At 71.3% G+C, this 54573-nt stretch carries 56 protein-coding genes and 2 pseudogenes (1 of these 58 only partly in view); 20 read left to right on the top strand and 38 right to left on the bottom strand.

Translation table 11 applies throughout. From position 1 onward, the window contains the following. The 5 genes from AB0N07_RS16095 to AB0N07_RS16075 form a co-directional block, all read right to left on the bottom strand. Positions 1 to 200 carry the 5' portion of a TetR family transcriptional regulator gene (locus tag AB0N07_RS16095; RefSeq protein ID WP_365835289.1) on the bottom strand. It extends 199 nt beyond the left edge of the window, so 200 of the gene's 399 nt are visible here — the first part of the coding sequence; the start codon lies at positions 198 to 200; its stop codon lies beyond the left edge, outside the window. An 82-nt stretch (positions 201 to 282) separates the two neighbouring features. Continuing rightward, positions 283 to 1608: an amidohydrolase family protein gene (locus AB0N07_RS16090; protein WP_365835287.1), complete on the bottom strand. Its 1326-nt coding sequence runs from the start codon at positions 1606 to 1608 to the stop codon at positions 283 to 285. Next, positions 1605 to 3191, bottom strand: a complete 1587-nt coding sequence (locus tag AB0N07_RS16085) for an FAD-dependent oxidoreductase (protein WP_365835285.1) — start codon at positions 3189 to 3191, stop codon at positions 1605 to 1607. Before AB0N07_RS16085 ends, AB0N07_RS16090 begins: the two co-directional genes overlap by 4 nt. After that, positions 3188 to 4093 (bottom strand): alpha/beta hydrolase, encoded by a 906-nt coding sequence (locus AB0N07_RS16080; protein ID WP_365835283.1) that lies wholly within the window; start codon positions 4091 to 4093, stop codon positions 3188 to 3190. Before AB0N07_RS16080 ends, AB0N07_RS16085 begins: the two co-directional genes overlap by 4 nt. 19 nt (positions 4094 to 4112) lie before the next feature. After that, positions 4113 to 4946, bottom strand: a complete 834-nt coding sequence (locus tag AB0N07_RS16075; RefSeq protein ID WP_365835281.1) for an alpha/beta hydrolase — start codon at positions 4944 to 4946, stop codon at positions 4113 to 4115. Positions 4947 to 5255: 309 nt separating this feature from the next. Between AB0N07_RS16075 and AB0N07_RS16070 the strand changes: the two genes are divergently transcribed. The 3 genes from AB0N07_RS16070 to AB0N07_RS16060 are packed head-to-tail and all read left to right on the top strand — an operon-like array spanning position 5256 to position 7870. Beyond that, a complete protein-coding gene (locus AB0N07_RS16070) occupies positions 5256 to 6440 on the top strand; it encodes a cytochrome P450 (protein ID WP_365835279.1) in 1185 nt (394 codons plus the stop codon). Between the two features lie 42 nt (positions 6441 to 6482). Next, positions 6483 to 6680, top strand: a complete 198-nt coding sequence (locus tag AB0N07_RS16065) for a ferredoxin (protein ID WP_365835276.1) — start codon at positions 6483 to 6485, stop codon at positions 6678 to 6680. Next, a complete protein-coding gene (locus AB0N07_RS16060) occupies positions 6677 to 7870 on the top strand; it encodes an NAD(P)/FAD-dependent oxidoreductase (protein WP_365835274.1) in 1194 nt (397 codons plus the stop codon). The genes AB0N07_RS16065 and AB0N07_RS16060 overlap by 4 nt, the downstream gene beginning before the upstream one ends. A gap of 408 nt (positions 7871 to 8278) precedes the next feature. Here AB0N07_RS16060 and AB0N07_RS16055 read toward each other — a convergent pair whose 3' ends face one another. Continuing rightward, positions 8279 to 8752 (bottom strand): MarR family transcriptional regulator, encoded by a 474-nt coding sequence (locus AB0N07_RS16055; protein WP_365835272.1) that lies wholly within the window; start codon positions 8750 to 8752, stop codon positions 8279 to 8281. A 75-nt stretch (positions 8753 to 8827) separates the two neighbouring features. Here AB0N07_RS16055 and AB0N07_RS16050 point away from each other — a divergent pair, with 75 nt between their 5' ends. Both AB0N07_RS16050 and AB0N07_RS16045 read left to right on the top strand, forming a co-directional pair. Then, complete coding sequence (locus AB0N07_RS16050; RefSeq protein ID WP_365835270.1) at positions 8828 to 9769, top strand: amidohydrolase family protein; 942 nt, start codon at positions 8828 to 8830, stop codon at positions 9767 to 9769. A gap of 76 nt (positions 9770 to 9845) precedes the next feature. Then, a complete protein-coding gene (locus AB0N07_RS16045; protein WP_365835268.1) occupies positions 9846 to 10724 on the top strand; it encodes an LLM class flavin-dependent oxidoreductase in 879 nt (292 codons plus the stop codon). Positions 10725 to 10727: 3 nt separating this feature from the next. On the opposite strand, the gene AB0N07_RS16040 is transcribed toward AB0N07_RS16045, so the two are convergent. Further along, entirely contained in the window at positions 10728 to 10988 is a 261-nt protein-coding gene (locus AB0N07_RS16040) for a hypothetical protein (RefSeq protein WP_365835266.1), read from the bottom strand. A 127-nt stretch (positions 10989 to 11115) separates the two neighbouring features. Between AB0N07_RS16040 and AB0N07_RS16035 the strand changes: the two genes are divergently transcribed. The 5 genes from AB0N07_RS16035 to AB0N07_RS16015 all read left to right on the top strand — a co-directional run bounded on the left by AB0N07_RS16035 (position 11116) and on the right by AB0N07_RS16015 (position 15429). After that, positions 11116 to 11508: a DUF2795 domain-containing protein gene (locus AB0N07_RS16035; protein WP_365835264.1), complete on the top strand. Its 393-nt coding sequence runs from the start codon at positions 11116 to 11118 to the stop codon at positions 11506 to 11508. Positions 11509 to 11645: 137 nt separating this feature from the next. Then, positions 11646 to 12086, top strand: a complete 441-nt coding sequence (locus AB0N07_RS16030) for a CBS domain-containing protein (protein ID WP_365835262.1) — start codon at positions 11646 to 11648, stop codon at positions 12084 to 12086. After that, positions 12083 to 12775, top strand: a complete 693-nt coding sequence (locus tag AB0N07_RS16025; protein WP_365835260.1) for a diguanylate cyclase — start codon at positions 12083 to 12085, stop codon at positions 12773 to 12775. Before AB0N07_RS16030 ends, AB0N07_RS16025 begins: the two co-directional genes overlap by 4 nt. Before the next feature lie 6 nt (positions 12776 to 12781). Next, on the top strand, positions 12782 to 13324 hold the full coding sequence (locus AB0N07_RS16020) for a type 1 glutamine amidotransferase domain-containing protein (protein WP_365835258.1): 543 nt from the start codon (positions 12782 to 12784) through the stop codon (positions 13322 to 13324). Further along, positions 13324 to 15429: a catalase gene (locus AB0N07_RS16015; RefSeq protein ID WP_365835256.1), complete on the top strand. Its 2106-nt coding sequence runs from the start codon at positions 13324 to 13326 to the stop codon at positions 15427 to 15429. The genes AB0N07_RS16020 and AB0N07_RS16015 overlap by 1 nt, the downstream gene beginning before the upstream one ends. Positions 15430 to 15443: 14 nt before the next feature. On the opposite strand, the gene AB0N07_RS16010 is transcribed toward AB0N07_RS16015, so the two are convergent. Further along, complete coding sequence (locus tag AB0N07_RS16010; protein WP_099932466.1) at positions 15444 to 15716, bottom strand: DUF6158 family protein; 273 nt, start codon at positions 15714 to 15716, stop codon at positions 15444 to 15446. Between the two features lie 53 nt (positions 15717 to 15769). On the opposite strand from AB0N07_RS16010, the gene AB0N07_RS16005 reads away from it, so the two are divergent. Next, positions 15770 to 16885, top strand: coding sequence for a Vms1/Ankzf1 family peptidyl-tRNA hydrolase (locus AB0N07_RS16005; RefSeq protein ID WP_365835254.1), 1116 nt, complete (start codon positions 15770 to 15772; stop codon positions 16883 to 16885). Positions 16886 to 16999: 114 nt separating this feature from the next. Here AB0N07_RS16005 and AB0N07_RS16000 read toward each other — a convergent pair whose 3' ends face one another. Together AB0N07_RS16000 and AB0N07_RS15995 are read right to left on the bottom strand one after the other, a co-directional pair. Further along, entirely contained in the window at positions 17000 to 18619 is a 1620-nt protein-coding gene (locus AB0N07_RS16000; protein WP_365835252.1) for an ATP-binding cassette domain-containing protein, read from the bottom strand. A gap of 42 nt (positions 18620 to 18661) precedes the next feature. Next, positions 18662 to 19318 carry a histidine phosphatase family protein gene (locus AB0N07_RS15995; protein WP_365835250.1) on the bottom strand — a complete coding sequence of 219 codons (657 nt, stop codon included), beginning with the start codon at positions 19316 to 19318 and terminating at the stop codon, positions 18662 to 18664. A 70-nt stretch (positions 19319 to 19388) separates the two neighbouring features. Here AB0N07_RS15995 and AB0N07_RS15990 point away from each other — a divergent pair, with 70 nt between their 5' ends. The 3 genes from AB0N07_RS15990 (at position 19389) to AB0N07_RS15980 (ending at position 22015) form a co-directional block, all read left to right on the top strand. Further along, positions 19389 to 20882, top strand: a complete 1494-nt coding sequence (locus AB0N07_RS15990) for a phosphatase PAP2 family protein (RefSeq protein ID WP_365835248.1) — start codon at positions 19389 to 19391, stop codon at positions 20880 to 20882. 98 nt (positions 20883 to 20980) lie between these two features. Continuing rightward, complete coding sequence (locus tag AB0N07_RS15985; RefSeq protein ID WP_365835246.1) at positions 20981 to 21802, top strand: class I SAM-dependent methyltransferase; 822 nt, start codon at positions 20981 to 20983, stop codon at positions 21800 to 21802. A gap of 42 nt (positions 21803 to 21844) precedes the next feature. Next, the gene (locus AB0N07_RS15980; RefSeq protein ID WP_365835244.1) at positions 21845 to 22015 is read left to right on the top strand and encodes a hydrophobic protein; all 171 of its coding nucleotides are present in this window, start codon (positions 21845 to 21847) and stop codon (positions 22013 to 22015) included. On the opposite strand, the gene AB0N07_RS15975 is transcribed toward AB0N07_RS15980, so the two are convergent. From AB0N07_RS15975 to AB0N07_RS15915, 13 genes are read right to left on the bottom strand one after another with little or no spacing between them, the layout of a single operon-like run. Continuing rightward, positions 22016 to 22300 (bottom strand): gas vesicle protein K, encoded by a 285-nt coding sequence (locus AB0N07_RS15975; protein WP_365835242.1) that lies wholly within the window; start codon positions 22298 to 22300, stop codon positions 22016 to 22018. Continuing rightward, complete coding sequence (locus tag AB0N07_RS15970; protein ID WP_030936857.1) at positions 22297 to 22485, bottom strand: gas vesicle protein; 189 nt, start codon at positions 22483 to 22485, stop codon at positions 22297 to 22299. Before AB0N07_RS15970 ends, AB0N07_RS15975 begins: the two co-directional genes overlap by 4 nt. Continuing rightward, positions 22482 to 23249, bottom strand: a complete 768-nt coding sequence (locus tag AB0N07_RS15965) for a GvpL/GvpF family gas vesicle protein (protein WP_365835240.1) — start codon at positions 23247 to 23249, stop codon at positions 22482 to 22484. The genes AB0N07_RS15970 and AB0N07_RS15965 overlap by 4 nt, the downstream gene beginning before the upstream one ends. Next, positions 23246 to 23596, bottom strand: coding sequence for a gas vesicle protein (locus AB0N07_RS15960; protein WP_365835238.1), 351 nt, complete (start codon positions 23594 to 23596; stop codon positions 23246 to 23248). Before AB0N07_RS15960 ends, AB0N07_RS15965 begins: the two co-directional genes overlap by 4 nt. Beyond that, the gene (locus AB0N07_RS15955) at positions 23593 to 24705 is read right to left on the bottom strand and encodes an SRPBCC family protein (protein WP_365835236.1); all 1113 of its coding nucleotides are present in this window, start codon (positions 24703 to 24705) and stop codon (positions 23593 to 23595) included. The genes AB0N07_RS15960 and AB0N07_RS15955 overlap by 4 nt, the downstream gene beginning before the upstream one ends. Then, the gene (locus AB0N07_RS15950; RefSeq protein WP_365835234.1) at positions 24705 to 25442 is read right to left on the bottom strand and encodes a DNA primase; all 738 of its coding nucleotides are present in this window, start codon (positions 25440 to 25442) and stop codon (positions 24705 to 24707) included. Before AB0N07_RS15950 ends, AB0N07_RS15955 begins: the two co-directional genes overlap by 1 nt. Further along, positions 25439 to 25702 (bottom strand): gas vesicle protein GvpG, encoded by a 264-nt coding sequence (locus AB0N07_RS15945; RefSeq protein ID WP_365835232.1) that lies wholly within the window; start codon positions 25700 to 25702, stop codon positions 25439 to 25441. Before AB0N07_RS15945 ends, AB0N07_RS15950 begins: the two co-directional genes overlap by 4 nt. A gap of 7 nt (positions 25703 to 25709) precedes the next feature. After that, positions 25710 to 26480: a GvpL/GvpF family gas vesicle protein gene (locus tag AB0N07_RS15940; RefSeq protein WP_365835230.1), complete on the bottom strand. Its 771-nt coding sequence runs from the start codon at positions 26478 to 26480 to the stop codon at positions 25710 to 25712. Continuing rightward, positions 26477 to 26911 carry a gas vesicle structural protein GvpA gene (locus AB0N07_RS15935; RefSeq protein WP_365835228.1) on the bottom strand — a complete coding sequence of 145 codons (435 nt, stop codon included), beginning with the start codon at positions 26909 to 26911 and terminating at the stop codon, positions 26477 to 26479. The genes AB0N07_RS15940 and AB0N07_RS15935 overlap by 4 nt, the downstream gene beginning before the upstream one ends. Positions 26912 to 26954: 43 nt before the next feature. Beyond that, the gene (locus tag AB0N07_RS15930; protein ID WP_365835226.1) at positions 26955 to 27299 is read right to left on the bottom strand and encodes a gas vesicle protein; all 345 of its coding nucleotides are present in this window, start codon (positions 27297 to 27299) and stop codon (positions 26955 to 26957) included. Positions 27300 to 27344: 45 nt separating this feature from the next. Beyond that, complete coding sequence (gene ligD, locus AB0N07_RS15925; RefSeq protein WP_365835224.1) at positions 27345 to 28307, bottom strand: non-homologous end-joining DNA ligase; 963 nt, start codon at positions 28305 to 28307, stop codon at positions 27345 to 27347. Further along, on the bottom strand, positions 28304 to 30160 hold the full coding sequence (locus tag AB0N07_RS15920; protein WP_365835222.1) for a transketolase: 1857 nt from the start codon (positions 30158 to 30160) through the stop codon (positions 28304 to 28306). Before AB0N07_RS15920 ends, ligD begins: the two co-directional genes overlap by 4 nt. Next, entirely contained in the window at positions 30157 to 31734 is a 1578-nt protein-coding gene (locus tag AB0N07_RS15915; protein ID WP_365835220.1) for an NAD(P)/FAD-dependent oxidoreductase, read from the bottom strand. The genes AB0N07_RS15920 and AB0N07_RS15915 overlap by 4 nt, the downstream gene beginning before the upstream one ends. A gap of 143 nt (positions 31735 to 31877) precedes the next feature. On the opposite strand from AB0N07_RS15915, the gene AB0N07_RS15910 reads away from it, so the two are divergent. Both AB0N07_RS15910 and AB0N07_RS15905 read left to right on the top strand, forming a co-directional pair. After that, on the top strand, positions 31878 to 32837 hold the full coding sequence (locus AB0N07_RS15910; protein ID WP_365835218.1) for an LLM class F420-dependent oxidoreductase: 960 nt from the start codon (positions 31878 to 31880) through the stop codon (positions 32835 to 32837). 10 nt (positions 32838 to 32847) lie between these two features. Then, positions 32848 to 33939, top strand: a complete 1092-nt coding sequence (locus AB0N07_RS15905; protein WP_365835216.1) for an enolase C-terminal domain-like protein — start codon at positions 32848 to 32850, stop codon at positions 33937 to 33939. Between the two features lie 4 nt (positions 33940 to 33943). Here AB0N07_RS15905 and AB0N07_RS15900 read toward each other — a convergent pair whose 3' ends face one another. Then, entirely contained in the window at positions 33944 to 34957 is a 1014-nt protein-coding gene (locus AB0N07_RS15900) for an SDR family oxidoreductase (RefSeq protein ID WP_365835395.1), read from the bottom strand. A gap of 30 nt (positions 34958 to 34987) precedes the next feature. Continuing rightward, positions 34988 to 35521 carry a phage holin family protein gene (locus AB0N07_RS15895; RefSeq protein ID WP_365835214.1) on the bottom strand — a complete coding sequence of 178 codons (534 nt, stop codon included), beginning with the start codon at positions 35519 to 35521 and terminating at the stop codon, positions 34988 to 34990. A 147-nt stretch (positions 35522 to 35668) separates the two neighbouring features. On the opposite strand from AB0N07_RS15895, the gene AB0N07_RS15890 reads away from it, so the two are divergent. Together AB0N07_RS15890 and AB0N07_RS15885 are read left to right on the top strand one after the other, a co-directional pair. Next, the gene (locus AB0N07_RS15890; RefSeq protein ID WP_365835212.1) at positions 35669 to 36217 is read left to right on the top strand and encodes a hemerythrin domain-containing protein; all 549 of its coding nucleotides are present in this window, start codon (positions 35669 to 35671) and stop codon (positions 36215 to 36217) included. A 90-nt stretch (positions 36218 to 36307) separates the two neighbouring features. Continuing rightward, complete coding sequence (locus tag AB0N07_RS15885; protein ID WP_099932448.1) at positions 36308 to 36655, top strand: VOC family protein; 348 nt, start codon at positions 36308 to 36310, stop codon at positions 36653 to 36655. Between the two features lie 4 nt (positions 36656 to 36659). Here AB0N07_RS15885 and AB0N07_RS15880 read toward each other — a convergent pair whose 3' ends face one another. From AB0N07_RS15880 to AB0N07_RS15820, 13 genes and pseudogenes are all read right to left on the bottom strand, one after another. Then, the gene (locus AB0N07_RS15880; RefSeq protein WP_365835210.1) at positions 36660 to 38588 is read right to left on the bottom strand and encodes a DUF5107 domain-containing protein; all 1929 of its coding nucleotides are present in this window, start codon (positions 38586 to 38588) and stop codon (positions 36660 to 36662) included. 168 nt (positions 38589 to 38756) lie between these two features. Beyond that, positions 38757 to 39323 carry a GNAT family protein gene (locus tag AB0N07_RS15875; protein WP_365835208.1) on the bottom strand — a complete coding sequence of 189 codons (567 nt, stop codon included), beginning with the start codon at positions 39321 to 39323 and terminating at the stop codon, positions 38757 to 38759. Between the two features lie 19 nt (positions 39324 to 39342). Next, positions 39343 to 39531, bottom strand: coding sequence for a LapA family protein (locus AB0N07_RS15870; RefSeq protein ID WP_365835206.1), 189 nt, complete (start codon positions 39529 to 39531; stop codon positions 39343 to 39345). Positions 39532 to 39625: 94 nt separating this feature from the next. Continuing rightward, a complete protein-coding gene (locus tag AB0N07_RS15865) occupies positions 39626 to 41389 on the bottom strand; it encodes a CocE/NonD family hydrolase (protein WP_365835204.1) in 1764 nt (587 codons plus the stop codon). Positions 41390 to 41532: 143 nt separating this feature from the next. Next, entirely contained in the window at positions 41533 to 42456 is a 924-nt protein-coding gene (locus AB0N07_RS15860) for an LD-carboxypeptidase (RefSeq protein ID WP_365835202.1), read from the bottom strand. Beyond that, on the bottom strand, positions 42453 to 44405 hold the full coding sequence (locus tag AB0N07_RS15855; RefSeq protein ID WP_365835200.1) for a prolyl oligopeptidase family serine peptidase: 1953 nt from the start codon (positions 44403 to 44405) through the stop codon (positions 42453 to 42455). The genes AB0N07_RS15860 and AB0N07_RS15855 overlap by 4 nt, the downstream gene beginning before the upstream one ends. A 17-nt stretch (positions 44406 to 44422) precedes the next feature. Further along, positions 44423 to 45727, bottom strand: coding sequence for a M20/M25/M40 family metallo-hydrolase (locus tag AB0N07_RS15850; protein ID WP_365835198.1), 1305 nt, complete (start codon positions 45725 to 45727; stop codon positions 44423 to 44425). After that, on the bottom strand, positions 45720 to 46553 hold the full coding sequence (locus tag AB0N07_RS15845; RefSeq protein WP_365835196.1) for a M55 family metallopeptidase: 834 nt from the start codon (positions 46551 to 46553) through the stop codon (positions 45720 to 45722). The genes AB0N07_RS15850 and AB0N07_RS15845 overlap by 8 nt, the downstream gene beginning before the upstream one ends. Positions 46554 to 46645: 92 nt before the next feature. Further along, positions 46646 to 46840 (bottom strand): annotated as a pseudogene (locus AB0N07_RS15840) (dienelactone hydrolase family protein); the annotation flags it as partial. A gap of 154 nt (positions 46841 to 46994) precedes the next feature. Beyond that, complete coding sequence (locus AB0N07_RS15835) at positions 46995 to 47720, bottom strand: class I SAM-dependent methyltransferase (RefSeq protein ID WP_365835194.1); 726 nt, start codon at positions 47718 to 47720, stop codon at positions 46995 to 46997. A 180-nt stretch (positions 47721 to 47900) separates the two neighbouring features. After that, a complete protein-coding gene (locus AB0N07_RS15830; protein WP_365835192.1) occupies positions 47901 to 50414 on the bottom strand; it encodes a SpoIIE family protein phosphatase in 2514 nt (837 codons plus the stop codon). Positions 50415 to 50567: 153 nt separating this feature from the next. Next, complete coding sequence (locus AB0N07_RS15825; RefSeq protein WP_365835393.1) at positions 50568 to 52907, bottom strand: MFS transporter; 2340 nt, start codon at positions 52905 to 52907, stop codon at positions 50568 to 50570. Between the two features lie 191 nt (positions 52908 to 53098). Further along, complete coding sequence (locus AB0N07_RS15820) at positions 53099 to 53542, bottom strand: SRPBCC family protein (RefSeq protein WP_365835190.1); 444 nt, start codon at positions 53540 to 53542, stop codon at positions 53099 to 53101. Positions 53543 to 53721: 179 nt separating this feature from the next. Between AB0N07_RS15820 and AB0N07_RS15815 the strand changes: the two are divergent. Then, positions 53722 to 53958 (top strand): annotated as a pseudogene (locus AB0N07_RS15815) (radical SAM protein); the annotation flags it as partial. 32 nt (positions 53959 to 53990) lie between these two features. After that, the gene (locus tag AB0N07_RS15810) at positions 53991 to 54197 is read left to right on the top strand and encodes a hypothetical protein (RefSeq protein ID WP_365835188.1); all 207 of its coding nucleotides are present in this window, start codon (positions 53991 to 53993) and stop codon (positions 54195 to 54197) included. Positions 54198 to 54573 lie beyond the last annotated feature (376 nt).

The following is a 54573-nucleotide window of genomic DNA, read 5'->3' as shown; positions in this document are numbered from 1 at the left end:
GCCGGCAGGAGCAGATCGTGTCGGCTTTTGACGTGCCAGTAGAGTGCCGCCGCGGTGATGCCGAGACCGCTGCCGAGTCTTCGCATGGTCAGACTCTCGATGCCGCCCTCGTCCAGAAGGGCGATGGCCACCTGGATGATCTGCTCCTGGTGCAGGGCGTCGCGGGGCATGCCCGCGGCAGTCGGCATGGGGCTGCTCACGGCACTTTCTTGCTGTGGGAACGAGGCCGCGGTGTGCGGCTCTGGGGGCGCGCGGTCCATGCGTCGGGGCCGTTGCGGTATGTCAGCCGGGAGAGCCCGCGGGCCTGATGCTGCGCAGCAGCCGCTCTCCGGACTCGCGCAGCTGGTCCTTGACCTCGTCAAGGCCGGATGCGAGCAGGACGTGATCGCGTTTGCGCCAGGTGCCGGCGACCATCACGGCTTCGATGTTGGCGATGTCGGCGTGCAGAGCCGTGGCGATGGGGTCGTGCGCGGGCCACAGGTTGAGCGCCCGGGCGTCGATGGCGACCAGGTCGGCCTGCATACCGGCCTCGATCCGGCCCACCTTGTCTGCCAGGCCCAGTGCCTTCGCTCCTTCGACCGTGGCCCAGGCAAGCGCCTGTTTGCTGGTGACAGACGGTGTGTTGGCGTACATGCCGGTCGTCTGCCGGTGGTGGGCATGGTCCAGGCTGCGCTGGTGGGCCAGGGCGATCCGGGCGGCGGTGAGGACCGATCCGGGTACGGCGGTGTCGATGTCGGTGCCCAGGGAGGGTGCCGCGTCCAGGCTCAGCAGGGATCCGGTGATGGGTGTGCCGTGTCCCTGGCCCAGTTCGTTCTCCGGGGTGGTGGTGAAGGTGACGCCCGCTTCGAGGAGCGTCTTCAGCCAGTCCTCGGGCAGGTCGATCCCGTGCACGATGTTGGTCAGGGGGCTGAACAGTCCGGCGTCGCGTACGGCTTCCCAGCCGGCTGAGGGTTCTCCGCCGCTCTGGTGCATCGAGACGACGAGGCCGCGTTCCGCGCCGGCCTGGAAGTCGGCCACCGCGGTCTCCGGCGAGGAATACTGCGGCCCTTGCAGAGCCATGCCCAGGGTGAGGAGGGCCTGGTCACGGACGGGGCCGTCGAGCAACCGGTCGATCTCGGCGAGCGGGTGGGGTGTGTCCGGCGCGCGGTAGGGCGTGCCGTGCAGGAAGACGGCGCGGATCCCGGCCTGGAGCAGTCCCTCGACGGCCGCGTCGGCGTGTTCGGGCGACAGGACGTTGTGACACCAGTCGCCGAGGGTGGTGGTACCGCAGTTGAGCTGGTTCAGGGCGCCGGCGAGATTGCTGATGTGCATGTCGGCCGGGGTGTAGTGCCCGACGCACTCGCCGTGCAGGTGGGTGAGGTACTGCATAAGCGTCCAGTCGGCGCCCGCGGAGCGCAGCGCGGTCTGCCAGGTGTGCAGATGGGCGTTGACCAGACCGGGGATGAGGATGCGGCCGGAGAAGTCGACGACCTCGGCGTCGGGCGCCTCGATGGCTTCGCCGACGGCTGCGATGTTCTCACCGTCGACGAGGATGTCGACCTGCTCGGCGTCCGGCCGGTCCGGCGCCATCGTGATGACCTGCGCCCCACGCAGCAGTATGCGGCTCATTCAGTGGCCCCCGAACCGGGGGTGGTGTGGCTCGGCTGGGACATGGTGCGGCTCCTTGCCCGGGGCGACATTGCCCGCGCGGCGGCTTGTGTGGTGGTGAGGAAATCCCGAGTGGCGATGTGCCCGATGTAGCCGTCGGGACGGATCAGCAGCAGAGTGTCGCCAGTCAGGCCGTAGGCGCTGCGCAGCGTGTTCTCGGGGTCGGAGAAGCCCTCGGGCGGCCCGACGGTGAGCCGCTTCAGCCGGGCGCCCGTCGTCGGCCAGTTGAGGAGTTCGAGGTCCCGGGCGGCGCGGGGGCCGTAGGCGATGGCGGTGAAGTGCGGTCCCTGGAAGAGGTTGAACAGGCGGGTCTCGGCGCCGTCGGCCCCGAGCAGTCGGGCGTCCGGGGCGCGGTCGCCCACGTGCAGCGTGCTGGTGTCGCTGCTGTCGCGGTCGGCGGGGGCGAGTGGGCCGCCGTAGTAGGTGAGGGCGAGCTGCTGCTCGTCCTTGCCGCGCTTCATGCTGGAGGGGTCGAGCTTGGCGATGCCGCCCCATTTATCCGTGGACAGGCCCAGGACCCCGGCGGCGATCGGCTGCCGCTCGGCCTCGTAGGTGGCGAGCAGGGCCGGGTCGGCTCCGGCGAGGACCTGTCCGAGCTTCCAGCCGAGGTTGTAGCCGTCCTGCATACCGGTGTTCAGGCCCTGGGCACCGGCCGGGGTGTGGACGTGCGCCGCGTCGCCGACGAGGAAGACCCGTCCGCGGCCGTAGTGCTCCGCAAGACGGATGTTCGGCCGGAACACCGACGTCCAGTGGATCTCGTGCAGCTGGATGTGCCGGTTGCGGGTGTGGGAGTGGATCCGGTCGATGATGGCGCCGATCTGCTGGGGCGGGTTCTCGTCGGGCGTGAGCCGGATCATCCACTGGAACATGTCGCTGTGGGGCAGCGGGCAGGCGGCGATGAGCTTGCCGCCGAGGCCGGGCCACATGTGCCACCGGTTGCGGGCCAGGCCACTTACGGAGGCATCCACGATCAGCACGCGGTCGGACTCGTCCGTCGTCCCCACGAAACCTATGTCGAGCTGCTTGCGCACCGCACTGGAGCCGCCGTCGGCCCCCACGGCATAGCGGGCGATGATCTCCTCGGCCCCGTCCGCGCCCACGACCTTGGCGACCACCGCGTCCTCGTCCTGCGTCAGCGCGGTCAGTTCCTTGCCGAACTCGACCTCGCGGCCGAGCTCACCGAGCCGGGCGTGCAGGGCGCGGTCCGTGCGGAACTGCGGGATCAGCCAGGTGTTCGGGTACGGGACGTCCGGGGTTGCCTCTTTGTGGGGGAACATCTTCCACGGCACACCGATGGGTCCTGCATGGATCCCGAGCTTGGGATAGATGTCGCCGCCGGCCAGCACGTCGTCGAGAGCGCCGAGGTCCTCGAGGACTTCGAGGCTGCGGGGCTGGATGCCCTTGGCGCGCGAGCCCTCGAAAGCGTGGAGGGATTTGTCGATGATCCGGATGTCGAGTCCGCGGCGTACGAGGTCGATCGCCAAGGCGGAGCCAGATGGGCCGGCACCGATGATCAGTACGTCGACGGCCTGCGGACGGGTCACGAGTCGAGCCTTTCGGTGCGTGCGGACACGAACGGGACGAGCTGATCAGCGACGTCGCAAGGCCGTTCGAATGGAGCCATATGCCCACATTTGGTGATTACATGATGTTTCTGAGGCTTCAGTAGGGCGCGTGCCGTGTCGAAGTGCACCAGTGGCGTGACGTCGTCCTCGTCGCCCCACAGCAGCAGCGTCGGAATGCCCAGTGCCCCCGTCCGCCGGAAGAGGTCGTCACGGCCGGTGAGAGGCAGGTGCTGCAGGGTGTCGAAGACCGCGTACAGCGAGCCCTCGAAGCGGAACGCGTCGAGAACCATCTCGGTCACCTTCGCGCCGAGCTCGGGGTCGCGGACGTTATGCCCCAGGTGCCCTTGAAGTATCTGCCGACCGCGCCGCCGGGCGATGAGGCCGGCCAGCCGGTCGTTGCGCAGCAGCCGGTGGGGCGAGGTCGGGCGGGGTTTCGCAAGACCGGCAGGGCCCACGATGGTGAGGGTGGATACGGACGCGCGGTACTGGGCGGCGTACGTCATGCTGACCAGCGCGCCCATGGAGGTGCCGACCAGGTGCAGGGGCCGCGCCGTCAGGCCGAGCCGGTCCGTCAGCTCGGCCAGCTGCCGCGCGAACAGCGTCTCGTCGTATCGCGCCTGTACCCGGTCGGAGTAGCCGCGGCCGTAGGCGCTGCAGGTCAGAGTGCGCAGCCCGCGGGCGTGCAGCTCGCCGACGAGGCCGTCCCAGTAGGACAGCGGGACGGTCAGACCGCCCGCCATCAGGACCACATCCCCGCCCTCGGGCCCCGTCAACTCGTAGTGGGTGACGCCGTCGGACAGCTCGATGAAACTGCCGCGCAGCGCCTTGCGCGAGTCGGCGGTGAGCTTGCGGTCCTCGCCCGGGGCGACGAAGTACTTCATGGAACGGGCCTCCTTGCCCTCAGTTCGCGGAAGTGTCGGCCCAGGAGCCGAGGAACTTCGCGATCGCGTCCGCGACCCACTGCGGTTCCTCCTCCGGCAGCAGATGTCCGCCGTGGGGGTGGACGAGCTCCTGGGCGCCGGGGATGTCGCGGGTGAAGTGCTGGCCGTCGATGCTCACGCTGCGCAGCACCAGCGTGGGCACCGTGATGCGGGGGATCTGCCCGCTGCGGTCCGGCTGGTCGGTGTTGCAGAAGTCGACGAAGGCCGAGCGGTTGCCGGGGCGGCTCATGAGCTGATGGGCGCGGTCCACCATGGCGTCGTCGACGATCTGCGAATACGGCCCGACGGCCTCGCGCAGGTTGCGCTCGATGGCCCCGCGCGGCATCACCCGCCTCAGCAGGGGCCGCACCAGCGGGTTGCGGGTCAGACGCATCCCCGCGGGCACCGTCTTCTCCGGGTAGCCGGTGGCATTGACCAGTACCAGGCCGGTCAGCCGCTCCGGCTGATCCAGCGCGAGGTTCCAGGCGATGTTGCCGCCCAGGGAATTGCCGGCCAACGCGTAGCGCGGCACGCCCAGCGCCTCCAGGAAGCCCGCCACCGTCGCGGCGTACGCCGGGATGCGGTAGTCGCGGTCGTTGCGTGGGCCGGTCAGTCCGAACGCCGGCAGGTCGGGACGGATGACATCGAACGAATCCGACAGCAGATCCGTCGCGCGGTCGAAGTGCTGCAGGGATGAGGCACTGCCGTGCAGCAGCACGAGTGCCGGGCCGTGCCCAGCACGCTTGTAGTGGATCCGCAGGCCGTCCACCTCGACGAACCGGGAATCGGGCTGGGGCTCAGACCAGGTACTCATAATGGCTACACTGTTACCGATATAGCGGTCATGTCAAGTGGAAGTCGCCGCGCTTCTCTGTCACGACCCTTGACGGATCATTCCATCAGGCTTGATGATTTCCTCATTACGGCAATGTTGCTCGGAGACACCTGGTGTCGGCCTTGCGGTGCTGGGTGCCGGGGTCGGTGCCGCCGTGTTGCTTCAGCGGACGGCGGGTGGGCGTCATCACCGGGCTGCGCCACGGGACGGGGCGCGGGAATGCACGCATGCGCCCGGGCCCGCACGTCCCGACTCCCCTCTCTCCCGGCTCCTTCAGGAGGGCTGTTCATGCCCATGCGTACGAAGCCTCCCGCCTACCACGCTGATCTGTACTCGGCCTCGGCCATCCGTGACACCCATCCGCATTACGCCGCGCTGCGTGACCTCGGCCCCGTGGTCTGGCTGAGCAGGCAAAAGGTCTACGCCCTGCCGCGCTACGCCGAGTGCAAGCAGGTACTGCTGGACGACGAGACCTTCGCCTCCTCGGACGGCGTCGCCCTCAACCCCGTCGCCAACCGTGTGGGCCAGGGCACCACCCTGTTCAGTGACGGCGACGACCACGCCCGCCGCCGCTCCCTCCTCGCGCACCGCCTCACCCCCAGGGCGCTGCGCACCATGAAGGACACAGTCGAGAAACAGGCCGCCGCCGTGGTCGCAGCCGCCGTCGCCCGCCGGACGGTGGATGCCGTCGAGGTCGCCACGGCCCTGCCCATGTCCGTCGTCCCCGACCTGGTCGGCTGGCCCCAGCAGGGCCGCGAGCACCTGCTGCGCTGGGCCGGCGCCACCTTCGACGCGCTGGGCCCGCTCAACTGCCAGGCGGTACGCACACTCCCGGCGTCCGTCGGCATGCTGCGCTACGCACGCGGTGTCGTACGGGACCGGTCCGTCCTGGACGGCAGCATGGGCCAGGACCTGCTGCGCGCCTGTGACGAGGGCCGGATCATGCCGGCCGAGTGCGCCACGATGATGATCGACTACCTGGCGCCGTCCCTGGACACCACGATCAGCGCCATCTCCAGCGCCCTGCACCTGTTCGCCACCCACCCCGAACAGTGGCGCCTGCTGAAGGCGGACCCCGGCCTCGTCCCGAGAGCGGTCAACGAGATCGTCCGCTACGAGTCGCCGATCCGAGGCTTCTCCCGGACCGCCGCCCGCGACACGGAACTCGCGGGCGTCCCCCTCCCCAAGGGCTCCCGGGTGCTGGTCCTCTACGGCTCCGCCAACCGCGACCCGCTGGAGTGGGACGACCCGGACACCTTCGACATCCGCCGCGACGCCGCCCGCCAACTCGGCTTCGGACAAGGCACCCACGGCTGCGCCGGCCAGGGCCTGGCCCGCCTGGAGACCTCCGCACTGCTCAGCGCCCTGGTCGCACGTGTCGACCGCATAGAGCCCGTCGGCACATCTGAGTGGGCGCTGAACAACGTCATCCACCGCCTCGAAAGCCTGCCCCTCGAACTCATCCCCGCCTGACCCCGCCGCACGCCCCCTTCCAGGACCGCTGAGGACCGCACCATGAAGATCTCCGTCGACCATCCACGCTGCGAAGGCCACGGCCTGTGCGCCGACCAGGCTCCCGACATCTTCAGCCTGGACGATGACGCCGAACTCACCTACCACTTCGACGGCACCGAAGTCCCGGACGAGCATCAGTCCGCCGCCCGCGCGGCCGTCAACGCCTGCCCGGTCGCCGCCCTGCGAGTCCTGTCGTGACCGCACCGTGCTCGGTGCTCGTCGTCGGCGAGTCACTCGCCGGCACCACCGCCGCACGCCACCTGCGCAGCCTCGGCCACACCGGGCCCGTCACGATCATCGGCGCCGAGGAGCACGGCGCCTACTCCCGCCCGCCGCTGTCCAAGGCCTTCCTGAAGAATCCGGCCGCCGACCACGCCCCGGGGCCGGTCCTCGACGGGCTCGGCATCGACGTCATCCGCTCGGCCGCCGTCGGGGCCGACATCCGGCGCCGCGTCGTGACGACCGCCGACGGCCGGCAGGTCGGCTACGACGCGCTGATCGTCGCCACCGGGGCGGACGCCCGACGACTCGCAGTCCCCGGGCAGCGGGGCGAACTCGTCCTGCGCACCCTGGACGACGCCCGCTTGCTGCGCGCCCGCCTGGTGGACGCCGGCTCGGCGATCGTGGTCGGCGCAGGCTTCCTCGGTATGGAGGTGGCCAGCGCCTGTGCCGCCCGTGGCATCCCGGTCACCGTCGTGGACGTCGACCCGCCGCTGGAGCGCATCCTCGGCGGTCACCTGTCCGCCGCGATCACCGCACGCGCTTCGGCGTACGGAATCCACTTCGTACAGGCGACCGGCTTCGCCGCCCTGATCGGCGACCCCGTGAACGGCGTGGCGCTTCCTGACGGCACCGAGCTCACCGCAGACCTGGTGGTGAGCTGCGCCGGAGAGGTGCCCTGCGTGGACTGGCTGGCCGGGACGGGCCTCACCGACCGCCTCGGCGTCGGCATCGACGATGCCTGCGCCACCACCGTGCCCGGCGTGTTCGCCGCCGGTGACGTCACCTACCTCCGTGGCGACGGCACCCGGCCCGACCGGCGCGCGCCCTTCTGGTCAAACGCCGTCGCCCAGGGCAGGACGGCTGCGGCCTCCGCCCTCGGCCTCCCTCCCGACGGACCATCGCAGGACGACTACCTCTGGACCGAGGTCGCCGATCTCGCTGTCAAGGTCGTCGGCCGTCTGCCGCTCATCGGCGAACCGACGACGCTGCAGGGCAGCGTGGCCGAGGGACGCGCGCTGCTGACCTGGACCCATGCCGACGGAACGGCGACGGTGGTCGCCTACGGACTGCGCAAGTCCGTCACCGCGCTGCGGGACTTGGCCATCACATCCACGCGCAGACCCGGCTCGGCAGAGCCTGCGAACAACGTGACATGCAGGAAGTGAAAGGCCTTGGTCGCTCGTGGTGCTGGGCAACGGTTCTCCGGTGTTGACGAGCAATGTGCCCGACACCCGGGTCCGGCGTACAGCCGGAACCTCGGTGTCGCGGTGGCTGCCGTACCTGGTCCATGGGTCAGATGGGGTGGTGGCGGGCGCCGGACTGGACGGTGACCCAGCGCAGTCCGGCGGGTTCTTCGGGAGCGGGCGGTCGTCGCAGGGCGGGTCGGCTCACACTTGCCGGCGAGTCGACGGCCGGACACCGCTCGCTTGTCCAGGTAAGCGGCGGATGGCGCTGCGACGAAGCCGCAGAATTACCGGGTCGGTACGGCCCCCGGCCCGCGGTGCGTTGCCGGCCTGCTGTCCGGCGGGGACTCGTGCGCCGTGCGGCCCCCTCCACCGCCCGGCGGGTTCGTGTCAGTCGGAGTCGGAGACCAAGTCCGCGAGCCGGCGCATGAGCGTGACCAGTTGGACACGTTCGTCCGCCGTGAACGCCTCGTAGGCGCGCGCCTGCCGCTCCCGCAACCGCTCCCGGAGCGTGGCGAGCAGCTCGGTGCCCGGTGCGGTCAGGCCGACCAGGACCAGCCGCTCGTCCTGCGCCGACCGGCGCCGCACCACGATGCCCTTGGCCTCCAGTTGCTGGAGCATCCGCGTGGCCGTCGGCACGCTGACGTCCGCGCCGCGCGCCAGCCGGCCCACCGGCAGCTCCGGCTGCGCGGTCAGCGGTTCGAGCAGGGCGACCTGGGCCAGGGAGAGTCCGCCGTAGTGGTCGGCGCCCGCCGAGCGGGCCCGGCGCATGGCGACGAAGAGCGCGTCGGCGGCCTGTGCCATCTCCTCCGCGCTGACGTCCCCGGCCGCGGTGACCTGGCCGGCCCTGTACTCCTTGCTCATGGAGGTGTAACTTACCAGAGCAATGATTAGCTGCCTAAATATTGGTCACCCAAATATTAGGAGGCGAGAGAACTCATGACCTCTCCGTACCGCATCGACGTCCACCAACACCTCATCCCGCCGGCCTACCGGGCAGTGATGGACCGCCACGGCGAGACAGCCGGGGGCTGGCCCATCCCCGCCTGGGACGCCGACAGCGCGCTCGCGATGATGGACCGCCGCTCCATCGCCACCGGCATCCTCTCGATCAGCGCGCCCGGCACCCACTTCGGCGACGACCCCGAGGCCCGCGCGATCGCCCGCATGGTCAACGAGTACGCCGCCGAACTGGCCAGGGACCGCCCCGACCGCTTCGGCTTCTTCGCGAGCCTCCCGCTCCCGGACGTCGACGGAGCCCTCGCCGAGGCGACGTACGCCCTGGACGAACTGCACGCCGACGGCGTGGTGCTGCTCTCCAACGTCCGCGGCCGCTACCTCGGCGACAAGGAGTACGAGCCGCTGTGGGCCGAACTCGACGCCCGCGAGGCGGTCGTGTTCGTCCACCCCGATGTACCGCCGCTGCCCATGCTGGAGGGCATGCCCGGCCCGCTGCTGGACTTCCCCTACGACACCACCCGCACCGCGGTCCACATGACGCTGAACGGCGTGATGAGCCGGCACACCCGGATGAAGGTGATCCTCTCGCACGCCGGCGGCTTCCTGCCGTACGCCGCCTGGCGGTTCACCGCCGGCGCCCAGTTCAACCCCGGCACCACACCCCTGGGCATCCTGACCGACCTCCAGCGCTTCCACTTCGACACCGCACTGTCCTCCACCCCGGCCGCGCTGCCCTCCCTGCTGGCCTTCGCCGCACCCGGACACATCCTCTACGGCAGCGACCACCCCTTCGCCCCGGAAGAGTCCGGCCTCCTCCTCGACTCCCTCCTCGACGGCTACGACGGCTTCAAGCCGGGCCAGCTCGACGACATCAACCGCACGAGCGCCGAGGCGCTCTTCCCACGTCTGGCCGGGATCTGACCCGGCCGTGAAGAGCCGGACTCCGCCGCTGGGGAACCCCGTTGATCGGCATGTCACCGGCACATAGGTTCCGGGCATGACGAATGTACGGATCGGTGTGATGTACGACCGCGACTGGGCGCCGGAAGAGCTGCCCGGGTTCGCGCGGCGGGCCGAGGCGCTCGGGGTGGACGACCTGTGGGTGGTCGAGGACCTCGGGTGGAACGGCGGAGTGTCGGCGGCGGCGGTCGCCCTGGGAGCGACGGAGCGCATCCGGGTGGGCATCGGCATCGCGCCCGCCCCGCTGCGCAGCCCGGCGCTGCTGGCGATGGAACTGGCCACGCTGGCACGGGTGTTCCCGGGGCGCCTGGTGGCCGGGATCGGACACGGTGTGCGGGAGTGGATGGCCCAGGCGGGCGTCGCACCGCGCTCGCCGCTCGCCCTGCTGGAGGAGACGATCACTTCGGTGCGCACGCTGCTGCGCGGGCAGCGGGTGGACCTGGCCGGACGTGAAGTGCGCCTGGAGGGCGTCGAGTTGGTGCATCCGCCGGCCGAGGTGCCGCCGGTGGTCGCCGGTGTCGTACGCCCCCGATCCCTCGAACTGTCCGGCCGGGTCGCGGACGGCACCGTGATCACCGAGGGGCACGGCCCCGATGACCTGGAGAACGCCCGTGCGCTGACGGCCAAGGGCGGTGCGGCGCCCGGCCACACCCTGACGGTCCTCGCCTTCGCCTCCGTCGGTGACGACGCCGACGAGGTGGCCGGCGCCCTGCAGCCGCACGTCGAGGGTCACGCCGCCTGGCTCGGCCGCCCGCAGAACGAGGTGTTCACCGTCGCGGGACCCGCCGCGCAGGCTGCCGAACGGATCGGCGAGCTTGCGGCGTCCGGCGCGGACGCGGTCGTCCTGCGGATCGCCGGCGCGGAGCCGCTGCGGCAGTTGGAGGCCCTGCTGAAGGCGGCCGGGCGGCCGGGCTGAGGGTCAGCGAGGAGAGGGCGGGGAAGGGCGGTGGCGGTGCCTGCGGCGCGCGGTCCTGAGCGCACTCGTTCCTGAAGCAACCACTCGGACCGGGCGTCGCGGGACCTGCAGGACCGGGAGTGGCACTGTCGCGCCGAGTGGGCCGACCGAGGCGTCATCGCTCGGGTCGGCCTTCTTCACGGGCAGCAGGAACTCCTCGTAACGGCCGAGTGCAAGCACCATGCCGAGCATGAGAAGCGGGATGATCACGGCAAGCAGTGCCATGGCCGATTCCTCCCCGAGGATGTGCGTGGAGGGCGCGTGTCGGGTTCCCGGCTTTCGGGCCGCAAACCCTGTGTCGGCCTCCGGTCTTCGGGTACGCGGAGCCCACCCCGAAGATCTGGAGGGAGTCATGCAGCGAGGCAGTGACCGGCTGAGCGTCCACCGCGACGAAGAGATGAAGCACGAACTCCAGGGTCTGCTCCGGTCCGGGCACCCCACGCGGACCGAGGAATGGCACGACCCGGAGCCCACCGCCGACGACGACCCGGAGGTCGCGGGCGGTCCGATCGCACCCGGACGCTCCCGCGCGTCCCTGGCCGCGGTCCGCACGGAACTGGCCCGGCACCTGAACCGCCACGTGTTCCCCGCAGGCCCCCGCGAACTCGTCCAGGCACTGCGGCGGGCGTACGCACCCGACGCCCTGATCGAGCCCGTGGAGCGGCTGCCCCGCTCGGCGCGGTACAGCACCGTCCAGGAGCTGGCGGAGGCCCTCGCCGGGGGTGGCCGGGAGCGACGGGCGTAGACCCGGACGCGGCCGGATCCTGCGGCCGCCGGAGTACAAGGGTCCGCCGTGGCGCATAGGCCCCGGGCCCGGGGGTACTGCGGGCGGCGTCACCCCGACGACGGCCACGGGCCGGGAACGGAGGAAGGACCGCAGTGATGGCAGCGAGCGCGGATTTCGTCAGGGAGGTCATGACACCGGGCGTGGTCGCCGTCCGCCCGGACGCGTCACTCGTCGAGGCGGCGCAGCTGATGCGGTCGCAGGGCATCGGCCATGTGCTGGTGGCCGACGGGCAGCAGGTCGTGGGCGTGCTCACCGATCGTGACATCACGGTGCGGGCGGTGGCGGACGGCGTCGATCCGCTGACGGTGAGCGCACGGTCCGTGTGCACCCCCGATCCGGTGCTGGTCGGCCCGGACGATCCCGTCTCGGCCGCCGTGGCGCTCATGCGCGCGCACGCCGTCCGCCGGCTGCCGGTCGTGGAGGACGGCCTGCCGGTCGGGATGGTGAGCCTCGGTGATCTGGCCGCGGTGCAGGACCCGGACTCGGTGCTCGCCGAGATCAGTCTTGCCGTGCCGGACGGCCGGGGCAGCGTATGAGCCGGGACCAGGCCGCCGAGATCAGCGCCACCGGTGTCACCGTCGACGTCGGTGATGTGACCACCCGCTATCTGCTGTACGGCCTGCTGCCCGGCTGGTTCGTGCCCGGTCTCGCCGACTGGGTGATGCACCGGCGCAGCCGTATCGAGGACACGGCGGGCACCAAGGAGTCGTTGATCCACTCGCTGATGATGGCGGAGGTCGGCATCCCCATCGCGCTGACCTTGCGCTACGAGGTCAACCCGCTGCTCCTGACGGTGCAGTTGGGCGGCGCCGCGGTGCATGAGGCGACCGCACTGTGGGATGTGCGTACGGCGGTGCGCAGCGACCGCGAGGTCACCCCGCTGGAGCAGCACATCCACAGCTTCCTGGAGTCGCTGCCGTACGGCGCGCTGTCCGCGCTGATGTGTCTGCATGCCGACCAGGTCAAGGCACTGCTGCGATGGGGGTCCCCCCGCTCGAGCGAAGCCGAGAGCGGGGGAGGAACGGGCCGCGCCGACGCCTGGCGTCTGGTGCCGCGCCGTCGCCCGCTGTCCCGTGGCTATCTCGCGGGCATCGCCGCCGCGATCGGCACCTGTGTGGTGCTGCCGTACGGCGAGGAGCTCGTGCGCTGTGTGCGCGCGAGCCGCCGCAACAAGAAGCGCGCCACCTCCGACGAGGCCAACTGGCGTGCTGGGAAAGGACGTTGAACCATCATGCGTATCGCATTCCTGACCGCACCCGAGGGTGTCGAGCAGATCGAGCTCACCGAACCGTGGCAGGCGGCGAAGGACGCGGGCCACGAACCCGTGCTGGTGTCGACCGAGTCCGGCCGCATCCAGGCCTTCGACCACCTCGACAAGGCGGACACCTTCCCCGTGGACGAGGTGGTGGGCGAGACCTCGGCCGCCTCCTTCGGCGCACTGGTCCTGCCGGGCGGCGTGGCCAATCCCGACTTCCTGCGCATGGACGAGAAGGCCGTCGCGTTCGTGCGGGACTTCTTCGAGCAGGGCCGGCCCGTCGCCGCGATCTGCCACGCCCCGTGGACGCTGGTCGAGGCGGACGTCGTACGGGGTCGTGAGCTGACCTCCTGGCCGAGCCTGAAGACCGACATCCGCAACGCGGGCGGCACCTGGGTCGACGAACAGGTGAAGATCGACGACAACGGCACCGGCAAGCTGGTCACCAGCCGCAAGCCGGACGACCTGAAGGCGTTCTGTGACGCCTTCCTGCATGTGTTCGCGGAGGGGGCCGGCTGATGGGCTCCCCCGCCGACCGGAAGCAGCAGCAGCGCGCCTCCTTCCACGCCGACGACCCGGCGGGCGGGCCGCTCACCACCGACCAGGGCGTCGAGGTCGACCACACCGACGACTCGCTGGCCGCCGGCGAGCGCGGTCCCACGCTGATGGAGGACTTCCATTTCCGGGAGAAACTGACCCACTTCGATCACGAGCGCATTCCCGAGCGGGTGGTGCACGCGCGGGGCGCGGGCGCGTACGGCTACTTCGAGCCGTACGAGTCCTGCGCGGAGTTCACCCGCGCGGCCTTTCTGCAGGACCCCTCCGTGCAGACGCCGGTCTTCGTGCGGTTCTCGACGGTGCAGGGGCCGCGCGGCTCGGCGGACACCGTACGGGACGTGCGCGGCTTCGCGACGAAGTTCTACACGTCGGAAGGCAATTACGACCTGGTCGGGAACAACTTCCCGGTCTTCTTCATCCAGGACGGCATCAAGTTCCCCGACTTCGTGCACGCGGTGAAGCCGGAACCGCACAACGACATCCCGACGGGCGCCTCCGCGCACGACACCCTGTGGGACTTCGTGTCGCTGCAGCCCGAGACGCTGCACGCGATCATGTGGCTGATGTCGGACCGGGCGATCCCGCGCAGCTACCGCATGATGCAGGGCTTCGGTGTCCACACCTTCCGGTTCGTGAACGCCGACGGGCGCGGCACGTTCGTGAAGTTCCACTGGAAGCCGAAGCTCGGCGTGCACTCGCTGGTGTGGGACGAGGCGCAGGAGTGCCAGGGCCGCGACCCGGACTTCAACCGGCGCGACCTGTGGGACGCGATCGAGGCCGGCGAGTACCCGGAGTGGGAACTTGGTGTCCAACTGGTGCCTGAGGAGGACGAGTTCGCCTTCGACTTCGACCTGCTCGACGCCACGAAGATCATCCCGGAGGAGCAGGTGCCGGTCCGGCCGATCGGCCGGATGGTCCTCAACCGCAACCCGGAGAACTTCTTCGCGGAGACCGAGCAGGTCGCCTTCCACACGGCAAATGTCGTCCCGGGCATCGACTTCACCAACGACCCCCTGCTGCAGGCCCGCAACTTCTCCTATCTGGACACCCAGCTGATCCGCCTGGGCGGCCCCAACTTCGCGCAGATCCCGGTCAACCGGCCGGTGGCACCCGTGCGCACCAACCAGCGCGACGGCTACCACCAGAGCGCGATCCACCAGGGCACGAACTACTTCCCGAACTCCCTCGGCGGCGGCTGCCCCGCCCACGCCGGGGTGGACGCGAACGCCTACACGCACTATGCGGAACGCGTGGACGGCGCCAAGATCCGAAAGCGCAGCGAGAGCTTCAAGGACCACTACAGCCAGCCCGCGATGTTCTTCCACAGCATGGCGGAGTGGGAGAAGCAGCACATCGTGGCGGCCTTCCGGTTCGAGCTCGGCAAGGTCGGCGCGATGACCGTCCGGGCCCGGACCGTCGAGGAACTGGCCAAGGTGGACGGCGGGTTGGCGCGCGAGGTGGCGCGCGGGATCGGGGTGCCGGAGCCGGACGGCGCCGAGCCGGGGACGTACAAACTCACCTCGCCCGCGCTCAGCCTCGAGTCGCTGCGCGGCGACGGCTCGATCCGCACCCGGCAGATCGCGGTCCTCGTCACCGACGGCGTGGACGCCGAGCAGGTGACCTCCGTACGGGAGGCGCTGGCCGCCGAGGGTGCGGTCGTCGAGGCGCTGGCGCCGACGGACGGCACGGTCAGGGGCGCCGACGGCGAGTCGTACGTGGTCGACCGTGCACTGCCGACCGTCGCCTCCGTGCTGTACGACGCGGTCCTGCTGCCCGGCGGGCAGGACGGAGCCCCGGCGGCGGCGAAGGCCCCGGACGCGCTGCGCTTCGTGCGGGACGCGTACCGGCACGGCAAGCCCGTGGGCGCGCTCGGCTCCGGCGTGGGCGTCCTGTCCGCCCTGGAACCCGAGGGCCTGCGGCTGTCCACCGGGGACCGGCGTACGGTGTCCGACCGGGGCGTGGTGACGGACACGTCACCGGGCACCCCGGACACCGAGTTCGCACAGGCGTTCGTCGATGCGATAGCGGCGCACCGGCATTGGGACCGGCCGCCGGTACGCCACTGAGGAGGCGCCGTGATTCAGGGAGTCGCCGACTCCCCGCACCGGCGGTCCCGTGCGCCTTCACGGGTGCGGCCCGCGGCCACCATGCGCCGCGGGTTGCGGCGCATGTACTCGCCCTCCAGCTGGGCCATGCGATCGTTGTGGGCCCGCAGCGCGTCCGTCGAGCCGTACAGCAGCGTGTCGTGGCGCGTGCGGTGGATCGTCTCCAGCTCCTTCATGAGCTGCTGGTCGTCCAGCCGGCTGGGGTCGACTCCGGTCATGGTGGCACCCCGCTCGTCGTGTTCGTCCATGCGGTCCGGGTACCCGCCCGGTACCAGTTCCGAGCGGCATCCGGGAGGGAACCATGGATCTCGCTTTTCTGCATCCACTCTACGAACATCCGGGCCCCTGGGCCTCCGTGTACGTCGACACGTCCCGGCATACGGAGGACACGCCCCACGAACGACATCTCACGGCCGTGGCACTCGCCCGCGACCTCGATCGGCAGGGGGCGGACCAGGCGACGTGCCGGGCCGTCCTCGATGGCCTGGACGGGCTGCAGCACTCCTCCGAGCCCCACGGGCGAGCGCTGTTCGCCCGCGACGGCAAGGTCGTGCTGGACCCGCCGCTGGCCCGGCCCCCGCAGCTTGACAGCGCCCACTGGGCGCCGCTGCCGCACACCGCGCCCCTGCTGGAGCTGGCCGGTGAGGACCCGGCCTGTGTGGTGGCGTACATCGACCGCAAGGGCGCGGACTTCGAGCTGCGCACCTCGCTGGGCGGCCAGGAGGCCGGCACCGTCAGCGGGCGGCAGTGGCCGGTCCACCGTACGAGCACGGGTGACTGGTCGGTGCGGCACTTCCAGCTGAAGGTGGAGAACACCTGGGAGCACAACGCGGCCGAGATCGCCGACGCGCTCGTCGTGTGTCAGGAGGAGACCCGCGCCGACCTGCTGGTTCTCGTGGGTGAGGAGCGGGAGAAGCGGGCGGTGCACGACCGGCTGCCCCGGCGGCTGCAGGACATGGCCGTCGAGGCCCCGCACGGCGCCGGCAGCAGGCTGCTCGACGAGGATGTCGAGCAGGCCCGCACGGCGTACGTAAGGCAGCGGGCCGAGCGGGAGCTGGAACGGTTCCTGGCGGCCCGCGAACCGGGCCCCGAGGGGCGCTCCGGTGCCGTGGAGGGCGTGCCGGCCCTGGTCGAGGCCGCCCGCGAGCACCGCATCGACGAACTGCTGATCCGGCCCGACGGCCCCGACGCCCACCGCGAGGTGTGGATCGGCGAGGACCCCGACCAGCTGGCGGTCCGCCGCACGGACCTGAAGATCCTCGGCGAACAGCGCTCCTGGCCGGCCCGCGCCGACGACGCCCTGATCCGCTCGGCGGTGACGACGGGCGCCCCGGCCCTGTCGGTGAGCCCGGCGGCGGAGGCGAGCGGCGGCCAGATCCCGGCCGGAGGCTTGGGCGCCCTGTTGCGCTGGACGTAGGGGCACCTCTCAGCCCCGGCCGGCACAACCAGCCCGTCCGGCGTTTGAGGACGAGGCCCCTCAAGGGCCGAACGGGTTGCTGGGGGCAGAGCCCCCAGCAACCCCGGCCACGACCTACCGCACACGCTCCACACGCCGCTCGTCCCACACCGGCTCGGCGGTCTCCCGCACACGCCCGTCACTGCCGAACACCAGATACCGGTCGAAGGCCCGAGCAAACCAGCGGTCATGCGTGACCGCCAGCACCGTACCGTCGAAGGCCTCCAGCCCCTCCTGCAGCGCCTCGGCGGACTCCAGGTCCAGGTTGTCGGTCGGCTCGTCCAGCAGCAGAGCCGTCACGCCCTCCAGTTCGAGGAGCAGGATCTGGAACCGTGCCTGCTGTCCCCCGGACAGGCGATCGAACGTCTGCTCGGCCTGGTTCGTGAGCTCGTAGCGGCGCAGCCGCGACATCGCCGCACCGCGGTCCTGGGAGTGCTCCTCCCACAGGATGTCCAGCAGTTTGCGGCCCTGGAGCTCGGGATGGGCGTGCGTCTGCGCGAAGTGCCCGGGCACGACCCGCGCCCCGAGCTTCCACTCCCCCGTGTGCGCCACCTCGTCGCCGGCCAGCAGCCGCAGGAAGTGCGACTTGCCGGAGCCGTTGGAGCCGAGGACGGCGACCCGCTCACCGTAGAAGACCTCCAGGTCGAAGGGGTGCATCAGACCGGTCAGCTCAAGTCCCTTGCAGGTGACGGCCCGTACGCCGGTGCGGCCACCCTTGAGGCGCATCGTGATGTCCTGCTCGCGCGGCGGCTCCGGGGGCGGGCCCGCCTCCTCGAACTTGCGCAGCCGGGTCTGCGCCGCCTGGTAGCGGGACGCCAACTCATGGCTGATGGACGCCGCCTGACGGAGACTCAGCACCAGCTTCTTCAGCTGGGCGTGCTTCTCGTCCCAGCGGCGGCGCAGCTCCTCGAAGCGGGCGAAGCGTTCGCGCCGGGCATCGTGGTAGGTGGCGAAGCCGCCGCCGTGCACCCAGGCGTCGGCGCCGGCGGGCGAGGGCTCCACCGAGACGATCTTCTCCGCGGCGCGGGCGAGGAGTTCGCGGTCGTGGGAGACGAAGAGGACCGTCTTGCGGGTCTCCTTCAGCCGCTCCTCGAGCCAGCGCTTGCCGGGCACGTCGAGATAGTTGTCGGGCTCGTCCAGCAGCAGCACCTCGTCCGTGCCGCGCAGCAGCGCCTCCAGCACGAGCCGCTTCTGCTCACCACCGGACAGCGTGCGCACCTGCCGGAACTGCGCCTTCTCGTACGGCACCCCGAGCGCGGCCGTGGTGCACATGTCCCACAGCGTCTCCGCCTCGTACCCGCGCGCCTCCGCCCAGTCCGCGAGGGCCTGCGCGTACTGCAGCTGGGCCGCCTCGTCGTCGACGGTCATGATGCCGTGCTCGGCCTTGTCGACGGCCTGCGCGGCCTCGCGGATCCGGGGCGGCGCCACGGACACCAGCAGATCCCTCACGGTCGTCTCGTCCCGTACGGACCCCACGAACTGCCGCATCACGCCGAGACCGCCACTGACGGTGACGCTTCCGCCGTGCGGTTTCAGCTCGCCGGAGATCAGCCGCAGCAGGGTCGTCTTTCCGGCGCCGTTCGGTCCGACGAGGGCGACGACGGCCCCTTCGCCCACCCGGAAGGACACATCGCCGAGCAGCGCCCTCCCGTCGGGGAGGTAGTACTCGAGGTGCGCGGCTTCCAGATGTCCCATGAGGAGGCATTCTGCGGGCCGGGCCGGGCGTCCGGCAAACGCTTATGCGGTTTCGTCGAGCGGACGGCCCGCGGGTCCGCCCTCGCCCGCCGGGGCCACCACGGCGCCCGCCCACGACAGGGCCTTCCAGCCGTCGGCGGGCGAGCCCTCCAGGATCACCACGCCGGTGTTGTCGAGGGGGCGGGCGGCGGCGAAGGGAACGTCGACGTTGTCGGCGCGGGCCGCGGTCCACATGCGGATCGCCGCGCCGTGGCTGACCATGGCGACCGTCGCGGCGCCGCTGCGTACGGCCTCGGCGACGACGGCGTCGTAGCGGTCGAGCGCCTCGGCGCCGCTCTCGCCGCCCGGCATCCGCAGCTCCGTGTCGCCGGCCGCCCACGCGAACACGGTCTTCATGTAGAGGGCGCCCTGCTCGGAGTCACCGGGCAGCATCTCCAGGTCGCCCGCGGTGAGCTCGCGGATGCCGTCGCGGACCAGGACGTCGAGGCCGCGGGCGGCGGCCAGCGGGGCGGCGGTGAGCTGCGTACGGACCAGGGTGGAGGCGTACACGGCCTCGATGTCCTCGTCGGCGAGCGCCTCGGGGAGGGCGGCGGCCTGCCGCTCGCCGAGCGTGGTCAGGCCAGGACCCGGGACGGCGGTGTCGAGCAGGAAATCGACGTTCGAGGGGGTCTGACCATGGCGGATGAGGAGCAGACGCATACAGGGCCCTCCGGGGGTCGATCACCGCCCGTGAGACAAGGAACGGGCACTTCAGGGTACCCGGCACCTCATGAGCCCCGACGTCGACCTCACCGTCCCGAAGCCCGGCCCCCACCCGCTGCGCAGCCGGCTGCTCGCACTCGACTGCCGTCTCTTCGAGTTCGCCGCCGAGCGGAACTGGCCGGCCGCCGAGCGTGTGCTGCCCCGGCTGAGCCGGAGCGCGAACCACGGTGTGCTGTGGTTCGCGGCGGCCGCCGCCATGGCGGCGAGCCGTACCCCGCGGGCCCGCCGGGCCGCCGCGCGCGGTCTCGCCTCGCTCGGCCTGGCCTCCCTGACGATCAACACGCTCGGCAAGCGCTCGGTGCGCCGCCCCCGGCCGGTGCTGGATACGGTGCCGCTGGTGCGGCAGCTGAAGCGGCAGCCGATCACGACCTCGTTCCCGTCCGGGCACTCCGCGTCGGCGGCCGCGTTCGCGACCGGCGTCGCACTGGAGTCGCCGGCCTGGGGTGCGGCGGTGGCCCCGGTCGCCTGGTCCGTGGCGCTCTCCCGCGTGTACACGGGGGTGCACTTCCCGAGCGACGTGCTCGCGGGAGCCGTCCTGGGCGTGGGCGCCGCCTTCGCCGTACGGGGGCTGGTTCCGACCCGCGCCCAGCTCGTCCCGCCCGCCCGGCCGCGCGCCCAGGTCGCGGCGCTGCCGGACGGTGAGGGCCTGGTGATGGTGGCCAACAACGGCTCGGGCACCGCCGACCGGGTGCGCGCCCTGCGGGACAACCTGCCGGCCGCCGAGGTCGTCGAGTGCCAACCGGACGACGTGCGCGCCGAGTTGGAGAAGGCCGCGGCCCACGCCCGGGTGCTCGGCGTGTGCGGCGGCGACGGCACGGTGAACGCGGCCGCCGAGGTCGCCCTGCGCCACGACCTGCCGCTCGCGGTGCTGCCCGGCGGCACCCTGAACCACTTCGCCTACGACCTGGGGGTCGAGGACGTCCGCGATCTGAGCCGGGCCGTCCAGCAGGGCGAGGCGGTGCGCGTGGACGTCGGCCGGTTCGTCTGCGGAGAGCAGCAGGGCGTCTTCCTCAACACCTTCAGCCTGGGCGTCTACCCGGAGCTGGTGCGGGTGCGGGAACGCTGGTCGGGCCGGATCGGCGGCTGGCCGGCCGGGGTCCTTGCGGTCCTGCGCGTCCTGCGCACGGGCCGGCACCCGCTGGAGGCCGAGTTCGGCGGCCAGGTGCGCCCGCTGTGGCTGCTGTTCGTCGGCAACGGCACCTACCACCGGATGGGCCTGGCGCCCGGCCGCCGGCTCGACCTCGCGGACGGTCAGCTCGACGTACGGGTGGTGCACGGCGGCCGCCGCCCCGCGCTGCGACTGCTCGCGGCCGCCCTGGCGGGCCCGCTGACCCGCTCCCCCGTCCACGCGGCGGTCCAGGTGGGCCGGCTGCACCTGCAGGGCATCGCCCCCGGCACGCTCCTCGCCCATGACGGCGAGGTCACCGAGGCGGAGGGCGAAGTGACGCTGGAGAAACTCCCCGAGGCACTCACCGTGTACCGCCCCCTGACCGTCAGCTGACAGCCAGTCAGTCCAGATGGCAAAACATGGGTCTCATCATTCGACATGCAGGCGTACGGTGATGCGTACCGACAAGCCGTCGAACAGGGGAGTTCGCCATGTCGAAGCCGCAGGAGACCGCCGTCTACACGCACGGGCACCACGAGTCGGTGCTGCGCTCCCACACCTGGCGGACCGCCGCCAACTCCGCGGCGTATCTGCTCGGTTCACTGAAGCCCCACATGAAGATCCTGGACATCGGCTGCGGCCCGGGCACCATCACCGCCGACCTGGCGGCCCTGGTCCCCGACGGGCACGTCACCGGCGTCGACCATGCGCCGGGGATCCTGGACCAGGCCCGGGCCACGGCCACCGAACGGGGCCTGACGAACGTCGACTTCGCGGTCGCGGACGTACACGCCCTGGACCACCCCGACGACACGTTCTGTGTGGTCCACGCGCACCAGGTGCTGCAGCACGTCGGTGACCCGGTGCAGGCACTGCGCGAGATGGTGCGGGTGACGAAACCGGGCGGGTTCATCGCCGTCCGCGACTCGGACTACGCGGCCATGGCCTGGTATCCCGCGTCCCAGGGGATGGACGACTGGTTGGACCTGTACCGCCGGGTGGCCCGCGCCAACGGCGGCGAGCCGGACGCCGGACGGCGGCTGAAGTCCTGGGCGCTGCAGGCGGGCCTGAGCGACGTCACCACCACCTCCGGCACGTGGACATTCTCCACACCGCAGGAGCGGGCCTGGTGGAGTGGGCTGTGGGCGGACCGGACCCTCGCTTCGGCCTACGCCGAGCGGGCCACGGAGGGCGGGCACGCCACCGGCGAGCAACTGCGGGCCGTCTCGGAGGCCTGGCGGGAGTGGGGCGCGCAGGAGGACGGCTGGTTCAGTGTGCTGCACGGAGAGATTCTGTGCCGAAAAGGCGCCTGAATCTCCATTTCCGGGATACCCGGACAACAGGAGGTTCGAATTATGGTTGCCGTTCTGCTCGTACTGCTTCTCGCACTGATACTTTTCGGCGCGGGATTCGCAGTGAAGATGCTCTGGTGGATTGCGCTGGCGGTTCTCGTGCTGTGGGTGCTGGGATTCCTGGTGCGCGGCACAACAGCGGCCGGGGGCAGGGGGCGCTGGTACCGCTGGTAGTCAGCTCCTGGGAAGCAACGGTCCGAGCGGCCCGAGGTCCAGATTCAGGTCCTCGGGCCGCAGTCCGTAGCGCTCGCGCAGTTCGGTCATGCGGTCGTCGAGCAGCATGAGTGTGAGCCCGATCCGCTCCTCCTGGTCCTCGCTGAGGTCCCCGGTGTCGAAGCGGCGCAGCGCCTGGCGCTCCATGAGCTGGCGCAGCAGCTCCACCACGGTCAGCACGAGTTTGACGAGGTCGCGCTCGACGGTGTCGGGTTCGAGGTCCAGCCGGTTGCTGTGCCGGGTCATGTCAGCTCCCCCCAGGGTGACGGTACCTGCTCGTTGACCGAGCTGATCAGAGCGTTCAGGTCGATGCGCACCAGGTCGACGTCCGCGATGCGCAGGGTGATGTCCCCCGTGATGACGACCCCGCCGGCGAGCAGCCGGTCCAGCAGGTCCACCAGGGCGATCTCACGACGTTCGACAACTGTCACGACTCATCCCCCGCAAAGGAATAGGCGGCCCAGGGGCCGGTGAGTTCGACTCGTATCGCCGGACTGTTCAGCTTTGTTTCGTCCTTGCTCCGGTCCACCAGCTCCACGAATTCCTCGGAATCACGGCGGGACACCAGATAGGCGGCGTTGAGAACATTCCGGCCGGCGACCCCGGACAGGGCTGGATTCTGTGGGGCATGCAATCGGGAGTCGTCGGCGTACGCGGAAAGCGCCGCGTGCAGGTGCTCGGCGAACTCCTCGGTCTGCTCCCACATGTCCTCGCTCGCGCGGACGCTCATGCGCCGCTGTCGCAGATAGTCACGGCCCGAGGCCGCCTTCTGCGCAGGCGCGCCGGAATCCTCCGGCTGGGGTTCGGCGTACACCTTGACGCCCCATTCCACCCGACCCTCCAGCCGGTCGAGGGTGCGCCGGAAGTCCTCTTCGCGCGCCTCCATCATCACGCGGACACCGCTGTCGTCCCGGAAGACGGTCCCGAGCCGCAGCGGCAGCGGAGTGGTGACGACGGTGAGCGCGTCGATCACGCTCTGATGGGCCCGCGCCGTCTCCGTCAGCCAGTCCAGGTCCTCCAGACGCCTGCGGAGCGGCTCCTCCGCGAAGTCCCGCTCCGGCACATGACTGACCACGGCTATCAGGCCGTGGTGGGTGAGCACTCTGGGCGGATCACCCGCCACGCCTTTCAGCTGGGACTGCAACGGGGCGCCGAAGGGACGGCAGACGGCGTAGACGTACCGCAGTCCGGTCATGGGCCCTCCTTCTCTTCGCGCACGGCACGGCCCTCTTCGAGCCGGCCGTCCTCCAGTTGCGCGAGTCGCTCGCGCAACTCGGCGTTCTCCCGCGCGAGTTCCTTGCGGCGGGCACCGGAGGACAACGCGGGGTCGTCCTCCCACCAGTCGATGCCCATCTCCTTCGCCTTGTCGACCGAGGCCACGATCAGGCGGAGTTTGACGGTGAGGAGTTCGATGTCGAGCAGGTTGATCCGGATGTCACCGGCGATCACGATGCCCTTGTCGAGCACGCGCTCCAGGATGTCGGCGAGGTTGGCGCCGCTGTTGGATCCGTAGGGCTCGGGCAGCCGGCCGGCCATGGTCATCGACGGCTCCCACTGTGGGCGGGCTCGTACTCGGGTTCCTGCTCTTCCTCGTACTCGTCCTCGCCCTCGCCCTCGCCCTCGTCATCTTCGTCCTCGTACTCGTCCTCGGGCTCTTCTTCGCCTTCTCCCTCTTCCTCCTCGTCGAACTCCTCTTCCTCCCCTCGGGGCTCGTCCTCTTCCTCGTACTCGCCGTTCTCCTCCTCGCCGTTCTCCTCCTCGCCGTTCTCCTCCTCGGCGACCGCGTCCTCGTGGCTGCGGACGACCTCGCCGTCGCTGATCTCGCCGCGCCAGCCGTCCTCGGCCTCGCCCTTGAGGGTGATGAACCGGACGAAGTTCTTGAGATCGAGCCGGGCCCTGCGGCCCTGGGCGCGCCAGATGTTGCCTGTCTTCTCGAACAGGCCCGTGGGGTAGTACTCGATGACCAGCAGGATGCGGGTGAGGTTGTCGTCGAGCCGGTGGAAGGAGACGACCCCCTTGGTGGTGCCCTTGGCGCCCTCCGAGGTCCAGGAGATCTTCTCGTCCGGCACCTGCTCGGTGGTCTTCGCCTTCCAGCTGCGGTTGGACCAGAAGACCTTGAGCTGCCAGTCGGACTGGGTGTCGTCGGCGCGGTTCGCGCTCTTGACGCCCTTCGCGAAGGTGCTGAAGTCCTGGTACTGGGTCCACTGGTCGTAGGCGGTGCGCCTGGGGACGCCGACGTCGACGGACTCGATGATGACCGTCGGCTTCTTGCCGGCCCCGCCCTTGCGCTTCCCCTTGCCGCCGCCGAGGTTCTTGAATGCCTCGACCACGTTGTCCTTGGCCCGGCCGGCGCCGGTCTCCAGCGCGGCGCGCAGGGGGCCCTTGCCCTCGGCGAGCTTGCGGCCGCCGTCGAGCGCGAGCTTGGCGAAGCCCGGGCTGTTCCCCTCGGCGATGTCGTTCAGCTTGCCGGTGGTCTCGCCGAGCTTGCGGCCGAAGCCGGCCAGCAGCCGGGTGGCCTGTGCGGCCAGGTACTCCTGCACTTCGGCCTTGAGCCGGTCGGCGGCCTCGCTGTGGGCCACGTCGGTCAGTGGGCCGGTCGCGTCCTTCGCACCGCGCGCGGCGGAGGTCGCGGAGCCGAGAGTCTCGGTCATCACTCACCGCCTCCCTTCGGCCGGCGGGCCCGGGTGTGGCCGGACCCGCCCCTGGCGGGTGCCGCCTTGCGGGCGGCCGTCCTCTTGGCGGCGGACTTCTTCGCCGTCGTCTGCTTCGACGCGGCCTTCTTGGCCGGCGCCTTCTTCGCCGGAGAGCGCTTCGCGGCCGTCTTCTTGGCCGGGGCCTTCTTGGCGGCCTTCTTCGCGGACTTGCGCGCCGGACGGCCTTCGGCCTCGTCGGAAGGAGGCTCCTCCTCGCCCTCCGGCTCGTCGGCGTCCCGCTCCTCGTCCGCCGGCTCCTCGTCGTCGTACTCGTCCCGCGAGTCCTCGTCCTCAGCCTCGCCGGACTCCTCGTTCTCGTCCTCCTCCGGAGCCTCGTCCTCCTCCTCGTCGTCGAGGAGGCCCTTCGCCCGGTCCGTCGCGCCCGAGAGCTGGTCGCGGACCTGTGCGGTACGTCCGTGGAGGCGGTCGGCGAGGGCGTCCATCTGCCGCTCCACCATGGCGCCCGAGGCCGCCTTGCCGACACCGCGCAGGTCCTCGCGCAGCTGGTCACCGATCTCCTTGAGCTGCGGATTGTTGTGCAGCTGCTGGGACACCAGGTCCGCGAGCGCCCGCGGGCTCAGATTCATCCGCTTGCCGGCCACCAGGCTGCCGACGGCGAACGCCATTTTCATCTTCTTCGTACGTCCGAGGACGTATCCGGCCCCTACTGCGAGGCCCAGCCCCACTCGATTCATCGTGTCGTCCCGTTGCCCGTGGCCGCGCCGCCGCGCAGACCGATGTCCAGCCGGTCGAGAAGCTCGTCCTCCTGTCGGTCGAACTCCTCCTCGTCGATCTCGCCCGCCTCCAGTTGCTCCTCGAGCCGGGCGAGTTCCGCCCTGACGGTGGCGGGGTCGTAATAGATCCGTTCCGCCTCGTGCAGCACCTGTCCGATCACCCACCCGCTGCCGCGCACCGGCGCGAAGGGCAACAGGACCAGCTCCTTGATCAGTCCCACGGCGGCCTCACTCCTGAGCGCTGCCCGGGCCGGCGGAGCTGCCCGCGTGCTCGGCGGGGCCGGGCTCGACGAAGCTGTACGGCGGCAGCGGGCCGTTGACGCGCAGCTCGATGTGCGGGTGGTTCTTGCGGACCTGCTCCACCTCCGCCAGGAAGGCCTCGGCGGAGTCGCGCCCCACGAGGAAGGAGACATTGAGCAGCCAGCCGGTGGACTCGGGGCCCGCGCTCACGGCGTCGGCGGCCGGTTCCAGGGCGCGCTGCAGCTCCGCCGCGTCCTCGGCCTCCCGGGCCTTGACCGCGGCGACGACCATCTCGCCGAGCCGCAGCCGCTGTTCGTAGCTGCCGCCGCCCGCCTGCCGGTTGGCCTCGGTCATGGCACGGATCTCCGAGTTCTCGGACATCACGCGGTGCAGGACGGCCTCTTCCTGGTGGGTGGCCTTGACGTTGTACTCGACCTTGCCCTCCAGAGCGCGCAGCCGCTCCTTGTAGTGGTCGGCGCGTTCGGCGAGCACACCGGTGACCGTGTCGTCGTCCGGGGCCACACTGCCGAACCGCATGGGCAGCACCGGCCCGGCAGCGCCCGCCTCGGCGAGCACGCCCTGGTGGGCGAGCAGGTCCTTGCGCTTGGGCCGCAGGCCCTCGGGGGCGTCGCTCACGACAGCCGCCAGATCGCCCTCCTGGAGGACGCGCACCGGGCGGGGCGGGTCGCCGACACCGGTCAGGTCCTCGGGGAGCGCGGGATGTGAACTCGCGGTGATGCCGTATACGTACGTGCTCACTCCTGATCCTCCTTCCTGCGCGAGGACGTGGCCTTGCGGGCGCGCGGCCGGGACTCGGTCTCCCGTTCGCGGCTCTCGCCACGTGCCTGCTGGAAGGCGTCGGAGATGGTCTCCGCCGCTCCGGAGAGCGCACCCTTGGACTTGCCGCGCGCGCCGGACTCGGTGATCTCTCCGACCATGTCGGGCAGGCCGGGGCTCTTGTGCGGTCCTGCTTCCAGGTCGAGGCGGTTGCACGCCTCGGCGAAGCGCAGATAGGTGTCGACGCTGGCCACGACGACACGTACGTCGATCTTGAGGATCTCGATGCCGACCAGGGAGACCCGCACGAACGCGTCGATCACGAGACCCCTGTCAAGGACGAGCTCCAGAACGTCATAAAGGCTGCTGGAGCCGCCGCCTCCACCGCTCTGCTGTGCCGGGACAACGGTCATGCCGACCGCGCCTCCTTGTCTCAGTAGGTTCCGGGCAGGCGGCCTAGCGGCCGCCCGACCTGTGTGCGTCGGCTCGCCCGCGTTCGTAGCGGCGGACGCGCCGGTAGCCGGTCAGTTGTCCCTCGGGGTCCAGATCGACCTGATAGCTCGCCATCAGGCTCATCGTGTCCGGCACGCGGGCCAGTTCGAGGACCTCGACCTCCAGGGACCAGCCGTCCTCCGTCTGTTCGAAGGACGAGACGCTCTCGGCAGACATGCCGGTCAGCTCCGCGAGCTGCATGCGCGCCTGGCGTAGCACCTCCATGGGGTTCGGCCGCCTGTCCGCCGTACTCTTTCTGTCGGTATTTCGTGGACTCTGCGAATTTCTGGTGTCTTTTGTGTCAGCCATGGCCACCTCTGTGACCGGGTGGCCGCATTGGCGCTGGCCAAACCTTCAGGAGGTACGCAACGCGTCGAGCCTGCGCCGGGCCGGTCCCAGGGCGCGGCCGCGGCCCATGATCGCGGCCCAGGGATCGGTGCGGGCCTGCTCGACGGCGTCGGCGATGGTCCACCGGCGGGCGGTGAGGTCCGGGTCGTCCAGCTGGTCCCAGGTGATCGGGGTGGCCACGGGGGCGCCGGGGAGGGCGCGCACGGTGAGGGGCGCGACCGCGGTCTGCGCGTAGGCGTTGCGGCCGACGTCGAGGTAGAGGCGGTCGCCGCGCTGCTTCTTGCGTGCGGCTGTGGTGAGCCGGTCGGGGTGGGCCCCGGCGAGGGTGTCGGCGACGTCGCGGGCGAACTCGCGGACCTCGTCGAAGTCGTGCCGGCCGTTCAGCGGCACGACGACGTGCAGTCCGCGCGAGCCGGTGGTCATCAGTCCCGAGGGGAGCTGCAGCTCGTCGAGGAGTTCCCCGAGCAGCACGGCCGCCTCGCGCACCGCCGCGAAGTCGTCCCTGGGGGTCCCCCCAGGCCCTTCAGGCACCGGGGGAGGGTCCAGGTCGAAGACCATCCGGTCGGGCCGGTCGAGCCGGCCGACCCGGGACAGCCAGCGGTGCAGGGTGAGGCTGGCCTGGTCGGCGAGGTGGAGGAGGGTGGCGGAGTCGTCGCACACGGTGTGGCAGACGGTGCCGCCCTCCTTGGGCACCTCGATGCGGCTGATCCACTCCGGATAGTTGTCGGGGGTGTTCTTCTGCATGAAGCGCGGGCCGTCCAGGCCGTCCGGATGCCGTTCCAGCATCAGGGGGCGGCCGCGCAGATGGGGCAGCATGAACGGGGCGGCGGACCGGTAGTACTCGACGAGGTCGCCCTTCGTGTACTCCTTCTCGCGGCCGTCGCCGTTGCCGGGGAAGAGCACCTTGTCGGCCCGGTGGACCTCCACGGTGCGGCGTCCGGCGCGCACGGTGCGTACGTCGCCGCTCACCGCACGACCGCCTCCTCCACCAGCAGTTTCCCGGCCGCCGCGATCGACTCGGCGTCGATGCCCGCGGCGTGCAGCTGCTGGTCCGGAGCGGCCGAGCCGGGCATCGTACGGACGGCCAGGCGCACCAGTCGCGGTACCGGCCGCCCGTCCAGGAAGGCGTCCAGGACGGCGTCGCCGAGGCCGCCCTCCTCGTGGTGGTCCTCCACGGTGACCAGGCAGTCGGTGTCCTCGGCGGCGCGGCGCAGGGTGCGCCGGTCGACGGGCTTGACCGAGTAGAGGTCGATGACGCGGGCCTGGATGCCGTCCCGGTCCAGCGCGTCGGCGGCGGCCAGCGCCTCGGCCACGGTGACGCCGGCCGCGACGAGGGTCAGCCGGTCGTGCGGGGAGGAGCGCAGTACCTTGCTGCCGCCGATGGGGAACTCCTCGTCGGGGCCGTAGATCACCTGGCTCGCCCCGCGCGAGGTGCGCAGATACCGGATGCCCTCGCAGCCCGCCATCGCGGCGACGAGCTGCGCGGTCTGGTTGGCGTCGCACGGGTACAGCACGGTCGAGCCGTGCACCGCCCGCATCATCGCCAGGTCCTCCAGGCCCATCTGGGACGGGCCGTCCTGACCGATGGCGATGCCCGCGTGCGAGCCGACGAGGTTGATGCCGGCGCCGCTCACGGACGCCATGCGTATGAAGTCGTACGCGCGGGTCAGGAAGGCCGCGAACGTGGCGGCGTACGGCACCCAGCCGCGGGAGGCGAGGCCCACCGCGGCGGCGACCATCTGCTGTTCGGCGATGTAGCACTCGAAGTACCGGTCGGGATGTTCCTTGGCGAAGAGCTCGGCCCGGGTGGAGTCGCCGACCTCGCCGTCGAGGGCCACGACATCGCTGCGCGCGGTGCCGAGGGCGGTGAGCGCCTGCCCGTAGGCGTCCCGGGTGGCGACACCCTTCTCGGGGGTGCCCTTCTCCCAGCGGGGCAGTTCGAGGTGCCCGGCGCGCACGGCGTGCAGCATACGGGTGGCGGTCGGCTCGTGGACGTACACCCGCAGGTCGCGGAGGCCGCCGAGTTCGGCGATCGCCTCGTCGGCGTCCTTGAGGGGCTTGCCGTGCATTCCCTCGCGGTCCTGGGCGGCGCTGACGCCCCTGCCCTTGAGGGTGCGGGCGAGGATCACGGTCGGCTGCCCGGTGGTCGAGAGCGCCTCGCCGTACGCGCGGTCGACGGCATCGACGTCATGCCCGTCCACCTCGATGGTGTGCCAGCCGAAGGCCTGGAAGCGGCGGGCGTAGGCGTCGAGGTCGTGCCCGTGCCGGGTCGGTCCCCGCTGGCCCAGCCGGTTCACGTCGACGATCGCGGTGAGGTTGTCCAGATGCTCGTACGCCGCGTGCTCGGCGGCCTCCCAGATCGACCCCTCGGCCAGCTCGCTGTCCCCGCACAGCACCCACACGCGGTACCCGCCCCGGTCCAGCCGCTTGCCGGCCAGTGCGATGCCGACGCCGACGGGCAGCCCCTGGCCGAGCGACCCGGTGGCCGTCTCGACCCAGGGCAGCCTGCGTGGCGTCGGATGCCCCTCGAGGCGGCTGCCCAGCTTGCGGAAGGTGAGCAGCTCGCCGTCCTCGATGGCTCCGGCCGCCTTGTAGGCGGCGTAGAGAAGGGGCGAGGCGTGCCCCTTGGAGAGCACGAAACGGTCGTTGCCGGGGTGGGCGGGCCGGTCGAAGTCGTAGCGGAAGTGGTGGGCGAACAGTACGGCCATCAGATCAGCGGCGGACATCGAGGACGTCGGATGCCCGGACCCCGCGGCGTCGGCTGCACGGACACTGTCCACGCGCAACTGCTGGGCGAGCTCGACGAGTTCGTCGGTATTCATGAGTCTCCTTCCGCGGGGCTGTCGGAACGTCGCTGCACGGGGCCCGGGGGTTCGGCCGCGTCGCCACCGGCCTGCTCCTCACCGAGCTCAGAAACCGGCTGACCCTCGGGGGGCTCACCACCGGGCTGGTTTTTCGCGGGCTCACCACCCGGCTGGTTCTTCGCCGGCTCCGTGGTCTGCTCCGGTGCCGGAGTGCCGTGCCCGGTCGTGTCGGTCTCTGTGGCCGCACCCGGGCCCGAGGCGGCTGCGGCCGTGGAACGGGGTTCCGGTCGGCCCGGTACTCGGGCCAGTTCCGGTGAGGCCGTGTCCAGGGGAACCGACCAGGAGCGGACGAGTCCCAACTGGACCGCCTGGCGCGGGAGTACGGCGTCCAGGAGCCAGTCCGCGGCGACGCGTACGCGGTTGCCGGGCATGGCTGCCAGGTGGTAGCCACGGGTGACCGCTCCGGCCAGCGGGCCGGGCAGGTGGATGCCGAGCGGGTTGGCGGCGGCCTTCGTGCCGCCGAGGTCGACGACGAAGCCCAGGTCGCGGTGGCGGTAGGCACGCCGTTCACCGACCCCCAGGGACGCGGCGACGTTCTGCGCCGCGACCTTGCCGTGCCGCCAGGCGTGCTGCGCGGTCATCGGCGTGTACGACCCCGGGTTGTCGAGGTCCGGCACCGCGGCCGCGTCGCCGCACGCGAACACCTCGGGGCGGCCCGGCACTTGGAGGTGCGGGTCGACGAGGAGCCGGCCGCGTTCCAGCGGCTGCCCGGTGGACTCGACGAGCGGATCGGGCCGTACGCCCACACACCACACCAGCGTGCGGGTGTCGACGAACTCGCCGTCGGTCAGCAGGACCCCGCCCGGCGTGGCCTCCTTCACGGAGGTCCCCATGCGCACGTCGACGCCCCGCCGGCGGAGCACCCGGTCGGCGGTGTGCGAGAGCCGTTCGTCCATCTCGGGCAGGACGCGCGGCGCGATGTCGAGCAGCATCCAGCGAGGGCGTATCCCCTGCCGGAGCGGGTGCTTGCGCACCTGTGCGTCGGTGTACATCTGCCCGTGCGCGGCGACCTCGGTCCCGGTGTATCCGGCCCCGACCACCACGAAGGTGCACCGCGCGGCGCAGCTCTTCGGGTCGTCCGCGGCGGCGGCGAGTTCCACCTGCCGGGTGACGTGATCGCGCAGGTACAGCGCCTCGGGCAGCCCCCGGAAGCCGTGCGCGTACTCGGCCACCCCCGGAATCGGCAGCAGCTTGTTGACGCTGCCGACGGCGAGCACCAGCCGGTCGTACGCCAGCGTGCCGCCCTCGCCCTCCGGGTCGGTGTAGTGCACGCGCTGCCCGTCGAGGTCGACGGAGTCGGCCTCGCCGAGCACCAGCCGGACGTGCGGCAGGGTGCCGGACAGGGACACGGACACCCGGCGGGGTTCCAGGATCCCCGCGGCGACCTGGGGCAGCAGGGGCAGGTACAGGAAGTAGTCGGTCGGGTTCAGCAGGGTGACGTCGGCCTTGTGCCGCATCAGCCGGGACAGGACGCGGGCCGTCCGGTACCCGGCGAAACCGGCACCGACGATCACGATGCGGGGTCGACTCACGTTCGCCTCCGGCGCTGTCGCGTACGTCGTGCGGAGCCTTCCGCGTCCCCCTGGCCAAGGCCCCCAAACGTCCGCCGGTTTCCGCCGCGGGCGCCGGGTACCCGGAGCGGGCCATCGCCCACTGCCTCCCGGAGGTGTCCCCCATGCCCGAGTACGGCTACTTCCTCTCGTGCGAGGAGTTCGGTCCCGCGGAACTCGTCGAACAGGCGAGGATGGCGGAGCAGGCCGGATTCCAGTCGCTGTGGATCTCGGACCACTACCATCCGTGGAACGACACGCAGGGCCAGAGCCCGTTCGTGTGGTCGGTGATCGGCGCGCTCTCGGAGGCGGTGTCGCTGCCGGTCGAGACTGCGGTCACCTGCCCGACCGTGCGCATCCACCCGGCGGTGGTCGCACAGGCCGCGGCCACCTCGGCGGTGATGCTGAACGGCCGGTTCCGGCTCGGGGTGGGCACCGGTGAGGCCCTGAACGAGCACATCCTCGGGCACGTCTGGCCGCCCGCGCACATCCGCATGGAGATGCTGGAGGAGGCCGTCCAGATCATGCGCCGCCTGTTCACCGGCGAGGAGGTCAGCCACCACGGCACCCACTACACGGTGGAGAACGCCCGCCTGTACACGGTCCCCGACGAGCCCGTCCCGATCGACATCTCCGGCTTCGGCCCGGCCGCGACGCAGCTCGCGGGACGGGTCGGCGACGGCTACATCACGATGATGCCGGACGCCTCGATGGTCGAGCAGTTCCGCAAGGGCGGTGGCGGCGGCAAGCCGGTGATCGGCGGTACCAAGCTCTGCTACGGCACCGACCGCGACGAGGCCGTGCGCACGGTGCACAAGCGGTGGTTCAACCAGTTCCTGCCGGGCGAGATGGGCCAGATCCTGCCCTCGCCGAGGCATTTCGAGCAGTTGGCGCCGCTGGTCACCGAGGAGATGGTGCGCGAGAAGGCGGTGTGCGGGGACGACGTCGACGAGCACGTCTCGGCCCTGCAGGCCTTCGCCGACGCGGGCTTCGACCGGGTCTACGTCAACCAGATCGGCCCCGATCAGCGCGGGTTCTTCGACTTCTACCGTACGAAGGTGCTGCCGCAGCTGCAGCAGTCCTGAGGAAGCCGCGATGAAACTCCACCGCCCCGTCGTCTCCGTCTACACGGTGCCGACCGACGCCCCCGAGGCCGACGGCACGCTGGCCTGGGACTCCACGACCATGGTGATTGCCGAGGTGACGACCGGCGACGAGACCGGCACGGGCTGGACCTACGGCCCGCCGACGGTCGGCGACTTCATACGCGACCAGCTCGCCCCGCTGGTCGAGGGCCGCTCCGCCCTCGACATCCCGTCCGTGCACGACGCGATGTGCCGTTCCATCCGCAACGCGGGCCGCCCCGGGGTCGCCGCGGGCGCGATCTCCGCGGTGGACATCGCACTGTGGGACCTCAAGGCCCGCCTCCTCGGACTCCCCCTGGCCCGGCTGCTCGGGGTCTGCCGCGAGCGGGTCCCGGTGTACGGCAGCGGCGGCTTCACGACGTACCACGACACGCATCTGGCCGCGCAGCTGAACGGCTGGGTGCACGGGCAGCACATCCCGCGCGTGAAGATCAAGATCGGGGAGAGCTGGGGCCGGGCGGTCCCGCGGGACCTGGCCCGCGTCCACGCGGCACGCCAAGTGATCGGTCCCGAAGCCGAGTTGTACGTCGACGCGAACGGCGCCTACACCCGCAAACAGGCCGTCCGCGTCGGCCGCGCCCTGGCCGAGCACGGCGTCGGCTGGTTCGAGGAGCCGGTCTCCTCGGACGACCTGACGGGCCTGCGCCTGGTCCGGGACGCCCTGGTGTGCGATGTGACCGCCGGCGAGTACGGCTACGGCCTGCCCTACTTCGCCCGCATGATCGCGGCGGGTTCGGTCGACTGTCTGCAGATCGACGCGACGCGCTGCGGCGGCATCACGGAGTTCCTGCGCGCCGCCGCGCTCGCCCAGGCGCACGGCCTGGAGGTCTCCACCCACTGCGCCCCGCACGCCCACGCCGCGGCGGCCGCCTCGCTGCCCAACCTGCGCCACATGGAGTGGTTCCACGACCACGTACGCATCGAGGACATGTTCTTCGACGGGGCGCTGGATCCGACGGGGGGTACGGTGCGCCCGACGTACGGCCTGGGCCACGGGCTGACCCTGCGGACCGACGAGGTGGAGGAGTACCGGGTCGGCTGATGCCCTAGCGGCGGGCGAGCCGGGTCAGCCTCCGTGCGGCCAGGGCGCCCGCGCCGACGGTGAGCGCCGCCCCCATCCGGCCGCGGTTGCGGGAGATCCACTCCTGCGCGCTGTCCGGCCGGGACTCCTCGTCGAACCGTCCGTGCGCGCCGAAGTCCCTTCCGTGCGCCCCGTCCGCCGGGGTCCACAGATTGCCGAGTTCGGCGTGCTCGCCCTCGTCCTGCTGGGCGTCGAAGCCGGTACGGGCGAGATAGCGGTCGAGTGCTCCGGGAACCACCGCGTTGGCGATCAGGGTGGCCACCGTGGAACTTCCGACCCAGTACTCGCGCCGCCGCCCGTGCGAGGCCGCGTGCACGATCGCCCGGGCCGCGACCTCCGGCTGGAACACCGGCGCCACCGGCCGGGCCCGCCCCGGCATCCGGCTCAACACCCAGTCGAACTGCGGGGTGTTGAGGGCGGGCAGCTGCACCATCGTCGTACGGACCCCGGTGCCGCTGTGCAGCAGCTCGCACCGCAGCGACTCGTTGAACCCCTGGATCGCGTGCTTGGCCCCGCAGTACGCCGACTGCAGCGGAATCCCGCGGTAAGCGAGGGCGGACCCGACCTGCACGATCGTGCCGCGGTCGCGCGGCAGCATGTGGTGCAGCGCGGCCCGGGTGCCGAACACACAGCCCAGGTACGTCACTTCGGTCACCCGGCGGAATTCGTCCGGGGTGATCTGGGCGAACGGCGCGAACACCCCGGCGAAGGCGTTGTTGACCCACACGTCGATGTGCCCGAACGTGTCGGCGACCTGCTGGGCGGCGTCGTCGACCGCCTTGGCGTCGGCCATGTCGACGGTGACGACGAGGGCCTCGCCCCCGGCGCGCTGCACCTCGTCGGCGGCCGCGGCGAGGCCCTCACGTCCCCGGGCCAGCAGGGCGACCCGGTCGCCCCGGGCGGCGAAGGCCAGGGCCGTGGCCCGGCCCACGCCGCCGCTGGCCCCGGTCACGACGACTGCTTTGCGGCCCCCCGGCACGGGCACCCCCAAACGCCTGCGCACGACTCGTCACCCCCGGCGGTGCGGCTGCTCGGGGTCGATGTCGTCCGGGCGCGGCGCCGGGGTGCCCGAACCGCCCGGTTCGCCCGCGAGGGGTGCGCCCGCGGCCCCGCCCGGTGCGACCGGCGGCACCGGCGGATACGGCGCCCCGAGTCCGCTCGGCGGCGCGGCGGGCGCACGGCCGCCCACGACGGGGTCGCCCTGGCTCGCGGCGGCCGGCACCGCCTCCCGCTCCGGTGTGGCCCGGGACGCGGAGGGCCGGGCCGCATCACGCAGGACGTAGGCGACGGCGCCGAGGATCACCGCGGTGATCAGCGCGGCGGCCCAGTCGGGCAGGCCGATCGCGAGGGCCAGTCCGATGGAGAGTGCGAGGGCCGCGCCCGCGTACAGGGCGACGGCTCCGGACACGGCGTACAGCATCGCCCTACGCCGCTGCTTGCGAGTCTGTTCGCGCAGTTCGTCGCGCACGGTCTCGCGCGCCACCTGCGCCAGCTCGTCGACCAGGTGCCTGTCCAGGTGCTCCAGATGATCCAAGCCTTCCATGGGAGCCGAGTACCCGTACGGGCGTACGGATAACGCGGTCCGTCACGGCCGGAAAGCGGTGCGTCAGCCCAGGGCCGCCGGGTACCCGGCCCGCTCGCACGACCGCACGACCAAAACCCTCACAGACCCCTCTACAGGAGTTGCAGGATGACCGAGCGCACCGATGTGGTGGAGCTGCTCAAGGGGCAGCACACCCGGATCCGAGAACTGTTCGACGAGGTGGCGAACACCAAGGGCAGGGACCGCAAGCGGCACTTCCACGACCTCGTCCGACTCCTCGCGGTGCACGAGACCGCCGAGGAAGAGGTCGTCCATCCCTTCGCCCGCAAGAACATCGACGGCGGCGAGCTGGTCGTCAAGGACCGGATCGAGGAGGAGGAGAAGGCCAAGGCTGCCCTGTCCCGGCTGGACGACATGGACCCGGACTCGCCCGAGTTCCTGGACCAGTTCGCGGCCCTGCGCCAGGACGTGCTCGCCCACGCCGACAACGAGGAGCGGTACGAGTTCGCCCACTTCAACCGGGTCGCCGACCGCGACAGGCTGGAGACCCTGGCCCGCGCCGTGCAGGCGGCCGAGGCGCTGGCGCCCACGCGTCCGCACCCGGGCACCGACACCGCCCTGAAGAACGTGGCGGTGGGCCCGGTCGCGGCCGTCATCGACCGCACGCGTGACGTCGTACGCAAGGCGATGGGCTGATCCACGCCGCGGGGCGGCCGGGCCGAGGACGATCTCCCGAAACGATCGGAAGTGATCTCCTCGCCCGGCCGCCCCAACTAGGCTCTGCGCATGGACATTCTGGGAGCCACGCTGCGCATCTGCGTCGACGACCTGGAGACCGCGGTCCCGTTCTACGAACGTCTGGCGGGCGGCAGAGCCCAACGTTTCGAACGCGGCGGCGTCCAGGTGGCCGCGGTCGGCTGCTTCCTGCTGATGAGCGGTCCCGCGGCGGAGCTGGACGTGCTGCGCAAGATCTCCGCCACGATCGCCGTCAAGGACGTCGAGGAGACCCACCGGGTGCTCACCGAACTCGGCGCGCACATCGTCGCAGGCCCGGTGCCCACGCCGGGGGGCCGCAACCTGATCGCGATGCACCCGGACGGCATGGTGTACGAGTACGTGGACCGCAACGTGTAGGTCCTCACGCCTCCGGCGGTCGCATACGGAAGTCGTAGTGGGCCGGGAGCGGATCGTCGGTCAGTCTCGACCACAGGCGGCCGATCGCCTCCGCTCCCTCCCGCAGGTCGGCGACCTCGAAGCCCGCCCGGAAGACGTCCAGGGCCTCCTCCCGCAGCCCCTCCGCCAGCAGCAGCCCCGCCTCGATAAGCCGGAACCGGCCGCGCGCCCGGGTTGCGGGGTGCAGCCGTTCCCAGACCCCGCGCGCCTGAGCGGTGCGGCGTACGGCGAGCAGTGCCTCGATCGCCTCGCGGCCCAGCGCGGCCGTGGCCGCCGTCCAGCGTTCCCCGCCGTCGCGCCGCTCGTGGCACAGGTCGTCGAAGGCGTCCGCGTACCGGTCCGCGGCCCGTTCGTGGTTGCCGCTCTCCTGGTCGGCGACGGCGAGGCAGCGCAGCAACGGCCAGAGCGACGGGGCGAGTCCGAGGGCCCGCTCCCAGCTGCGCACCGCCTGCGCCCGGTCGCCGGCGTGCCACTGGGCGACACCGAGGTGGTACTCGGTGAGCGGGGTCGCGGGCGCGGTCTCCAGCATGTCCCGCCAGTGCGGGGCGACCAGCGTCTCGCCGGGGGGCCGCACCCGGCGCGGCTCGGGGAAGGCACCGGTCCGCAGCAGTTGCCGCCAGGGCTCCTGGGCCTCGCCGAGCGTGCTTTCGTCGAAGGGCGTGCCGGGCAGCTTCCAGTCGGCGCGCAGCACTTCGAGGGCGCCCCAGCCGGAGCCCACGGCGAGGATCTCGCCGGGTTCGGCGTCGGCGTGCGGCTTCCAGGCGGCGTGGGCGGAGTCGACGTCGGCGCGCGGGAGGGCGGCTTCCAGACGCGCCTCCACTTCGTCGGCGGCCTCCGGGGAGCTGAGCGGGCCGTAGGCCTCCAGCCACGACACCTCGCTCTCCGGTTCCAGCCGTACATGCTCCAGCTGGGTGCGGGCTAGCCCGGCCTGGATCTCCGAGTAGCCGCCCGTGCCGGGTTCGGTGAGCCATTGCTGCCAGCGGCGCCCGCCGGGTCCCTTACCCCAGACGAACAGCTTGCGTCCGCGCAGCAGGTCTGTGGAGGTCTGCACCAGACCGTGCCCGTCCTCGTCGAGGGCGGCGATCCAGCGCCGTCGCTCATCGGGCAGGTCGTAGAAGTAGTCCGCGGCGTAAGGGAGTCGCTGCACCTCGGCGCACGACGGTGCGGGCACCTTCCGCAGACGCCGCTCGTACCCGAACTGCCAGGCCTCCTCGGCGGGCGCCAGCACCCGGCGCTCCTCCGGTACGGCGATGTTGGACCACCAGTAGGCCGGCACGGGCCGCTCGTGCGGGTTGCGGATGCGCACGCCGACGTACAGGAAGCCGGAGTCCTCCGGCAGCCACAGGTCGACCTGGAAGGGCAGGTCGCGCAGCCGCTCCCACTCCCACAGCCGGAGCATCTCGCCGCCGTCGGGGGCAGGGACGCGGGCGGCGTGCAGCGGGGAACAGGAGAGGGTGGTGTGGCCGGTGGCGCCGATGTTCCATTCGATGCCGCCGGAGAACCAGGCGCCGTTGAGGGCGAAGTCGGCCGGCTGGAACACCGGGTTGCGGTACAGGAGTTCACGGCCGGTCGGCTTGTGCAGGAGGGAGGCGACACGGCCGCCGAGCCCGGGCAGCACGGTGGCGCGCAGTCGGCCGTTCTCGATCACGAGGGCGTCGAAGTCGCGGGGTTCACGCGCCCGCCCGTACCCGTCCCGGACCCGCACCGGCAGCAGACTGCGCAGCGGTTCGTAGCCGACCTGCCGGGCCATCTCCCGCGGCAGCTCGTCCCGGTCCCGGTCCTCGATGCGGTGAACCCCGTGCAGCAGCCGCAACGGGGGCAGCGGATTGTCCGGCCCCAACTCCGCGGCGGGCAACGTCAGTACCTCACGTCGGATGCTCGTCACGATCACCATGGAAGCCGCTCACCGGTGAGCCGGCCAGGGGCCCTACCGGTCAGGATTCCGCAAAGGGGGAACTGGCAGCGCCCCGCAGGGGCGCGGGGCTGTATCCATGTGCGGCTCCGCCGCGTGAGCGCGATCAACCACGAGGCGCAGCAGACAAACGACAACCCGTCGCTGCAATCAGAGCGAAGCGCCCCGCATCTCGGCGGTGATCGCCCAACGCTCATGATCCCGCCAGTCCCCGTCAATAAAAATCATCTTCGGCGAGAACCCCTCAAGCCGAAAACCACACGCGCGCGCCAGCGCAACGGACGCCGTGTTCTGCGGCTGCGCATTGATCTCCAGCCGATGCAACCGCATCGGCCCGAACGCGTACCCCACCACCAGGTCAAGGCCCTCCCGCATCAGCCCGCGCCCGGCGGCGTGCGCGAAGGCGCCGTAGCCGAGCGCGCCGCACTGGAAGCCGCCCTCGACGATGTTGTTGATGTTGATGTACCCGGCGATGGCCCCGGCCCCCTGCGCACCGTCCTTCTCGCAGACGAGGAACCCGGCCTTGGTCGGGTCCTCGATCAGCCGGCCCGCGTACGCGGTGTACGCGCCCGCGGTGTCCGGCGGGAACAGCCAGGGGTGGTGCAGGTCCTTGCTCTCGCGGGCACGGGCGGTGAACTCGGCACCGTCCTCGTAGGTGAAGTGACGTATACCCACGCGGGGGCCTTCGGCGAGGTAACCGGATGCGGTGTGCGGCATCCCGCCACCCTACGGCGGTCTAACGCGTCCGCCTCATGAAATACGCCCCGAGGAACGAACCGATCGCCGCCGCGACGAGCAGTGCCGTCGACAGGGGCATCGTGACCTCGGGGACCAGGAGGCGGATCCTGGTTGGGCGGGTGTTCTGGAAGATGAAGGTCAGGGCGAAGACGGCGAGCAGCAGGACGGTCACCCGGCCGGGCGTCACCGCCTGGCACCCGGCTCGGAGGTCTTCGGGCTCATGCCACCAGGATGCGCCCGAAGACCCCCTTGCGCACGGCGAGGAGCGCCCGCGGGGCGACTCACCCGCCGAGCACGGGCAGCTCCAGCACGCCGGTGTTCCCGGGCGCGCTCGCCACGGTCACCGCCTTGATCCCACGGTTGCCGAAGTACGCGTCGTCGCTCGCCGCGATCACGAACTGCAGCCGGTGCCCCTTCTGGTACCGGTGCACGATGCCCGGCAGGCTCACGGTGAAGCTCCTGGTCACATCCGGTACCCGGACCGGCGCGACCAGCCGGTGCACCAGCGTCTTGGTGCCGTCGGGCGCGAGGTCGTACAGCTTGGCGAACAGGACGAGCCGGTCGGCGGCGTTGTCGGAGTCCTGGGCCTTCGCGGCCTGCGGGGAGTCGACCCGGAGCGTGGCCCGCGGGGCGCCGACCACATCGGTGGTGCGGGTGAGCGGTTCGCCGGTCCAGGCGAGGTAGGTGCCCTCGGTGTCGAACGGCGCGGGGTCCGGCAGCCCGCCGAGCGCGGCCAGCGAGGTCTCGGAATGGCTGGTGGGAGTCAGCTGGTTGGCGTACGTACGGCTGCCCAGGGCCACCTTCTTGCCGTTGTCGACGAGTTTGCCGTCTCCGGAGAGATACAGCTTCCGGCTGAGGGCGGGCAGGTGGTCGGCCGTGGCGTATGCGTGGGCGGGGTCGGTGATCCAGTCGCGGTAGTAGGCGAAGGCCGGTCCGGTGTCGCTGTGCTGCCCCCGGAGGTAGTGGTCGAACCAGGACAGGATCCGCCTGCCGACATAACTGGCGTCCAAGTTGCCCTGGGCGAGGTTGAGTTCACCGTCCACCATGCCGCCGCTGTGCCCCCAGGACTGCCAGATCATCGCGGCGGGAGTGCCCTGGGCCTTGAGTGTCTTGTACGTCGCGGTCGCCTCGTTGAGGTTGAAGAGGCTGTCGGCCTGCCCCTGGATCAGCAGGGTGGGCGCCTGGACCCGGTTCAGGTACGCCGCCGGGGAGACGCTGTGGGCGTAGGCGAGCATCGCGGCGGTGGGGCCCGCGCGGTAGCTGCCGGAGTTCAGGGTGCGGATGGTGGCGCAGGCCCGGGTGACGAAGTGCAGACAGGTGAGGGAGTTGATCCGGGAGGGGTCGAGGTTCGGCTGCGTGAGCGTCTGGCCCTCGCCGAGGAGGTAGAACCCGTTGGTCCACTGCCACTTGAAGGCGCCGGGTACGGTGCCGCCGGCGTTGTTCGGGTCCAGCGCGTAGGCGAGGTTGTTCCAGGTGACCAGGGGGATCAGCGCGTCCACCCGGTGGTCGACGGCGGCCGTCGCCAGCTGGATGGCACCGCCGTACGAGCCGCCGATCATGCCGACCCGCGGGTCGCCCGCTCCGTCAAGGGTGACGAAGTCGGCCCTGGTGCCGTCGTCGGCGGCGCGCTTGCCGCCCAGGAAGTCGATCAGCCGGGAGGCAGCGGTGCCGTCGATGCCCGGGTCGTCGAGCGAGATCAGACAGCCGGAGCGGCCGAAGCCGAGCCCGGAGTAGATCAGGGACACATAGCCGCGCGAGGCCAGGGCCTTGCCGATGGCGTCGGTGGTGCCGTCGGACTTGCTGCCGCCGAAGCCGTTCGTGGCGAGCACGGCCGGGGCCCGGTGGGAGCTGTCGACGCCCGCCGGGCGGTAAAGGTCGGCGTCGACGGCGCAGCGGCGGCCGCCGGCCTGGACGGTGAACTTCAGTGCCGTGACGCTGTACTGGCCTGCCGCGGACACGGGAGGGGTGAGTGCCTGGGGCGCGGCGAGCGCCGCGCCCAGGGCGAGAGCGAGCGGAGCCCGGGATCTGAACACGCGTCGGGACACTGAGACCTCCACACTCAGGACAGCCCTGCTTACCGACCAGTAAGTAACCACCGCTTGTCATGGTGTGACACGCGTTATACGAGGTCAATCGCCCAGACGAGTGTTCTTGACGGATATTCAGTGAAGACGATCGCCCGTTCGGCTCAGAGAAGGGCAGGCTCGTCGAGCGTCAAGGTGCCCGCTTCGGCGTCGAGTTCGGCCCGCACACCGAAGGGGATGGTCAGCGCGCCCTCGCAGTGGCCGAAGCCGAACTCCTCGACGACGGGCACGCCGAAGTCCCCGAGCCGGTCCGCGAGGACGGCGCGCACTTCCTCGTAGGGACCGCACTTCACCCACGACCCGAGCGCGATCCCGTTGACGCCGTCGAGCCATCCACTGCGCAGCAGCTGGGTCAGCATCCGGTCGATGCGGTACGCCCGTTCGCCGACGTCCTCGATCAGCAGCAGCCCACCGCGGGCACCCTCGTGGGCGTGTGGCGTCCCGAGGTCGGAGGCGAGCATGCTCAGACATCCGCCCAGCGTGACGCCCCGGGCCCGCCCCGTCACCAGAGCGGTGCCGGCGGAGACGAGGGTGCGGACCCTCTCCGGAGCGAACAGGGTGGCTTTGAGGTGTTCCTGCGCACGGGCGTGCTTGATGAAGTCGATCCCGGCGGCCGCCGGTCCGTGCAGGGTGACCAGGCCCAGCCGGTTGGCGAACGCCTGGTGCAACACCGTGATGTCGCTGAAGCCCACGAACACCTTGGGCCCGGCGGCCCGCATCGCGTCCCAGTCGAGCAGGTCGACCATCCGCTGCGCCCCGTACCCGCCCCGCGCACACAGCACCGCGTCCACCGAGGGGTCGCACCAGGCGGCCTGCAGATCGGCGGCCCGGTCGGCGTCCGTGCCCGCCAGGTAGTCGAACTGGCCGTGCCGGTCCGGCACATGGGGTGCCACCAACGGGTCGAGGTCCCATCCCCGCAGCACGTCGAGACCGGCCTGCACCCGCTCCTCCGGCACCGGACCGCTGGGCGCGACGACGGCCACACGGGCGCCGGGGGCCAGCCGGGACGGGCGCAGGAGTTCTCTCACTTGGTCAGCTCCAATGTGGGGACACCGCGCGGGCTCAGCCCGAAGACCTGGGCGTAGAGGGAGAGTTCGGACTCCAGGACACGGATCATGGTCTCCGCCCGCCGGAACCCGTGCCCCTCCCCCTCGAAGGCGAGGTACGCGTGCGGCACCCGCCTGCCCTCCATCCGCGCCAGGAACCGTTCGCACTGGGCGGGCGGGCAGATCACGTCGTCCAGGCCCTGCAGCAGCAGGAAGGGTGCGGTGATGCGGTCGGCGTGCTCGGCGGGCGAGCGCTCCGCGTACCGGCCGGGCACCTCGGCGAGCGGCCCGACCAGGGTTTCCAGGTACTGCGACTCGAAGTCGTGGGTCTCCCCCGAGCCCCAGCCGGCCAGGTCGAGGATGGGGTAGAGGATCGTGCCGCAGGCGTAGACGTCGGTGGCGGCGAGGGAGGCGGCCGAGGTCCAGCCGCCCGCGCTGCCACCACGGATCGCGAGCCGCTCGCGGTCGGCGGTGCCCTCGTCGGCGAGGGCGAGCGCGACGGCCGCGCAGTCCTCGACGTCGACCACGCCCCACTGCTCGCGCAGCCGGTTGCGGTACTCGCGCCCGTGCCCGGTCGAGCCGCCGTAGTTCACCTCGGCGACACCGATGCCCCGGGAGGTGAAGTAGGCGATCTCCAGGTCGAGCACGAGCGGCGCCCGGCTGGTGGGGCCGCCGTGCACCCAGACGACGTACGGCGGCAGCTCGTCGCCGGGCGAGATGCAGCGCGGGTTGTGCGGCGGGTAGATGTGCGCGTGGATGTCGCGCCCGGCGGGGCCGGTGAAGGTGCGGATCTGAGGTTCGGGATAGTAGGCGGGGTCGACCGCGTCCTCGTGCTCGGCGCCGATCACGCGGGCCCGGCCGGCCCGGGTGTCGAGCTCCACCACCTCGTACGCGCTGCGCGGGCTCGCTCCGACGGTGACGACACGCTCGCCGTGCGCCGCGAGCGTGGACGCGAACTCGGTCCACGGCCCGGCTGCGTCGACGACCTCGCCGGTCTCCGGGTCGAGGATGCCGAGCGCGGTGGCGCCGCGGCCGTGCACCACGGCGATCAGTCCGCTGTCCAGCGGGGCGAACCAGCGCTGTCCGAGCTTCCACAGCGGCCCGCCGAACTCCTCCTCACGCGGACAGAGGGGGACGCCGTCACGGTAGAGGTTCCACCAGCCGGTGCGGTCGCTCGCGTAGAGGAGCGAGCCGTCCGGGGCCCAGTCCGCCTGGGCGATCGACTCGTCCGGACCGCCGGCGAGCGTGCGTGCCTCCCGCAGGGTGCCGTCCTCGGCGACCTGGGCCAGGACCAGTTCCGTGCCGTCCCACGGCATCAGCGGATGGTCCCAGGCGAGCCAGACCGCGCTGCGCCCGTCGGGCGAGACACGGGGACCGGTGACGAACCGGTGCCGGTCGTCGGTGAGCTCGCGCACGGCATCCCGGTCCTGGGCCGCCGAGCCGTCCAGCGGCACCGCGGCCAGGACGCGGCGCACATCGGTGGGTCCGTCGCCGGTGAACTCCTCCAACACGCACCACACTTCGCCCCGCTGCACGTGCAACTGCGGCTCCACCCAGCGCAGTCCGCCGCCCACGAGCGACACGGGTGTGAGGGGCCGCGGTTCGCTTCCGGGCTCGTAACGGTAGAGCCGCTGGTCGGCGAAGTTCACGAACACCACGAGCGGCCGTCCGTCCACGACCGTCCCGGCCCAGGGCTGTCCGCCGTACTCGATGACGCGGCTGCGGACGTTCCAGGGTGCGGGCAGCAGCGGCTCCTCCTCGCCGTCGGCGCGCCGCCGCACCAGGGTGCGGCGGCCGCCCTCGGTGGGGCGTGGCTCGGTCCACCACGCCTCGTCGCCCACGAAGCCCACGTACTCGGGCCGCCCGTCGTGCGCGGCGGCGAGCGCCGCGTCGATGGGCGAGGGCCAGGAACCGTACGGCAGTCTCTGCACGTTCTCCCCCAACTCGCCTAGGCCGTCCGCAGGAAGCGGTCGAGGACGCGGACACCGAAGTGCAGCGCCTCGACCGGGACCCGCTCGTCGACCCCGTGGAACATGGCCTGGTAGTCGTAGCCCTCCGGGAGCCTCAGCGGTGTGAAGCCGTACCCGGTGATGCCGAGCCGCGAGAACTGCTTGGCGTCCGTGCCGCCCGACATGCAGTACGGCACCACGTGCCCCTCGGGCGCGAACTCCTCCACGGCAGCACGCATCTTCGCGTACGTCGGCGAGTCCAGCGGCGCCTGGAGGGCCACCTCACGGTGGTGGAACTCCCAGTCCACGTCGGGTCCGGTGAGCTGGTCAAGGGTCGTGCGGAACTCGTCCTCGCCGCCGTGCAGATACCGCCCGTCGACATACGCGACGGCTTCCCCGGGGATCACATTGACCTTGTAACCCGCGTCCAGCATGGTCGGGTTGGCGCTGTTGCGGACGGTCGCCTCGACGAGCCCCGCGGCCGGACCGAGCTTTCCCAGCAGCCCGTCGATGTCGTCCAGGTCGACGTCGAGGCCGTAGAGCGCGGCGAGTTCGGTCAGAGCGGCCCACACGGTCGGTGTCGGCCGCAGCGGCCACTCGTGCTCACCGATGCGGGTGACCGCGGCGGCGAGACGGGTGACCGCGTTCTCCCTGTTCACCTTGGAGCCGTGTCCGGCCCGCCCGCGCGCGGTCAGCTTCAGCCAGCCCGTGCCGCGCTCACCGGCCGCGATCGGGTAGATCTGCCGCCCGCTGCCGTCGTGGAAGGTGAACGCCCCCGACTCGCTGACACCCTCGGTGCACCCCTCGAACAGCCCCGGGTGCTGATCGGCGAGGAACCCGGAACCGTCGCGGGCGCTGTCCTCCTCGTCGGCGGTGAAGGCGACGACGATGTCACGCCGGGGCCGCACACCCTGCCGCGCCCAGCTCCGCAGCACGGCCAGGATCATGGCGTCCATGTTCTTCATGTCGACGGCGCCGCGGCCCCACACCACCCCGTCGCGGACCTCTCCGGAGAAGGGGTGCACGGTCCAGTCGTCGGCCCTGGCGGGTACGACGTCCAGGTGACCGTGAAGGAGCAGCGCGTCGGCGGCCGGGTCGGTCCCCTCGATGCGCGCGACGACATTCGTGCGCCCCTCGGTGCGCTCCAGCATCGTGGGTTCGAGGCCCGCGCCGGCCAGTTGCTCGGCGGCGTACTCGGCGGCGGGCCGCTCCCGGCAGTCGCCGCCGCCGCGGTTGGTGGTGTCGATGCGGATGAGGTCAGAGGTGAACTTCACGACCTCGTCCAGAGCCTGCTGGTCAGCCATACTGCTCCTCCACGGCGGCCGAGACGATCGTGGTGACCGCCTTGAAGGTACGGATCCCCTCGTACATCGTCTCGCTGGTGTACGCCACTTTCCGCTCCCCGATCCGGCCGACGCCCGGCACGACGGTGGCGGCCATGGCGAGATGCTCGGCGTCGAATTCGAGCGCGACGGTGAACGGCCCCGCCTGGACGGGCTGGTGGCGGACCGCCAGCCGAGCCGCCTCCTTGGCGGCGGCCCGGATGTCGGATGCGGTCCTGGCCGGCGTACGGCACACGGCCGCGTACCGCGACACATGGTCCTTGACGGCGACCTTCAGCGCCTCGGGCGCATACCCGAGGGCGTCCTCGCAGGCCACGTCGTCGCCGGTGACGAGGGTGACGGGCACCCCGTACTCGGCGACGACATGCGCGTTGAGCAGGCCCTCACTGGCGCGTACGTCGTTCAGCCACACCCCGGTGATGGAGTTGGCGAGGTAGGTGTGGGCCAGGACGCCCTCCATCCCGGCACCCGCGTGATAGCCCACGAAGGCGATGCCGTCCACGTCCCCGTGCTGCACGCCCTCGACCATGGAGAGGGACTTGTGCCGCCCGGTGAGCATCTCCGTCCGCTCGTCGAGCTGCTCGAGGAGCAGGTTGCGCATGGTCCAGTGGGCCTCGTTGACGAGGACCTCGTCCGCCCCGCCGTCGAAGAACCCCAGCACGGCGGCATTGACGTCCGAGGTGAACATCGAACGGCACCGCTCCCACTGCGGTGTCCCCGGCAGCACGTCGGCCGGCCAGGTCACCCCCGTGGCGCCCTCCATGTCGGCGCTGATCAGGATCTTCATGGAGCGCCACGTTACGCGCCGCGGGGGAAACCGGCCAGGAAGCAGAGGTCAGAGCGTACGGCGGAACAGGTCCAGCAGCGCCACCCGGTGCCTTCGACCACAGGCGCGCGGCCATGGCGATAGAGGACATCGGGGACGAGGACCATGTAACCGGCCGCGGCGAGGCGGTCGGCCGTCGACCTCAGGTGCTGGAGCAGGACGGCGGGGTGCGGGGCGTTGTCGTCGGGGCGGGCGAGGTAGGCGTCGGAGGTCGGGATGTCGACGGAGGTTCCCTGGTCGGCGGTCATGGGAGGTGAGTTCCTTCACGCGGGCGGCGGGGACCGGGACACCGGGCGTCTCGAAGAACCAACGCTGGCTCTCCTCCTGGCTCAGCCCCTCGTCCGGCCGCTCCCCCCATGTACGGCTGTACGTAGACCGGCTGCCGGGCTCGGTGCGATGCCCTCAGCTCGTGCGCCCCGCCACCAGCCACTTGGACGGCAGCACGATCCGGTTGCCTTCGGCGTCGAACTCGGTGGTGGTCAAGGGGAGTTCGCCGCTCGCGAGGACGGTGAGGCCGGCCGTGCGCAGATACTCGGGCACGGCGTCGTCGGCGACTTCACCGGGGGCGATGCCGTGCCGGAAGATCGGTGCGAGCTTGGCCGGTGGTCCGGCGGGGCTCTGCGCCAGGCCCAGCAGGACGGGCTTGGCGGCCTCGGAGAGTTCGACGAGGAAGACCCGGCCGCGCTCCCCGACCAACGCGGCGATCCCGTCCACCATGGGCTGCCGGTCGTCCGGTTCGGCCTGGTGCAGGACGCCGCGCACATAGACGTTGGCGTCGCCGATCTCGGCGTGCAGCGTCTCCGTCTCACTCTTCTCGACGGCGTCCAGCACGCGGTACGTCGCCTGTCCGGCGGGGTCGGCGTGCCGGGCGTGGTCGACGGCGGCAGCGGACAGATCCGCGCCGACCACACGCCTGAAGCGGTCGGCGAGGAAACGGGTCTGGGTGCCGTTGCCGCAGCCGAGGTCCACCATCGCAAGGCTGGGATCGGCGAGGTGCGGTTCGAACAGGACCAGATGTATCCCGACGGTCAGGGTGGGCTCCGCGTCCCAGAACACGGCCCCCTGTTCCTCCGGGGCTGCACGCCAGAAGCCCTCCCAGGCCTCGCGGTACCGACTCGTCACGCTCATGCCCAACTCCCCAGGGTGCGACGTACTGGCCCGATTCAAGTGACGGGCGAGTACGGTCTATCGCGCCCCGGTCACGGCTACAAGCGCGCGGCGCATTCCTTCACTCCGCATTCGAGAGGCGTGCGCCCCCGGGCGCCCCTGGCCTGCCTGATGTGCAGTCAGCAGGTGTCCGTCGTGCGGTCAGCACCGGGGCAGGGTCAGTTCGAACCAGACGGTCTTGCCCGCCTTCGTACGGCTGGTGCCCCACTCGCGGGCGAGGGCGCTGACCACGCGCAGTCCGCGTCCGAACTCCTCCTCCGGGCCGGCGCTGCGCAGGGTCGGCAGGTCATGGTCGTCGTCGTCCACCTCGCACAGCAGGGTGTCGCCGCGGACGAGCCGCAGTTCGACGGGGCAGCTGTGGGAGTGCCGTACGGCGTTGGTGACGAGTTCGCTGACCAACAGCTCGGCGTTGGGGGCCAGTTTGGCGAGCCCCCAGTCGTGGAGCTGTTCGCGGACGACGGCACGCGCGCGGCCGACCTCGATCGGATCGAGGGCCAGCCGCCACTCGGCGACGTCGTCCGGCTCGATGCCGTTGAGGCGAGCCATCAGCAGAGCCACGTCGTCCTTGCGGCCGCCGCGGCCCGCTTCTGAAAATGTCGCAGCGAGGGCGCGGATGATGGAGTCGCACGCGTCGTCCATGGAGGCGGCCGGGTGGGCGGCGGACTCGCTGAGGGTCGCGAGGCCCACGCCGATGTCCTCGCCGCGCACCTCGACCAGTCCGTCGGTGCACATCACGATGCGGTCCCCGGGCTCCACGCGCACGCGTACCGCTTCGAAGGGCACTCCGCCGACGCCGATGGGCGCACCCGTCGGCAGGTCGAGCAGCTCGCTGCGGCCGTCCCCGGCACGGACCAGCACCGGCGGGATGTGGCCTGCGTTGGCGATGAGCAGTTCGCTCGCGATCGGGTCGTAGACGGCGTACAGACACGTCGCCAGGTAGGTGTCGCCGAGGCGCTGGGCGAGGTCGTCGAGGTTGCGCAGGAGCTGGGCGGGCGGCAGGTCGAGGGCGGCCATGGTCTGCACGGCCGTACGCAACTGTCCCATCATGGCGGCCGAGTTGAGGCCGTGGCCCATGACGTCGCCGACGACCAGTGCGGTGCGGGCACCGGGCAGCTTCACGGAGTCGAACCAGTCGCCGCCGACCCGGCCGAGGAGCGTGCCCGGCAGATATCGGGTGGCGATGTCGCAGCCCGCCATGCGCGGCGGGATGTGCGGCAGCATGCTGTCCTGGAGGGCCTCGGCGACGGACTCCTGGTACGTGTACATGCGCGCGTTGTCGAGCACGAGGCCCGCGCGGGCGGCGAGTTCGGCGCCGGTGACCCGGTCCATGTCGTTGAACTCGACGCGCTCCGGGTGGCGCAGCAGGATCATGAAGCCGAGCACCACGTTGCGTGCCTTCAGGGGCACGATCAGCATGGAGCGGTTGGTGATGAGCGGCCGGATGTCACGCTTCTCGAACTGCGAGGCGATGGCATGGCCCATCTCCTCGCTGATGCGCGGCACCAGGACGGGCTCGCCGCTGGTCATGCACTGGAAGAACGGCGTGTGCGCCGGGAAGGGCATGGCTTCGCCGACCGGGACGACGTCGTCCCAGCGGCCCGGTTCGTCGGTGTGCTCGAGGGCGACCCGGTGCCACATCGTGGTCGTGTCCGGCACGCCGTCCGGGAACCCCTCGCCGGCGACGACCTGTTCGCGCAGATAGGTGCCGGCGACGTCCGTGAAGCGCGGGACGACGGCCTTGCTGACCTCGATGATGGTCGTGGCCAGGTCGAGTGAGGTGCCGATCTTCCCACTGACCTCGTTGAGGAACTCCAGGTGTTCGCGTACGGCGGCGTACTCGAGGTCCTCGGCGTCGTCGGCGAGTTCGTGCGGTAACGGCAGGCCCTCGGCCGCCGCCCGCGCCGCCCGCTCGCGCCGGGCCTTGCGCTCGATGCGCCGCGGGACGCCCCAGTCCGGGGTGACCGGTACCCGGTCGTTCTGGCTGAACTCCAGGACCGGATAGCCCAGTTCGAGGACCTGCGCGACGATGCGGGCGCTTTCGTCGACACTCATGCTGGGCAGGATCTCGGGCAGCCTGCGGGCCAGCTCCTCGGCACCGGGGAAGTCCGTGTGCAGGGCGAAACCGGGTGCGATCCGCTCGAACGCCAGGTCCCCTTCGCTGCCGTCAGGTTCGTCCTGGCGGAGTCCCGCGGTATCGGCGGCAAGCACGAGCAGCCGCTCGCGCCCCGGGCCCACCAGGGGGTACGCCCACCACAGCACATCCACGCGCGCGTGGACGACGTCGTGTTCCGGGACGGTGAGCCGGGCGCGGCCCGCGGCCGGGTAGGAGAGCCTGCCGTCGAGGGACGACTCCAGGTCGGGGCCGAGTCCGTCGTACGCACCGTACGACCCGTACGGGCTGATGTCCTCGTCCTCGGGCAGTGCGCCGGAGACGGGCAGCAGGTCCAGCGCGGCGCGGCCTATCGCGTCGTCCTTGGGAACTCCGAAGAGCCGGCCCGCGCCCCTGCTCCAGTGGGAGACGAGGCCGTCACGGTCCACCACGACCACGGCCAGCGGGATGCGGCCTGCCACGGCGGATGCCGTCGCCGCGCCGGTCCCAGCTCCGCGGCTGGGAGGCGTGTCCCTCTCGGTGCCACGGTCGGTGCCATTGTCCATGGCCCAGGCCCTCTCTCCCCACGGCTCCGCAAGATCTGTGCCGCCTACTCCACCGTACGGCTCGGCCCGGTGGTGATGTGCGGCAATGCGTGAATTGATGCAACGGAACGATCCTCGCGCGCGGGGGCGCGCGCCGGAGCGTATGACACCACGTCAGTCCTCGTGGCCCAACTGCAGATCCCGCTCGGTCCGTCCGCCTCTTGCGACCTGGAGCACGGTGGCGACCGGCGGGTAACCGGCCGCGATGACGGTGTACTCGCCGGAGGACAGGTCGACGAACCGGAACGTTCCGTCGAGGCCGGTGGTGAGCGTGTCCACCACATTGCCCGCCGCGTCGAGCAGTGTCACGCGCGCGTCCTCGACGGGCCGCCCGCCGCTGGTGCGCACGGTGCCGCGCAGTACGGCGCCGCCCGCGAGCTCGACGTCCTGGCGGGTCTCGCGGGCGGCCTGGACGGTGACGGGGAGCGCCGCCGGGCGGAATCCGGGCGCGCTCGCGGCGAGGGTGTACTCGCCGGCCACCAGCTCGGTGATGACGTAGCCGCCCTCGCGTCCACTGCGGGTGGTGGCGACGACCTCGCCGCGTACGTCGGTGAGCGTGACGGTGGCGTCGCGCACGGGGGTGCCGTCGGCGGTGAGCACACCGCCGGCGAGGCGTCCGGCGCCGCCGAGGACGACATCCAGCTCCACGGGGCGCTCGCCCACGGTGACGGAGACGGCCTGCGGCTGGTGGCCGCCCGCGGCGGCGATGAGGACGTACGACCCCGTGCCGGGCGTGGACAGCGCGTACCGCCCGTCCTCGCCACTGGCGCCCCGCCCGATCTGCTGTCCGGTGGCGTCGATGAGGGTGAGCGCGGCGCGGGGGACGACGGTCCCGTCGGGGTGCTGCACCGTGCCGCAGACGGGGACTCCGGCGGCGTGCGGCGAACGGGCGTGCGGGATCGCGGTGGCCGCGGGCTCGGTTTCGGCGGCGTTGTAGGACACCAGGGGTTTCTCCTTGAGGAAGAACGCGATGAGCAGGCCGAGGGCGAGCACCGGCACCAGGTAGAGGAAGATCCGGGGCATGGCGTCGGCGTACGCGCGGATGTAGTCGTCGCGCAGCGGCGCGGGCAGTGCGTGGACGAGCTGCGGGGTGATGGACTCCGGGTCGGGAAGCTGTGCACCCGCGCGCGTGGGGAGCCGTTTTTCCAGGGCGTCGGTGAGCCGGCCGGCGAAGAGGGTGCCGAAGATCGCGGCGCCGACGCTGCCGCCGATCTGCCGGAAGTAGTTGTTGGCACTGGTGGCGGTGCCGAGGTCGGCGGGGCGCACGGAGTTCTGCACGGCGAGGATCAGGACCGGCATCACCATGCCGATGCCGGCGCCGAGCACGGCCATCCAGAGGCTGTAGTGCAGTCGTGGCGTGTCGACCTGGAGGCGGGAGAGCAGCCACATGCCGACGACGGAGACGGCGCTGCCGAGAACGGGATAGATCTTGTAGCGCCCGGTGCGGCTGATGAGCTGCCCGGAGACGATCGAGGCGCCTACGATGCCGCCCATCATGGGCAGCATCAGCAGGCCCGACTCGGTGGCGGAGGCCCCGTCGACCATCTGCAGAAAGGTCGGCAGATAGCTGGCGGCGCCGAACAGCGCGACGCCGATCACCAGGCCCACCAGACCGGTGACGTTGAAGACGGAGTCCCTGAACAGCCGCAGCGGGATGAGGGGTTCGACGGCGAAGTGCTCGACGACGAGGAAGAGGACGCCGGCGGCCGCTGCTCCCGCACCGAGTCCGAGGATCATCCGCGAGTCCCAGGCGTACTCGGTGCCGCCCCAACTGGTCAGCAGTACCAGGCAGGTGGACGCGGCGGCGAGCAGCAGCGCACCGAGCACGTCGAGCCGCGCCTTGGCCTGCGGCCTCGGGAGTTTCAGTACGACGGTGACGACGGCCAGGGTGACCAGGCCGAAGGGGACGTTGAAGTAGAAGCACCAGCGCCAGGAGAGGTGGTCCGTGAAGTACCCGCCCAGCAAGGGGCCGGCCACGGACGCGAGGCCGAACGCGGCGCCGATCAGACCCATGAACCGCCCGCGCCGACGGGGCGGCACGATGTCCGCGATGATCGCCTGCACGCCGATCATCAGCCCGCCCGCGCCGACGCCCTGGACCGCGCGGAAGGCGATCAGCTGGTCCATGCTCTGCGCCCGGCCCGCGAGCGCGGCACCGATCACGAAGACGACGATGGCGAACTGGAAGACGCTCTTGCGGCCGAGCAGGTCGCCGAGCTTGCCGTAGACCGGGAGGCCCACGGTGGCCGTCAGGAGGTAGGCGGTGATCGCCCAGGACATCCTGTCCAGGCCGTGCAGCTCGCCGACGATCTTCGGGAGCGCGGTGGCGACGATCATCTGCTCCAGTGCGGCGAGCAGCAGCGCCAGCATCAGCCCGAGGAAGACCAACCGCACCCGGCGCGGGCTCAGTTCGACCGGTCCGGCCGGTGCGGCGGGGGCCTGCGGGGGCGCCACGGCGGGTCCGCCCCGCCGTTCGCCCTGCACCGTCGTCCCGCTCACGTACCGCTCCCCTCGCCGCGCTGCCACACAATCCCGCTCAAGGCGGCAACTACGGGCAAGCGCGACGAGTTACGGAAGACCGGCGGGGCGCAAGGAGATCCACTCGATCCGGTGAGGGGCGTCAACGGCGCCCGAGCGGCAGGTACCTACTTCTCGACCTCGGTGGCGAGCTTCTGCAGCACGGCGTCGTAGATCCGGCCGAGGCCCTTGGGCGCGAAGGTCTTCTCGAAGAAGCCGCCGATGCCGCCGGCGCCGTTCCAGACGGTGGTCACGACGACGCGGGACCTGCCCTCGCCTGCCGGAGTGACCCGCCAGGTGGTGACCATGGAGGAGTTGCGGTCCTTCTCGACGAGCTCGCCGTCGGTGGGCTCGCTGACCTCCAGGAGGCAGTCGCGCACGCGCTTGCTGGTGGCCTGGAGCCTCCAGTGGACGAGGGTGCCCTCGCCGTCGCCGCCCTCGCGCACCTCGTACTCGCTGAAGTGCTCGGGCAGCAGCTTCGCGCGCGTGCCGCTGTAGTCGGCGAGGGCGTCGAACACCTTCTCCGCGTCTGCCGCGACGACCCGCTCGGTAGTGGCCTCGACCTGCGCCATCGGTTTCCTCCAGGACTTGCTGCTCTCGGGGTTGGGGCAAGCCAACCACCCCCGCCCACGGCCGCCCAAATCGGGGTGCCCGAGGACGCCCTTCGGGGCCGGCGGAGCGATCGGAATCAGGCCTTGCACGGGAAATCGAACACGTGTTTCACTCGGGGCAGCGCTACCGAGGAGGCGTCATGCGGTGGGAGAACCTCACAGTGGAGTCCGGCGGGCACAGCCGGGCGGCGGACGCCGCGCTGTTCGGCGCGGACGCGGTGGTGAGCCGCACCTTCGACACGCCTGAGTTCCGTGGCATCACCTTCCACGAGGTGCGGGCCCGCTCGATCATCAACCGGGTGCCGGGCGCCTCGCGCATGCCCTTCGAGTGGACGGTGAATCCGTACCGCGGCTGCTCGCACGCGTGCGTGTACTGCACTGCCTGACCCTATTGAGCCCGGGAGGGCCGATGCTCAGCACTCCGAACGCGGACAAGGCATGGAAAGGCATGACGAGGTCCTTCCCGACCCCGGAGGGGCCAGTCCAGTATGCCGCCGCGACCAAGGCGGAGAGGACGGCCTACGCCGTGCTGCTGAATCCACCGGCCGCGCGCTCAGGCGACGCCGACGCAAGTCAGTGGCTGCTGCTGCGCGACCGCACAGCGAAGCGCCTGTAGCCGGCGCACCAGCAGCAGCCACACTTCAGGAACGCGTCAGTCGCCCAGGACACCTCTGCATGCGATGCGCTGGCCGACTGAAGCCTGTGATCCGGCCGTCGTCGGACGGCCCACGGGCCGAACGCTACGTCGCCCATCGTCTCCGGGGTAGAGCCGGGTGATCGTCACAGCCCTGGCGACCTCGGGGTGTCTGCGCAGGCGGCCTTGGTGCGCCGCCGGGAGGGCGGGCGGGCATGGGCAGGGCCACCCGCCCGAGCGCGACGGACAGCATGGTCTTGCCGCAAGGCCGGGAAGTTAAGGCTGGCTGGGGCGCTGTCCAGGCGCGGGTGGGCGTGCTGGCCCTGCGGTGAATGACGAACGGGACCGCTGGTAGATC

It is taken from the genome of Streptomyces sp. NPDC051172 (assembly GCF_040682555.1).
Taxonomy (GTDB): domain Bacteria; phylum Actinomycetota; class Actinomycetes; order Streptomycetales; family Streptomycetaceae; genus Streptomyces.
This window is presented reverse-complemented; position numbering and strand designations above follow the sequence as displayed.

What these genes read in the sequence shown, in the direction of transcription:
- AB0N07_RS16090 (WP_365835287.1), bottom strand. Translation starts at nt 1,608, where the DNA reads ATGAGCCGCATACTGCTGCGTGGGGCGCAGGTCATCACGATGGCGCCG.
- AB0N07_RS16080 (WP_365835283.1), bottom strand. Translation starts at nt 4,093, where the DNA reads ATGAAGTACTTCGTCGCCCCGGGCGAGGACCGCAAGCTCACCGCCGAC.
- AB0N07_RS16075 (WP_365835281.1), bottom strand. Translation starts at nt 4,946, where the DNA reads ATGAGTACCTGGTCTGAGCCCCAGCCCGATTCCCGGTTCGTCGAGGTG.
- AB0N07_RS16070 (WP_365835279.1), top strand. Translation starts at nt 5,256, where the DNA reads ATGCCCATGCGTACGAAGCCTCCCGCCTACCACGCTGATCTGTACTCG.
- AB0N07_RS16065 (WP_365835276.1), top strand. Translation starts at nt 6,483, where the DNA reads ATGAAGATCTCCGTCGACCATCCACGCTGCGAAGGCCACGGCCTGTGC.
- AB0N07_RS16055 (WP_365835272.1), bottom strand. Translation starts at nt 8,752, where the DNA reads ATGAGCAAGGAGTACAGGGCCGGCCAGGTCACCGCGGCCGGGGACGTC.
- AB0N07_RS16050 (WP_365835270.1), top strand. Translation starts at nt 8,828, where the DNA reads ATGACCTCTCCGTACCGCATCGACGTCCACCAACACCTCATCCCGCCG.
- AB0N07_RS16045 (WP_365835268.1), top strand. Translation starts at nt 9,846, where the DNA reads ATGACGAATGTACGGATCGGTGTGATGTACGACCGCGACTGGGCGCCG.
- AB0N07_RS16040 (WP_365835266.1), bottom strand. Translation starts at nt 10,988, where the DNA reads ATGGCACTGCTTGCCGTGATCATCCCGCTTCTCATGCTCGGCATGGTG.
- AB0N07_RS16035 (WP_365835264.1), top strand. Translation starts at nt 11,116, where the DNA reads ATGCAGCGAGGCAGTGACCGGCTGAGCGTCCACCGCGACGAAGAGATG.
- AB0N07_RS16030 (WP_365835262.1), top strand. Translation starts at nt 11,646, where the DNA reads ATGGCAGCGAGCGCGGATTTCGTCAGGGAGGTCATGACACCGGGCGTG.
- AB0N07_RS16025 (WP_365835260.1), top strand. Translation starts at nt 12,083, where the DNA reads ATGAGCCGGGACCAGGCCGCCGAGATCAGCGCCACCGGTGTCACCGTC.
- AB0N07_RS16020 (WP_365835258.1), top strand. Translation starts at nt 12,782, where the DNA reads ATGCGTATCGCATTCCTGACCGCACCCGAGGGTGTCGAGCAGATCGAG.
- AB0N07_RS16015 (WP_365835256.1), top strand. Translation starts at nt 13,324, where the DNA reads ATGGGCTCCCCCGCCGACCGGAAGCAGCAGCAGCGCGCCTCCTTCCAC.
- AB0N07_RS16010 (WP_099932466.1), bottom strand. Translation starts at nt 15,716, where the DNA reads ATGGACGAACACGACGAGCGGGGTGCCACCATGACCGGAGTCGACCCC.
- AB0N07_RS16005 (WP_365835254.1), top strand. Translation starts at nt 15,770, where the DNA reads ATGGATCTCGCTTTTCTGCATCCACTCTACGAACATCCGGGCCCCTGG.
- AB0N07_RS16000 (WP_365835252.1), bottom strand. Translation starts at nt 18,619, where the DNA reads ATGGGACATCTGGAAGCCGCGCACCTCGAGTACTACCTCCCCGACGGG.
- AB0N07_RS15995 (WP_365835250.1), bottom strand. Translation starts at nt 19,318, where the DNA reads ATGCGTCTGCTCCTCATCCGCCATGGTCAGACCCCCTCGAACGTCGAT.
- AB0N07_RS15990 (WP_365835248.1), top strand. Translation starts at nt 19,389, where the DNA reads ATGAGCCCCGACGTCGACCTCACCGTCCCGAAGCCCGGCCCCCACCCG.
- AB0N07_RS15985 (WP_365835246.1), top strand. Translation starts at nt 20,981, where the DNA reads ATGTCGAAGCCGCAGGAGACCGCCGTCTACACGCACGGGCACCACGAG.
- AB0N07_RS15980 (WP_365835244.1), top strand. Translation starts at nt 21,845, where the DNA reads ATGGTTGCCGTTCTGCTCGTACTGCTTCTCGCACTGATACTTTTCGGC.
- AB0N07_RS15975 (WP_365835242.1), bottom strand. Translation starts at nt 22,300, where the DNA reads ATGACCCGGCACAGCAACCGGCTGGACCTCGAACCCGACACCGTCGAG.
- AB0N07_RS15965 (WP_365835240.1), bottom strand. Translation starts at nt 23,249, where the DNA reads ATGACCGGACTGCGGTACGTCTACGCCGTCTGCCGTCCCTTCGGCGCC.
- AB0N07_RS15960 (WP_365835238.1), bottom strand. Translation starts at nt 23,596, where the DNA reads ATGACCATGGCCGGCCGGCTGCCCGAGCCCTACGGATCCAACAGCGGC.
- AB0N07_RS15955 (WP_365835236.1), bottom strand. Translation starts at nt 24,705, where the DNA reads ATGACCGAGACTCTCGGCTCCGCGACCTCCGCCGCGCGCGGTGCGAAG.
- AB0N07_RS15950 (WP_365835234.1), bottom strand. Translation starts at nt 25,442, where the DNA reads ATGAATCGAGTGGGGCTGGGCCTCGCAGTAGGGGCCGGATACGTCCTC.
- AB0N07_RS15935 (WP_365835228.1), bottom strand. Translation starts at nt 26,911, where the DNA reads ATGACCGTTGTCCCGGCACAGCAGAGCGGTGGAGGCGGCGGCTCCAGC.
- AB0N07_RS15930 (WP_365835226.1), bottom strand. Translation starts at nt 27,299, where the DNA reads ATGGCTGACACAAAAGACACCAGAAATTCGCAGAGTCCACGAAATACC.
- AB0N07_RS15920 (WP_365835222.1), bottom strand. Translation starts at nt 30,160, where the DNA reads ATGAATACCGACGAACTCGTCGAGCTCGCCCAGCAGTTGCGCGTGGAC.
- AB0N07_RS15910 (WP_365835218.1), top strand. Translation starts at nt 31,878, where the DNA reads ATGCCCGAGTACGGCTACTTCCTCTCGTGCGAGGAGTTCGGTCCCGCG.
- AB0N07_RS15905 (WP_365835216.1), top strand. Translation starts at nt 32,848, where the DNA reads ATGAAACTCCACCGCCCCGTCGTCTCCGTCTACACGGTGCCGACCGAC.
- AB0N07_RS15895 (WP_365835214.1), bottom strand. Translation starts at nt 35,521, where the DNA reads ATGGAAGGCTTGGATCATCTGGAGCACCTGGACAGGCACCTGGTCGAC.
- AB0N07_RS15890 (WP_365835212.1), top strand. Translation starts at nt 35,669, where the DNA reads ATGACCGAGCGCACCGATGTGGTGGAGCTGCTCAAGGGGCAGCACACC.
- AB0N07_RS15885 (WP_099932448.1), top strand. Translation starts at nt 36,308, where the DNA reads ATGGACATTCTGGGAGCCACGCTGCGCATCTGCGTCGACGACCTGGAG.
- AB0N07_RS15880 (WP_365835210.1), bottom strand. Translation starts at nt 38,588, where the DNA reads ATGGTGATCGTGACGAGCATCCGACGTGAGGTACTGACGTTGCCCGCC.
- AB0N07_RS15875 (WP_365835208.1), bottom strand. Translation starts at nt 39,323, where the DNA reads ATGCCGCACACCGCATCCGGTTACCTCGCCGAAGGCCCCCGCGTGGGT.
- AB0N07_RS15850 (WP_365835198.1), bottom strand. Translation starts at nt 45,727, where the DNA reads ATGGCTGACCAGCAGGCTCTGGACGAGGTCGTGAAGTTCACCTCTGAC.
- AB0N07_RS15845 (WP_365835196.1), bottom strand. Translation starts at nt 46,553, where the DNA reads ATGAAGATCCTGATCAGCGCCGACATGGAGGGCGCCACGGGGGTGACC.
- AB0N07_RS15835 (WP_365835194.1), bottom strand. Translation starts at nt 47,720, where the DNA reads ATGAGCGTGACGAGTCGGTACCGCGAGGCCTGGGAGGGCTTCTGGCGT.
- AB0N07_RS15830 (WP_365835192.1), bottom strand. Translation starts at nt 50,414, where the DNA reads ATGGACAATGGCACCGACCGTGGCACCGAGAGGGACACGCCTCCCAGC.
- AB0N07_RS15820 (WP_365835190.1), bottom strand. Translation starts at nt 53,542, where the DNA reads ATGGCGCAGGTCGAGGCCACTACCGAGCGGGTCGTCGCGGCAGACGCG.
- AB0N07_RS15810 (WP_365835188.1), top strand. Translation starts at nt 53,991, where the DNA reads ATGCTCAGCACTCCGAACGCGGACAAGGCATGGAAAGGCATGACGAGG.